Source organism: Achromobacter sp. NPDC008082, assembly GCF_042957345.1.
GTDB classification, from domain to species: Bacteria; Pseudomonadota; Gammaproteobacteria; order Burkholderiales; family Burkholderiaceae_B; genus Achromobacter; species Achromobacter kerstersii_A.
Window position 1 is genome coordinate 1 of record NZ_JBIBIB010000005.1, and the last position, 56,705, is coordinate 56,705.

49 protein-coding genes (1 of these 49 running past the window's edge) are annotated in these 56,705 nt (G+C 63.7%); 28 read left to right on the plus strand and 21 right to left on the minus strand.

All coding sequences use genetic code 11. The annotated features are described in order from the left end of the window. Window positions 1-264: 264 nt before the first annotated feature. Both ACFZAI_RS19815 and ACFZAI_RS19820 read right to left on the minus strand, forming a co-directional pair. A complete protein-coding gene (locus ACFZAI_RS19815) occupies window positions 265-1,704 on the minus strand; it encodes a sigma-54-dependent transcriptional regulator (protein ID WP_391568544.1) in 1,440 nt (479 codons plus the stop codon). Then, window positions 1,701-3,596 carry an ATP-binding protein gene (locus ACFZAI_RS19820; RefSeq protein ID WP_391568545.1) on the minus strand — a complete coding sequence of 632 codons (1,896 nt, stop codon included), beginning with the start codon at window positions 3,594-3,596 and terminating at the stop codon, window positions 1,701-1,703. Before ACFZAI_RS19820 ends, ACFZAI_RS19815 begins: the two co-directional genes overlap by 4 nt. Window positions 3,597-3,976: 380 nt before the next feature. Here ACFZAI_RS19820 and ACFZAI_RS19825 point away from each other — a divergent pair, with 380 nt between their 5' ends. Further along, complete coding sequence (locus tag ACFZAI_RS19825) at window positions 3,977-5,314, plus strand: dicarboxylate/amino acid:cation symporter (RefSeq protein WP_391568546.1); 1,338 nt, start codon at window positions 3,977-3,979, stop codon at window positions 5,312-5,314. A gap of 82 nt (window positions 5,315-5,396) precedes the next feature. Here the strand turns inward: ACFZAI_RS19825 and ACFZAI_RS19830 are convergent, their stop codons facing one another. The 7 genes from ACFZAI_RS19830 to ACFZAI_RS19860 all read right to left on the minus strand — a co-directional run bounded on the left by ACFZAI_RS19830 (window position 5,397) and on the right by ACFZAI_RS19860 (window position 10,682). Next, complete coding sequence (locus tag ACFZAI_RS19830; RefSeq protein WP_391568547.1) at window positions 5,397-6,020, minus strand: Maf family protein; 624 nt, start codon at window positions 6,018-6,020, stop codon at window positions 5,397-5,399. Window positions 6,021-6,055: 35 nt separating this feature from the next. Further along, complete coding sequence (gene rlmH / locus ACFZAI_RS19835) at window positions 6,056-6,526, minus strand: 23S rRNA (pseudouridine(1915)-N(3))-methyltransferase RlmH (protein ID WP_391568548.1); 471 nt, start codon at window positions 6,524-6,526, stop codon at window positions 6,056-6,058. 9 nt (window positions 6,527-6,535) lie between these two features. After that, complete coding sequence (gene rsfS / locus ACFZAI_RS19840) at window positions 6,536-6,940, minus strand: ribosome silencing factor (protein ID WP_391568549.1); 405 nt, start codon at window positions 6,938-6,940, stop codon at window positions 6,536-6,538. Window positions 6,941-7,013: 73 nt separating this feature from the next. Next, window positions 7,014-7,601 carry a nicotinate (nicotinamide) nucleotide adenylyltransferase gene (nadD, locus tag ACFZAI_RS19845; protein WP_391568550.1) on the minus strand — a complete coding sequence of 196 codons (588 nt, stop codon included), beginning with the start codon at window positions 7,599-7,601 and terminating at the stop codon, window positions 7,014-7,016. After that, window positions 7,598-8,509 (minus strand): oxygen-dependent coproporphyrinogen oxidase, encoded by a 912-nt coding sequence (gene hemF / locus ACFZAI_RS19850; RefSeq protein WP_391568551.1) that lies wholly within the window; start codon window positions 8,507-8,509, stop codon window positions 7,598-7,600. The genes nadD and hemF overlap by 4 nt, the downstream gene beginning before the upstream one ends. 13 nt (window positions 8,510-8,522) lie before the next feature. Next, on the minus strand, window positions 8,523-9,830 hold the full coding sequence (gene purD / locus ACFZAI_RS19855; RefSeq protein ID WP_391568552.1) for a phosphoribosylamine--glycine ligase: 1,308 nt from the start codon (window positions 9,828-9,830) through the stop codon (window positions 8,523-8,525). A gap of 120 nt (window positions 9,831-9,950) precedes the next feature. After that, window positions 9,951-10,682 carry a YebC/PmpR family DNA-binding transcriptional regulator gene (locus ACFZAI_RS19860; RefSeq protein WP_054427393.1) on the minus strand — a complete coding sequence of 244 codons (732 nt, stop codon included), beginning with the start codon at window positions 10,680-10,682 and terminating at the stop codon, window positions 9,951-9,953. Window positions 10,683-10,842: 160 nt separating this feature from the next. Between ACFZAI_RS19860 and ACFZAI_RS19865 the strand changes: the two genes are divergently transcribed. The 3 genes from ACFZAI_RS19865 (at window position 10,843) to ACFZAI_RS19875 (ending at window position 14,584) form a co-directional block, all read left to right on the plus strand. Next, window positions 10,843-12,375 (plus strand): helicase HerA-like C-terminal domain-containing protein, encoded by a 1,533-nt coding sequence (locus ACFZAI_RS19865; protein WP_391568553.1) that lies wholly within the window; start codon window positions 10,843-10,845, stop codon window positions 12,373-12,375. Window positions 12,376-12,494: 119 nt separating this feature from the next. Beyond that, window positions 12,495-13,562: a tartrate dehydrogenase gene (locus ACFZAI_RS19870; RefSeq protein WP_391568554.1), complete on the plus strand. Its 1,068-nt coding sequence runs from the start codon at window positions 12,495-12,497 to the stop codon at window positions 13,560-13,562. A gap of 35 nt (window positions 13,563-13,597) precedes the next feature. Continuing rightward, a complete protein-coding gene (locus ACFZAI_RS19875) occupies window positions 13,598-14,584 on the plus strand; it encodes a hypothetical protein (RefSeq protein WP_391568555.1) in 987 nt (328 codons plus the stop codon). 38 nt (window positions 14,585-14,622) lie between these two features. Here the strand turns inward: ACFZAI_RS19875 and ACFZAI_RS19880 are convergent, their stop codons facing one another. The 5 genes from ACFZAI_RS19880 to ACFZAI_RS19900 all read right to left on the minus strand — a co-directional run bounded on the left by ACFZAI_RS19880 (window position 14,623) and on the right by ACFZAI_RS19900 (window position 20,400). Next, the gene (locus tag ACFZAI_RS19880; RefSeq protein ID WP_391568556.1) at window positions 14,623-16,242 is read right to left on the minus strand and encodes a DHA2 family efflux MFS transporter permease subunit; all 1,620 of its coding nucleotides are present in this window, start codon (window positions 16,240-16,242) and stop codon (window positions 14,623-14,625) included. Then, entirely contained in the window at window positions 16,239-17,432 is a 1,194-nt protein-coding gene (locus ACFZAI_RS19885) for an efflux RND transporter periplasmic adaptor subunit (protein WP_391568557.1), read from the minus strand. The genes ACFZAI_RS19880 and ACFZAI_RS19885 overlap by 4 nt, the downstream gene beginning before the upstream one ends. Window positions 17,433-17,454: 22 nt before the next feature. Then, window positions 17,455-18,858 (minus strand): efflux transporter outer membrane subunit, encoded by a 1,404-nt coding sequence (locus ACFZAI_RS19890; RefSeq protein WP_391568558.1) that lies wholly within the window; start codon window positions 18,856-18,858, stop codon window positions 17,455-17,457. 107 nt (window positions 18,859-18,965) lie between these two features. Then, window positions 18,966-19,472: a MarR family winged helix-turn-helix transcriptional regulator gene (locus ACFZAI_RS19895; RefSeq protein ID WP_391568559.1), complete on the minus strand. Its 507-nt coding sequence runs from the start codon at window positions 19,470-19,472 to the stop codon at window positions 18,966-18,968. 31 nt (window positions 19,473-19,503) lie between these two features. Continuing rightward, a complete protein-coding gene (locus ACFZAI_RS19900; RefSeq protein ID WP_391568560.1) occupies window positions 19,504-20,400 on the minus strand; it encodes a DMT family transporter in 897 nt (298 codons plus the stop codon). Window positions 20,401-20,475: 75 nt separating this feature from the next. Between ACFZAI_RS19900 and ACFZAI_RS19905 the strand changes: the two genes are divergently transcribed. The 10 genes from ACFZAI_RS19905 to ACFZAI_RS19950 all read left to right on the plus strand — a co-directional run bounded on the left by ACFZAI_RS19905 (window position 20,476) and on the right by ACFZAI_RS19950 (window position 29,865). Then, entirely contained in the window at window positions 20,476-21,456 is a 981-nt protein-coding gene (locus tag ACFZAI_RS19905; protein ID WP_391568561.1) for a DMT family transporter, read from the plus strand. 50 nt (window positions 21,457-21,506) lie between these two features. Continuing rightward, on the plus strand, window positions 21,507-22,496 hold the full coding sequence (locus ACFZAI_RS19910) for a quinone oxidoreductase (protein WP_054427402.1): 990 nt from the start codon (window positions 21,507-21,509) through the stop codon (window positions 22,494-22,496). Window positions 22,497-22,705: 209 nt separating this feature from the next. Continuing rightward, window positions 22,706-24,217 carry a phenylacetaldehyde dehydrogenase StyD gene (styD, locus tag ACFZAI_RS19915; RefSeq protein WP_391568562.1) on the plus strand — a complete coding sequence of 504 codons (1,512 nt, stop codon included), beginning with the start codon at window positions 22,706-22,708 and terminating at the stop codon, window positions 24,215-24,217. Between the two features lie 70 nt (window positions 24,218-24,287). After that, window positions 24,288-25,175, plus strand: coding sequence for a transporter (locus ACFZAI_RS19920; protein WP_391568563.1), 888 nt, complete (start codon window positions 24,288-24,290; stop codon window positions 25,173-25,175). Window positions 25,176-25,206: 31 nt separating this feature from the next. Further along, the gene (locus ACFZAI_RS19925) at window positions 25,207-26,400 is read left to right on the plus strand and encodes an amine dehydrogenase large subunit (protein WP_391568564.1); all 1,194 of its coding nucleotides are present in this window, start codon (window positions 25,207-25,209) and stop codon (window positions 26,398-26,400) included. After that, on the plus strand, window positions 26,397-26,948 hold the full coding sequence (locus ACFZAI_RS19930; RefSeq protein WP_391568565.1) for a MauE/DoxX family redox-associated membrane protein: 552 nt from the start codon (window positions 26,397-26,399) through the stop codon (window positions 26,946-26,948). Before ACFZAI_RS19925 ends, ACFZAI_RS19930 begins: the two co-directional genes overlap by 4 nt. Window positions 26,949-26,959: 11 nt before the next feature. Continuing rightward, entirely contained in the window at window positions 26,960-27,595 is a 636-nt protein-coding gene (mauD, locus tag ACFZAI_RS19935; protein ID WP_391568566.1) for a methylamine dehydrogenase accessory protein MauD, read from the plus strand. Then, a complete protein-coding gene (locus ACFZAI_RS19940) occupies window positions 27,579-28,118 on the plus strand; it encodes a methylamine dehydrogenase light chain (protein ID WP_391568567.1) in 540 nt (179 codons plus the stop codon). The genes mauD and ACFZAI_RS19940 overlap by 17 nt, the downstream gene beginning before the upstream one ends. Before the next feature lie 218 nt (window positions 28,119-28,336). Further along, window positions 28,337-28,738 carry a c-type cytochrome gene (locus tag ACFZAI_RS19945; RefSeq protein ID WP_391568568.1) on the plus strand — a complete coding sequence of 134 codons (402 nt, stop codon included), beginning with the start codon at window positions 28,337-28,339 and terminating at the stop codon, window positions 28,736-28,738. Window positions 28,739-28,911: 173 nt separating this feature from the next. Continuing rightward, the gene (locus ACFZAI_RS19950) at window positions 28,912-29,865 is read left to right on the plus strand and encodes a helix-turn-helix domain-containing protein (RefSeq protein WP_391568569.1); all 954 of its coding nucleotides are present in this window, start codon (window positions 28,912-28,914) and stop codon (window positions 29,863-29,865) included. A gap of 96 nt (window positions 29,866-29,961) precedes the next feature. Here ACFZAI_RS19950 and ACFZAI_RS19955 read toward each other — a convergent pair whose 3' ends face one another. Both ACFZAI_RS19955 and glnE read right to left on the minus strand, forming a co-directional pair. Then, on the minus strand, window positions 29,962-30,636 hold the full coding sequence (locus ACFZAI_RS19955; RefSeq protein WP_391568570.1) for an epoxyqueuosine reductase QueH: 675 nt from the start codon (window positions 30,634-30,636) through the stop codon (window positions 29,962-29,964). Window positions 30,637-30,686: 50 nt separating this feature from the next. Next, window positions 30,687-33,470: a bifunctional [glutamate--ammonia ligase]-adenylyl-L-tyrosine phosphorylase/[glutamate--ammonia-ligase] adenylyltransferase gene (glnE, locus tag ACFZAI_RS19960; RefSeq protein ID WP_391568571.1), complete on the minus strand. Its 2,784-nt coding sequence runs from the start codon at window positions 33,468-33,470 to the stop codon at window positions 30,687-30,689. 126 nt (window positions 33,471-33,596) lie between these two features. Between glnE and ACFZAI_RS19965 the strand changes: the two genes are divergently transcribed. Then, window positions 33,597-37,238, plus strand: a complete 3,642-nt coding sequence (locus ACFZAI_RS19965; RefSeq protein ID WP_391568572.1) for a YhdP family protein — start codon at window positions 33,597-33,599, stop codon at window positions 37,236-37,238. Between the two features lie 94 nt (window positions 37,239-37,332). Here the strand turns inward: ACFZAI_RS19965 and rho are convergent, their stop codons facing one another. Together rho and trxA are read right to left on the minus strand one after the other, a co-directional pair. Continuing rightward, window positions 37,333-38,592 (minus strand): transcription termination factor Rho, encoded by a 1,260-nt coding sequence (gene rho, locus ACFZAI_RS19970; protein WP_006218533.1) that lies wholly within the window; start codon window positions 38,590-38,592, stop codon window positions 37,333-37,335. Window positions 38,593-38,708: 116 nt separating this feature from the next. Next, window positions 38,709-39,035 (minus strand): thioredoxin TrxA, encoded by a 327-nt coding sequence (gene trxA, locus ACFZAI_RS19975; RefSeq protein WP_006218534.1) that lies wholly within the window; start codon window positions 39,033-39,035, stop codon window positions 38,709-38,711. Between the two features lie 328 nt (window positions 39,036-39,363). Between trxA and parE the strand changes: the two genes are divergently transcribed. The 4 genes from parE to ACFZAI_RS19995 all read left to right on the plus strand — a co-directional run bounded on the left by parE (window position 39,364) and on the right by ACFZAI_RS19995 (window position 45,603). Continuing rightward, the gene (parE, locus tag ACFZAI_RS19980; RefSeq protein ID WP_391568573.1) at window positions 39,364-41,325 is read left to right on the plus strand and encodes a DNA topoisomerase IV subunit B; all 1,962 of its coding nucleotides are present in this window, start codon (window positions 39,364-39,366) and stop codon (window positions 41,323-41,325) included. Beyond that, window positions 41,325-41,915, plus strand: a complete 591-nt coding sequence (locus ACFZAI_RS19985; RefSeq protein WP_391568574.1) for a YcxB family protein — start codon at window positions 41,325-41,327, stop codon at window positions 41,913-41,915. Before parE ends, ACFZAI_RS19985 begins: the two co-directional genes overlap by 1 nt. Before the next feature lie 44 nt (window positions 41,916-41,959). Next, a complete protein-coding gene (parC, locus tag ACFZAI_RS19990; RefSeq protein ID WP_391568575.1) occupies window positions 41,960-44,290 on the plus strand; it encodes a DNA topoisomerase IV subunit A in 2,331 nt (776 codons plus the stop codon). A gap of 113 nt (window positions 44,291-44,403) precedes the next feature. Continuing rightward, window positions 44,404-45,603 (plus strand): DUF418 domain-containing protein, encoded by a 1,200-nt coding sequence (locus ACFZAI_RS19995; protein ID WP_391568576.1) that lies wholly within the window; start codon window positions 44,404-44,406, stop codon window positions 45,601-45,603. Between the two features lie 8 nt (window positions 45,604-45,611). On the opposite strand, the gene ACFZAI_RS20000 is transcribed toward ACFZAI_RS19995, so the two are convergent. Both ACFZAI_RS20000 and ACFZAI_RS20005 read right to left on the minus strand, forming a co-directional pair. Further along, window positions 45,612-46,952 (minus strand): aspartate aminotransferase family protein, encoded by a 1,341-nt coding sequence (locus tag ACFZAI_RS20000; protein WP_391568577.1) that lies wholly within the window; start codon window positions 46,950-46,952, stop codon window positions 45,612-45,614. Window positions 46,953-47,013: 61 nt separating this feature from the next. After that, window positions 47,014-47,946 carry a MurR/RpiR family transcriptional regulator gene (locus ACFZAI_RS20005; protein ID WP_391568578.1) on the minus strand — a complete coding sequence of 311 codons (933 nt, stop codon included), beginning with the start codon at window positions 47,944-47,946 and terminating at the stop codon, window positions 47,014-47,016. Between the two features lie 260 nt (window positions 47,947-48,206). Between ACFZAI_RS20005 and ACFZAI_RS20010 the strand changes: the two genes are divergently transcribed. The 6 genes from ACFZAI_RS20010 (at window position 48,207) to ACFZAI_RS20035 (ending at window position 53,184) form a co-directional block, all read left to right on the plus strand. Next, the gene (locus tag ACFZAI_RS20010; RefSeq protein ID WP_391569169.1) at window positions 48,207-48,758 is read left to right on the plus strand and encodes a MarR family winged helix-turn-helix transcriptional regulator; all 552 of its coding nucleotides are present in this window, start codon (window positions 48,207-48,209) and stop codon (window positions 48,756-48,758) included. Then, entirely contained in the window at window positions 48,755-49,315 is a 561-nt protein-coding gene (gene ectA, locus ACFZAI_RS20015; RefSeq protein ID WP_054427417.1) for a diaminobutyrate acetyltransferase, read from the plus strand. The genes ACFZAI_RS20010 and ectA overlap by 4 nt, the downstream gene beginning before the upstream one ends. A 125-nt stretch (window positions 49,316-49,440) precedes the next feature. Next, window positions 49,441-50,748 carry a diaminobutyrate--2-oxoglutarate transaminase gene (gene ectB, locus ACFZAI_RS20020; protein WP_391568579.1) on the plus strand — a complete coding sequence of 436 codons (1,308 nt, stop codon included), beginning with the start codon at window positions 49,441-49,443 and terminating at the stop codon, window positions 50,746-50,748. Continuing rightward, entirely contained in the window at window positions 50,745-51,149 is a 405-nt protein-coding gene (locus ACFZAI_RS20025; protein WP_054427419.1) for an ectoine synthase, read from the plus strand. Before ectB ends, ACFZAI_RS20025 begins: the two co-directional genes overlap by 4 nt. Window positions 51,150-51,164: 15 nt before the next feature. Beyond that, complete coding sequence (gene thpD, locus ACFZAI_RS20030; protein ID WP_054427420.1) at window positions 51,165-52,091, plus strand: ectoine hydroxylase; 927 nt, start codon at window positions 51,165-51,167, stop codon at window positions 52,089-52,091. Between the two features lie 220 nt (window positions 52,092-52,311). Then, the gene (locus ACFZAI_RS20035; RefSeq protein WP_391568580.1) at window positions 52,312-53,184 is read left to right on the plus strand and encodes an MOSC domain-containing protein; all 873 of its coding nucleotides are present in this window, start codon (window positions 52,312-52,314) and stop codon (window positions 53,182-53,184) included. A 77-nt stretch (window positions 53,185-53,261) separates the two neighbouring features. On the opposite strand, the gene sugE is transcribed toward ACFZAI_RS20035, so the two are convergent. Beyond that, entirely contained in the window at window positions 53,262-53,579 is a 318-nt protein-coding gene (gene sugE, locus ACFZAI_RS20040) for a quaternary ammonium compound efflux SMR transporter SugE (protein WP_391568581.1), read from the minus strand. Between the two features lie 213 nt (window positions 53,580-53,792). On the opposite strand from sugE, the gene panD reads away from it, so the two are divergent. From panD to ACFZAI_RS20055, 3 genes are all read left to right on the plus strand, one after another. Then, window positions 53,793-54,161 (plus strand): aspartate 1-decarboxylase, encoded by a 369-nt coding sequence (panD, locus tag ACFZAI_RS20045; protein ID WP_039883066.1) that lies wholly within the window; start codon window positions 53,793-53,795, stop codon window positions 54,159-54,161. 70 nt (window positions 54,162-54,231) lie between these two features. After that, the gene (locus ACFZAI_RS20050) at window positions 54,232-55,278 is read left to right on the plus strand and encodes a CDP-6-deoxy-delta-3,4-glucoseen reductase (protein ID WP_391569170.1); all 1,047 of its coding nucleotides are present in this window, start codon (window positions 54,232-54,234) and stop codon (window positions 55,276-55,278) included. A gap of 178 nt (window positions 55,279-55,456) precedes the next feature. Beyond that, a protein-coding gene (locus ACFZAI_RS20055; protein WP_391568582.1) for a D-amino acid dehydrogenase crosses the window boundary here: on the plus strand, window positions 55,457-56,705 show its 5' portion. It continues 8 nt past the right edge of the window; 1,249 of the gene's 1,257 nt are visible here — the first part of the coding sequence; its start codon is at window positions 55,457-55,459; the stop codon falls past the right edge of the window.

Sequence of the window (56,705 nt, forward strand, 5' to 3'; positions counted from 1 at the left end):
CCGATGATAGTGGACGGACGTCTGTGAAAGTAGGTCATCGTCAGGCTTTTATTCCGCAAAACCCCACAGGTAACCCTGTGGGGTTTTGTCTTTGGCGATTCGGTTTTACGAGTCGGCCATTGATATCAAGCATTGATTAAAAGAAACCCCCTCGCAGCTGGCGCTGCGAGGGGGTTTTGCATGGGTGCGGTATTAATCCTGCCTTTATGCGCCGGCGACGGATGGTGTGGTAATTGATACGGGTCGTACAGTTCGCCGTAGCGTCTATGGATTGGGCTGCGATTGATAAGGGCTGGGCAGGTATTGCTGCCGGTCGATGCCATGCCTTTGCAACTTGTCGTAGAAGGTCTTGCGGGGAATGCCCAACGTTTCCAGCGTGGCTTTGATATCGCCTTGATGTGCTTGCAGCGCATCGCGGATAAGTTGGGCTTCGAAGTGTTCCATTCTTTCCGGCAGGCTTTGTGTTGCCTGGGCTCCGGAAGCGACTCCTGCGTCGGGCGCGTTCAGTACGCCGAGCACCACGCGCTCGGCGAAGTGGGCGAGTTCGCGCACATTGCCCGGCCAGTCATGCGTCATCACATACTGTTTGATCGAGGCAGGCATCTCAGGAATATCGCGATGAAAGCGGCGGGATGCATGGCCGAGGTAATGGGCAAACAGCAAAGGAATGTCGTCCCGGCGTTCGCGCAGCGGCGGGATGCGGATCGTGACCACATTGAGCCGGTAAAAAAGGTCTTCGCGGAATTTGGTGCGGATAGCCGGACTGCCCAAATCTTCCTTGGTGGCAGCGACCACGCGCAGATCCAGATTACGCACCTCATTGCTACCCAGCGGTGTGATCTGTCGTGATTCAAGTACCCGCAGCAGCTTCACTTGCACGGCCAGCGGCATGCTTTCGATTTCGTCCAGGAACAGGGTTCCGCCGCTAGCATGTTCGATACGGCCAATACGCTTTTTTTGAGCGCCCGTGAAGGCGCCGGCTTCATGCCCAAACAATTCGCTTTCGATAACGCTTTCGGGCAACGCGCCGCAGTTGATGGCGACGAGCGCGCGGTGCCGGCGGCGGCTCAAGCGATGTAACGCTGTCGCGACGACTTCCTTGCCGGTACCCGTTTCCCCTTCAACCAGCACGTCGACATCCGCATCCGCAATATGGCGCAGCGTTTGTTTGATGCGTTGCATGGCGGGCGTGGTGCCGATGAAAGGGACTTCGTCCGCCTCCACGGCAAACGCGGCTTCGCGCAGGCGGCGGTTTTCCAGCACCAGATGACGCTTTTCCGCGGCATGTGTAATGGCCGTCGTCAGACGTTCGGGCGCATAAGGCTTGGCCAGAAAGTCGTAGGCGCCGTCACGCATGCATTGGACGGCGGTGGCGATATCGCCGTGGCCGGTGATGAGGATGACCGGAAGCTCGGGGTCAATGTCACGCAGACGACGGAACAGTTGCAGGCCATCGATATCGGGCATGCGGATATCGGTCACGACCACCCCGTCGAAATCGCGATGCAAGACGGGAAGCGCGGAACGCGCTGTGGCATGGGCGTCGACCGTCATGCCGTGCAGCTTCAGTGTCTGAACATTGGCGCGGCGCAGTTCCTCGTCATCGTCAATGAACACGACGTGAGGCGAAGCAGGCGCGCGTAGACCTTCATCAATTGAAGTTGAAGCGACGATTGGGGCAGGTGATACAGGTGAGCGAGTCATGACGGGGTGGCCGAAACGGCGTGTCCGGTAGCTGCCTTACGCAGCGTCAGGGTGAACATGGCGCCCGCTTGCGGGCCGTGAGGTGCAGGAAAGCCGGGGTCGCTGGGGTGGGCGGCGCGAAGTTCGCCGCCAAATTCGGTGACGATGTCGCGGCAGATGACGAGGCCCAAGCCCAGGCCTTCCGGCTTAGTCGTATGGAAAGGGGTGAACAGTCGTGCACGATCGTCTTCGGACAGCCCCGGGCCGTTGTCAGCGACATGGATCTGAACCGTCGCGCCCCAGTCTTGCAGCGCGACCACGACGCGGCCGTCCGCCTGACCTTCCAACGCTTCCAGGGCGTTTTGCAGCAGGTTCACCAACACTTGTTCCAGCCGGATGCGATTCGCCCGGACCAGAACGTCCTGATCTTCCGGTGGCCGTTGCAGCGTGACGCCTTGGCGGCGCGCACGGGGGCCGACCAGCAGCAACGCGCCGTCCAAGGCTTCATTCAGGCTGGTTGGCCCGACGGATGCGCCTGCCTTGCGAGAGAATGCGCGCAATTCGCCCGTGATGTGCCCGATGCGTTCAGTCAGCGACGCAATGGTGCCCAAATTCTCCTGTGCGGAGCCGGAATCCTGCCGCCGTAAAAACTCAAATGCGTTGTCTGCGTACGCACGGATGGCGGCAACGGGCTGATTGATTTCATGTGCGACGCCCGCTGCAACCTGGCCCAGCAGCGCAAGCTTGCTGGCTTGCACCAGCTCGTCTTGCATCGTGTGCAAGCGCGCTTCGGCGCGTTGGCGTTCGTCCATTTCATCCATCAGATGGTCGTTGACCTCGCGCAGCTGCGCGGTGCGTTCATTGACCAGCGCGGCGAGTTGGGCCTGGATGGCGGCCTGCTGTTCTGCGCGTTCGCGATTGCGATGGCGCCGATACAGCACGATGCCAATCGCAGCGGCCAGCAGACTCAGCGCCAGCAACGCGCCTAGCTGCGCGTTGGCAGTGGCTTGGTTCATCGCCGCCTGAACGGGCGACAGCAGGTGCAAGGTCCAACCCGGTGACTCGGCAATGGGCAGTGTGGTGTGCAAGAGCGGCGCGCCTTTGGGCAGCGTCGGCAACGCGTCGTCGATACGCACTAGTTGGCCGGTGCTTGCAGGCGCCAGCGGCGGCGTGACAGGCAAGGACTGGAAGCGCGCGTCGCCGAATTGCAGGCTGGTGCGCAAGCGCTCGGCCAAGCCAGGCGCAAGCGGCGCCAACACATCGAAGCGCCAGTCCGGGATGCTGCCCAACAGCACCACGCCGTGCTCATCCGTGACAAAAATGGGCGCACTGGACTGGCGCCAGTCGGATTCAAGGTCACGGAAGTCGACCTTCAATACGATGACGCCCAGCAGCGCGCCATTGGTGTCGTCGATGCGCCGCGACAAATACAGCCCCGCTTCGTGGCTGACCGTACCTAGCGCAAAGTGTTCCGCGGAACCGTTGGCGACGGCGCGCTGGAAGTACGGCCGGAACTGGTAGTCCACGCCCACGAATGTGGCGGGTTCGCGCCAATTGCTGGCGGCGATGGCCAAGCCCTTGGGGTCCAGCAGATAGATAGCGGAGGCGCCAACCCCGTGGCTCAAGGTATCGAGCTTGTCATCCAATGATTCGATCTGCGCTGTGCTTGCTCCTTGCAAGGCTGCGCGCACATCGACATCGCGCGTCAACACGAAGGGCAGGGCTCTGAATTTGTCCAGGTTATTGCGCAGCAGCGCGGCATTGATCTGGCCCGCCGCGCGCGCCTGGACGGTGGCCGTTTTGATCGCGCCATCGCGCGCCCATTGCGTGGCGATATGCAGCACTGCGAACACGATGGCGATGGCCAGCAGAATCATCACCGCCCGCCACGGCCAGGGCCAAGTGCTGCCCATTGCCCCCCGCGCAGTCAGCCCTGTGGGCGGATGCGTTGTCGAGCCTGGGCGGCTGCGTTGAGGAGTAGGCAAGGGAGTTGTCATGGCGTGTGCGGTTTTCCGCACATTCTATCCCGTTTTCGTGCGGGTTTCCGCTCTGATAATTGTCAGAGATCCCATTCAGAAATAGGAATACTCCGTCTTATCAAGGGCTTGTGCGGACGGTGCCAGGCCTTTGAATGCTGGCACGCGTCTTGCATATAGGTATGCAAGCCGAGCGGCATCCGCACGCCCGGTGAAATGGGCTTGCGGCGATAACGCAATGCCATAAAACAGATAACGCTCCGTCGCCCGCTGCGCTAGCCGCCCGGGGCAAGGAGCATTGGTGGGGACAAAACCCAATGATCGACGTGGATCAAGGCGCGCCTGCGCGCAAGCTCAAGTTCTATCAAATCCTGTATGTCCAGGTGATTTTCGCCATCGTGGTGGGCGTGCTGTTGGGCGCATTCAAGCCTGAGCTTGGCCAGCAGATGCAGCCGCTGGGCGACGCCTTCATCAAGCTGGTGAAGATGATCATCGCGCCGGTGATCTTCCTGACCGTGGCGTCGGGTATTGCCGCCATGAGCGACCTGAAAAAGGTGGGCCGCGTGGCAGGCAAGGCCATGCTGTATTTCCTGATCTTCTCGACGCTGGCTCTGATCGTCGGCATGCTGGTCAGCCATCTGGTCCAGCCGGGCGCGGGGATGCACATCGATCCCAAGACGCTCGACGAGAAAGCCGTGGCGAACTTCGTGGCCAAGGCGCACGACTCGACCATCACCGGCTTCCTGATGAACATCATCCCGACGACCATCTTCAGCCCGTTCGTGGGCGGGGACATTCTTCAGGTGCTGTTTGTGGCCGTGCTGTTTGGTATTTCGCTGGCGATGGTGGGCGAGCGCGGCAAGCCGATTCTGAACTTCATGACGGCGCTGGCACAGCCCATCTTCAAGCTGGTCGCCATTTTGATGAAGGCGGCGCCGATTGGCGCGTTCGGCGCGATGGCGTTCACCATTGGCAAGTACGGCATCAAGTCGGTTGTGAACCTGGCGATGCTGGTGGGCACGTTCTACGCGACGTCGGTGCTGTTCGTCGTGGTGATTCTGGGCCTGGTCGCGCGCTACAACGGCTTTTCGATTTTGAAGCTGGTGCGCTATATCCGCGAAGAATTGCTGCTGGTGCTGGGTACAAGCTCGTCCGAAGCGGCGTTGCCCACCCTGATGCAGAAGATGGAACGCGCCGGGTGTTCGAAGTCGGTAGTTGGCCTGGTGGTGCCCACCGGGTACTCGTTCAACCTGGACGGCACCAACATCTACATGACGATGGCCGCGTTGTTCATCGCCCAGGCGTGTGACATTCCCTTGTCGCTGGGCGACCAGATCCTGCTGCTGGCGGTGGCGATGCTTAGCTCCAAGGGCGCCGCCGGCGTCACGGGCGCGGGCTTCATCACCCTGGCTGCGACCTTGTCGGTTGTGCCGTCCGTGCCGATCGCAGGGATGACGCTGATTCTGGGCGTGGACCGGTTCATGTCGGAATGCCGCGCGCTGACGAACCTGGTTGGCAATGCCACCGCCGCCGTCGTGGTCGCGCGCTGGGAAGGCGAATTGGACAAAGAGCAGTTGCACGCCGCGCTGGAAGGGCAAGTGCCGCCCGTTGCGGCAGTCAACGAAGCGCAGCCAACGTTGAGCCATACCGCCTAACGCGCCGTATCCGTTCTTGCAATGAAAAATCCCCCGAAGTCCGCAAGACCTCGGGGGATTTTTCATTTGAAGCGCAACGCGGTCAGGGCGTTTGGATACCCGCTGCGCGAAGCAGGTTAGCCGTTTCGAACAGTGGCAAACCCATCACGCCGGTGTAGCTGCCGGAGATATGCGAGATGAAGGTGCCGGCCAAGCCTTGAATGCCATAGGCGCCGGCCTTGCCGAAGGGTTCGCCGCTGTCGCAGTAGCGGGCAATCTCGTCGTCGTGCAGGTCGCGCATACGGACTTCGGTAATGGAGACGGCTTCCAGCAACTGCTCGCCCGTCCACACGGCGACGGCGGTATGGACTTCGTGTGCCGCGCCGGACAAGGCGCGCAGGATGCGGATGGCGTCATCGCGGTCGGCCGGTTTGCCCAGCACCTGGCCGTTAAGCATGACGGTGGTGTCAGCGGCCAGCAAAGGCAGTGGCGCCAAGCCTTGTTCTTGCATCCAATCGCGCCCGCGCAGGGCTTTGTCGCGCGCGGTGCGCTGCACATAATCGGCGGCGCTTTCGCCTGGATGTTGGGGTTCGTCTTCGCCGGGCGGGGCGGGAACGAGCAAGACCTCGTGCGCCAAGCCGATCTGGGTCAGCAATTCACGCCGCCGCGGACTGGCCGAGGCAAGGTAAAGACGGACTGGGGTGGGGGTGTCGGCGGAGTGGGGCATGCGTCAGCGAAGTGGGCGCCGGCCCGGGCTTGCGGTCAGGCGCGGTGATAGGGGTGATTGGTCATGATGGCCCAGGCGCGATAGAGCTGTTCGGCCAGCACGACGCGCACCATGGGATGCGGCAGCGTCAGCGACGACAGCCGCAACTGCCCGCTGCACGAGGCCTTCAGGTCGGCATCCAGGCCGTCTGGCCCGCCGACGAGAAAAGCGACGTCTTGCCCGCCAGCCCGCCACTGTTCCAGCTTTTGCGACAGGGCCATGGTGGTGAGGTCGCGGCCGCGCTCGTCCAGCGCCAGACGCAGCGCGCCGGTCGGCAAGGCGGCTTCGATGCGCTTGGCTTCCGCCGCCATCATCTGCGCAGGCGTCTTGCCGGTGGTGCGGGGTTCAGGCTTGATTTCGCGCAGTTCCAGCGCGCAATCGGCGGGCAGGCGCTTGGCGTAATCGGCCCAGGCAGTCTCTACCCAGTCCGGCATCCGAGTGCCTACGGCCGCAACGATCAATTTCACGGCTAAGACTCAGTGGTCGACGTCGTCGTAGTTGCTGTCGGTGGGGATCGGCGCAACGCGGGTCGATTCCGGCAGCAGCTTCACGCGCACCGGCTTGCCGCCCCAGATTTCTTCCAGGTTGTAGTACTGGCGGATGGCCGGTTGCATGATGTGCACGACCATATCGCCCAAGTCGACGACGACCCATTCACCGGTGTCTTCGCCTTCGATCGTGATGCCCGAGAGGTCGAGCGCGCGGCCGCGATCTGCCACGCTGGAAGCGAGGGCGCGGGTTTGGCGGTTGGAGGTGGCGCTGGCAATCACGACGCGATCAAACAGGCTCGTCAGATGCGTGGTGTTGTAGACCTTGATGTCTTGCGCCTTGACGTCTTCGAGGGCATCGATGACGGCGCGTTGGAGTTTCGTTATATCCATAGCTGCAAATATAACCCGCGGACGGACGGCGGATGCCGGCTCCGTGACGCTTTCAGCGCCCGGCGGGTGAGGTTTATCGGTAAAGTTGGTGCGCCGCAATATAGGCGGCGACCGACGGGGCCAGCAGGCCTTCAGTGGATTCGCCCGCGGCCAGACGCCGGCGGATGTCGGAAGCGGAAACCGCCATGGGTGAAAACGGCAGCTCTTCCAGCTGGCGGCCCTGTTCTTGCAGGCAGGCGGCCAACTCGGCCGGCGGCGTCAACGGGGTGCCGGGGCGGGTGGCCACTGCCAGATCCACCAGGCTGGCGATGTCGCGCCAGTTGCGCCACGTGCAGAAATTGGCCAGTTGATCAGCGCCCAGCAGCCAGACATAACGCGCATCCTGGGGCAGGGCGCGCAGCGTGTCGATGGTGTAGGTTGCGCCGCCGCGTTCGATTTCGATGGGGTTGACGCGTAAACCGTCGTGGCCGGCGATGGCCAGTTCCAGCATGGCGCAGCGTTCATCGCCTGTAGCGTGCAAAGCCGCGCGCTGCCATGGGTTGGCGGCGGGGATCAGTTCCACGCCGGTGAGCCCCAGCGTGTCCAAAGCGTTCTGCGCCAAGGCGATATGAGCGATGTGGACGGGGTCGAAACTGCCGCCCAAGAGACCGATGCGCTTCAAACCCAATCCCGTGGCGTCAGATAGGCGGCAAGCTCGGCCTCGGGCGTGCCCGCCTCCGGCTGCCAGTCGTATCGCCATTGCGCAAGCGGCGGCATCGACAGCAGGATCGATTCCGTCCGGCCGCCGGATTGCAGGCCGAACAGCGTGCCGCGGTCGAACACCAGATTGAACTCAACGTAGCGGCCCCGGCGGTAAGCCTGGAAATCGCGTTCGCGTTCCGAATACGGCAAGGCGCGGCGGCGTTCGACGATGGGCAGGTAGCTGTCCAGGAACGCGTCGCCAACGGAACGGGTCAAGGCGAACGAGGCATCGAAGCCCGGGGCGTTCAAGTCGTCAAAGAAAATGCCGCCGATGCCCCGCGTTTCATTGCGGTGCTTCAGGAAGAAATATTCGTCGCACCAGCGTTTGTAGCGCGGGTAGTAGTCGGGGCCGTGGCTGGCCAACGCGTCGCGGCACACCGTATGGAAGTGCCGCGCGTCTTCTTCGAAAGGATAGTAGGGCGTGAGGTCGATGCCGCCGCCGAACCAGAAGACGTCGGATTCGTCGTGGCCCGGGCGGGCCGCGGCGACGAACATGCGCACGTTCATGTGCGTGGTCGGCACATAGGGGTTGCGCGGATGCAGCACCATGGATACGCCCATGGCTTCCCAGCTGCGGCCTGCAAGCTCGGGCCGGTGGGCGCTGGCGGACGGGGGCAGCTTCGTGCCCTTGACGTGGCTGAACAGCACACCCGCCCGTTCGAACAGCTTGCCGCCTTCCAAGAGGCGCGACAAACCGCCGCCGCCTTCGGGCCGCACCCATTCATCGGCACGGAAGGCGCCGCCTTCCGCGTCTTCCAAGGCCGCGACGATGCGGGCTTGCAAGCCGGTGAGATAGTCGCGGACAGTGGTGACGGGCAAGGCGTTCATCAGCGCTTTCCGGTTACGCGTTGGACTTGGGTTTTTGCTGCGACGGCTTCAGCGCGCGCCAACCGATGTCGCTGCGGTACTGGCGGCCATCGAAGTGGATGCCGTCAATGGCTTCGTACACGCGGTCGCGGGCCATCTTGACCGAGTCGCCCAATGCCGTCACGCACAGCACGCGGCCGCCAGTGGTCTTCGTGTCTTCGCCGACCAGTTCCGTGGCGGCGTGAAAGACCATGCAGTCTTCGGCGTCGGCGGGCAGGCCGCGGATGACGTCGCCGGTGCGCGGCGTGTTCGGGTAGTTGTGCGAGGCCAGCACGACGCCCAGCGCGGTGCGGCGGTCCCAGACGATGTCGGCCTGGTTCAGCGTGCCGTCCACGGCGTGTTCCAGCGCGTCCAGCAGGTCGCTCTTGACGCGCATCATGATCGGCTGCGTTTCCGGATCGCCCATGCGGCAATTGAATTCCAGCGTCTTGATTTCGCGATCGGGATCATCGCCCGGGGCGATCATCAGGCCGGCGTACAGGAAGCCGGTGTAGGGGATGCCGTCACGCGTCATGCCCTGCACCGTCGGCAGGATGATTTCGCGCATGATGCGGTGGTGCAGTTCAGGCGTGACGATCGGCGCGGGCGAATACGCGCCCATGCCGCCCGTGTTGGGACCCTGGTCGCCGTCTTGCAGGCGCTTGTGGTCCTGGCTGGTGGCCAGGGCCAGCACGTTGCGGCCGTCGCACATGACGATGAAGCTGGCTTCTTCGCCCACCAGGCATTCTTCGATGACGACACGCGCACCGGCGGCGCCCATCGAGCCGTCGCCCAGCATCGCGTCGACGGCGGCGTGCGCCTCTTCGAGCGTAGCGGCCACGACGACGCCCTTGCCGGCAGCCAGGCCGTCGGCCTTGATGACGATGGGGGCGCCTTCCTGATCAATATAGGCGTGCGCCTGGACCGGGTCGGTGAAGGTGGCGTAGCGCGCCGTCGGGATGTTGTGCCGGACCATGAAGGCCTTGGCGTAATCCTTCGAGCTTTCCAGCTGTGCGGCCGCCTTGGTGGGGCCGAAGATCTTCAGGCCACGGGCGCGGAACACGTCCACGACACCCGAGGCCAGCGGGGCTTCCGGGCCAACGACCGTCAGGGCGATGCCTTCGCGCTGGACAAAGTCGGCCAATTCCTCGGCATTGGTGAGCGGGACGTTTTCCATCTGCTCGGCCCGTTGCGTGCCGCCATTACCCGGGGCGACGTACACCTTGTGTACGCGCGGGGAGCGGGCGAGCCGCCAGGCGAGGGCATGTTCGCGGCCGCCCGAGCCAATTACCAGGAGTTTCATGTTGCGTGATTCTGAAGGTTGCCACTCTAGCCCGTGGAGAAGGCAACGGACCCAAGACAATCCGGGTCCGAATATCACCCTGGCAAGACGGCGGATGCCGCCCGGCCAGGACGGTGGGATTTACTGCGCTTCGTCGAAAATGACAGTGGTATAGACTTCCTGCACGTCGTCCAGGCCTTCCAGGGCGTCGAGCAGTTTCTGCATCTTGATGGCGTCTTCGCCGGCCAGCTCGGTTTCGTTCAGGGCCTTCATGACGATGCCGTCGACTTCGGCCTTCAGGCCAGCGTCGTCGAACGCCTTGCGAACAGCGGCGTAATCGGCCGGCGCGCAAACGACTTCGATCACGCCTTCGTCGTCAGTCGTGACGTCTTCGGCGCCTGCGTCGAGTGCCGCTTCCATGACCTTGTCTTCGGGCGTGCCGGGGGCGAACACGAATTGGCCGCAGTGCTTGAACATGAAGGCCACCGAGCCTTCCTGGCCCAGGTTGCCGCCGTTCTTGGCAAAGGCGTGGCGCACTTCCGCCACGGTGCGGGTGCGATTGTCGGTCATGCAGTCGACGATGACTGCCGCGCCGCCGATGCCGTAGCCTTCGTAGCGGACTTCCTCGTAGGCGTCGCCGTCTGCGCCGCCCGCGCCACGCTGGATGGCGCGCTGGATGTTGTCCTTGGGCATGTTGGCGTCAGTGGCCTTGTCCCAGGCCATGCGCAAGCGCGGATTGCTGTCCGGGTCGGGGCCGCCGGCGCGCGCCGCCACGGTAATTTCACGAATGATCTTGGTCCAGAGCTTTCCGCGCTTGGCGTCTTGACGCCCTTTGCGGTGCTGAATATTGGCCCATTTGCTGTGTCCGGCCATGGCTTCCCAGGATAAATTGTCTGCAAAAAAGGCATTTTACCGTGACGGCGGCCTGCGCGCCCGGCGCTGTCTTGCCTGTGTCCTTATTGCCACGCGCACAAGGCGCGCGCCAAGCTCTACACTTGGGCATCTTTTTGATCCCTGGTCCGGAGTGCTGCACATGCCCAACCCTATCGTCATCGCCAAGAACGCGCAGACCGAGTTGGCGCTGCTGCCTGCGCTGGCCAACCGCCACGGCTGCATCACCGGCGCCACGGGCACCGGCAAAACCGTCACGCTGCAAGTGCTGGCGGAGTCTTTTTCCCGGATCGGCACGCCGGTTTTCATGGCCGACGTCAAAGGCGACCTGACCGGTATTTCCCAGGCGGGGGCGGCGAGCCCCAAGCTGAGCGAGCGGTTAAAGAACCTGGGCCTGGCGGAACCGGTCTGGGGCGCCAGCCCTGTCACCCTGTGGGACGTGTTCGGCGAGCAGGGCTTGCCCGTGCGCGCCACCATTACGGATATGGGGCCGCTGTTGCTGTCCCGCATCCTGGAATTGAATGACACGCAGGAAGGGGTGCTGACCCTGGTATTCAAGGTGGCCGACGACGAAGGCCAACTGCTGCTGGATTTGAAAGACCTGCGCGCCATGCTTCAGAACGTGGCGGACCGCTCGGCCGAACTCAAAACCCGCTATGGCAACGTGTCGTCCGCCAGCGTCGGCGCCATCCAGCGCGGCTTGTTGGCGCTGGAGTCCCAAGGCGCGGAAAAATTCTTCGGTGAACCGATGTTGGACGTGGCCGACCTGATGCGGACAGACGCCCAGGGCCGGGGCATGGTCAACGTACTGGCCGCCGACAAGCTGATGCAGGCCCCGCGCCTGTACGCCATCTTCCTGCTCTGGCTGCTGGCTGATCTGTATGAAAAGCTGCCGGAAGTGGGCGACATGGATCAGCCCAAGCTGGTCTTTTTCTTCGATGAAGCCCATTTGCTGTTCAACGACGCCCCGGCCGCGCTGCTGACAAAGATCGAGCAGGTGGTGCGCCTGGTGCGTTCCAAGGGCGTGGGCGTTTACTTCGTCACGCAGAATCCGCTGGATATTCCCGATACCGTGCTGGGCCAATTGGGCAACCGCGTCCAGCACGCCTTGCGGGCTTTTACCCCGCGCGATCAGAAAGCCGTGAAGACGGCCGCCCAGACGATGCGCCCGAATCCGGGCCTGGATATTGAAGCCGCCATCACCGAGCTGGGCGTGGGCGAGGCGCTGGTATCGCTCTTGGACGCCAAAGGCCGCCCGATGCCGACCGAACGTGCGTACATCGTGCCGCCCGCCAGCCGGATCGGCCCGGCTACTGATGCCGAACGCCAGGCCCTGCGCCAGGGCAGCCCGATGGCCGCGAAGTACGAAAAAGCCATAGACCGCGAATCTGCCTATGAAGTCCTGGCCGGACGCGCTGCGGTGCCGGCGGGGCAGCCCGGACAATCAGGAAACAAGGCGCCAGCGCAGCCCGGTGGCGCCCCGGCGCCCGCCGAGGAATCCGGCGGCGGCCTGATGGGCAGCCTGAACGACGTGCTGTTCGGCTCTACCGGCCCTCGCGGCGGCAAGCGCGATGGCGTGGTGCAAACCATGGCCAAGAGCACCGTGCGCTCGATTGCACGCGAGCTCACGCGCGGCTTGCTAGGGTCGTTGCTGGGGTCGAAGGGCCGCCGCTGAAGGCCATGCTTAATCTTTCGGAAGATTAGTCTCGCCGATTTGTAACGGGGGGTATTGCGCCGTGGCCGTTTATGCCTATGATTCTGGGCGTTCTATCAAAGGAAAACTAAGGAAACGTGGTGGCTAAGAAACACAAGATAGCGGTGATTCCAGGAGACGGTATTGGCAAAGAGGTCGTGCCGGAAGGGTTGAAGGTGCTGGATGCCGTGGCGGCGCGCTTCGGCATCGAATTCCAGTGGGATCATTTCGATTGGAGCTGCGACTATTACGCCCAGCACGGCAAGATGATGCCGGACGATTGGAAGGCGCAAATCGGTCAGCATGAGGCGATTTTCTTCGGTTCGATCGGCTGGCCCGCCACGGTGCCGGATCACGAAGCGCTGTGGGGGTCGCTGTTCAAATTCCGTCGCGAATTTGACCAATACATCAATTTGCGGCCCGTGCGCCTGATGCCGGGCGTGCCGTCGCCGTTGGCGGACCGCAAGCCGGGCGACATTGATTTCTTCATCGTCCGTGAAAACACGGAAGGCGAATACTCCAATAGCGGCGGCCGTCTGTTCGAAGGGACGGAGCGCGAAGTCGTCATTCAGGAAAGCGTATTTACGCGCATTGGCGCTGATCGCGTGCTGAAGTTCGCATTTGAACTGGCCCAGAAGCGTGGCAAGCACCTGACTGCCGCTACCAAATCCAATGGCATTTCCATTTCGATGCCGTGGTGGGACGAGCGCGTGGCCGAGATGGCCGGGAACTATCCGGACGTACGCTGGGACAAATACCACATCGATATCTTGTGCGCGCATTTCGTGCAACATCCTGACTGGTTCGACGTGGTCGTGGCTTCCAACTTGTTCGGCGATATTCTTTCCGATCTGGGCCCGGCCTGCACGGGCACGATTGGCATCGCGCCGTCGGCAAACCTGAACCCCGAGCGCAAGTTCCCGTCGCTGTTCGAACCGGTGCACGGTTCGGCGCCGGACATTTATGGCAAGGGCATCGCCAACCCGATCGGGCAGATCTGGAGCGGCGCATTGATGCTTGATTTCCTGGGGTACCCGGAAGCGTCGGCCGCTGTGGTCAAGGCGATCGAAACCGTGCTGGCCGATGGGCCGCGCACTCGGGACATGAAGGGCAACGCGTCGACCGTCGACGTTGGCAACGCAATTGCGTCGCTGATTTCGGCCGGTTAAGCGCATTTAGCGAGTACGGCCAACCCGGCTAGTAGATGGAAAACTCAATCCCTCCCTCTTCCGCCGCCACGCATGTGGGCGGCGGCCGGGCCGACCGATTCGTGCGCAAGCTGTTCCGCTTGCTGCGATCGCGCACGCAACGTCACAACCAGCATTTGTGGCCTTTCGTGCGCATCTGGCGAGACCGGTCGGGGGCGATTTGCGGTTTCCGGGCCTTTGGCCGCTCGCTGCCCATCACCCCTCTGGCGCAAGGGTACGACCCGGCCGATCAAACCGTGCACCTGATCCTGAGCGGCCCTTCGGTCGCTCAGATTCCCTACGATCAGCTGGAGATCGGCGCGGCGATGGGCGTCAACGGCGCCATTGCGCTGGCGCGCAAGTTTGACCTGAAGTTCAAGTATTACTGCATCATCGACCAGAATTTCGTGCGGGATCGCATCGAACTCGTGCGCGAAATCGTCAGCCGCGACCTGACGCTGTACGTGTTCCCGGAAGTGCTGCGCTACATCATGCAAGGCATCCCGCAGGATCAGATCCGCTGCCGCATCTGCGTCATCGAACTGATTTCCGAGCGCGCCTATCAGCGTACCGCCGCGCCCGCCGTGCTCAAGCGAATTGCCGCCGCCACGCCTGATGTGCAGTTGCTGGATGCCAAGCAAGGCCTGGGTTACAGCTTTGACGCCTCGCTGGGCGTGTTCGACGCCGACACGGTGGCCTACGCCGCGTTGCAGGTGCTGATGTCCAGCGGCGCGCGACAGGTGTACGTGCATGGGCTGGACCTGACCGTGCAGCATGGTTTGCGCTTCTACGACGAAGGCGCGAACCCGCAGACGAGCCGTCTGGCGCGCAAGTTCGCCCACCTGATTGAACCGTCGTTCCGGTTCGCGTCAGCGCAATGGCGTGCGCGCGGCTTGTCGGTATTCAATTTGTCGCCCGTCAGCGCCTTGTCGGCTGACATCATCGAACGCATGGATTGGCATGCGCTGCTTAAAGACAGCGTGGCCAACGAAAAGAGCGCCTGACAGGGCGCTCTTTTTTTAAAACAACACGTTGTTGCGCCTTAGTGCGCGCCCGCCGCCGCTTCGGCCGCACCGCCCCCCGCACCGGCCTTCGCGGACCTCGGGCGAGCAAACCACACCAAGCCCGTCAGCATCAGGAAGATGATGGCCGAGGCGTAGAACACGTCCACGGCCGACATCGTGAACGCCTGCGCGTTGACCAGCCCGTCCACCATCGTCAGCGCTTGCTGGTGCGACAGGCCCATGCCGTTTTGCAGCGTGTTCATGGTCTGGTCGAACGCCTGCTGGCCGGGCTTGGCGATCTCGGTCAGCTGGGCGTGGTGCATAGTGGCGCGGTTTTCCCACAGCGTGGTCGCAATCGACGTGCCGAATGCGCCCGCGGTCAGCCGCAGGAAGTTCGACAGGCCCGAGGCCGCCGGGATGCGCCAGGGCTCAATGCTGGACAGCGTGATTGATGTCAGCGGCACGAAGAACGCCGCCATGGCCGCACCCTGGATGATGGTCGGCAGCATCAGTGTGCGCACATCCGTCTGGGTGTTGAAACCCGATCGCATGAAGCAGACTAGCGCGAAGATCAGGAACGCCACCGTGACAATCTGGCGCGGGTCGCGCGTGGCCAGCATCTTGCCCACCAGCGGCGTCAGCAAAATCGCCAACAAGCCCACGGGCGCCGTCACGAGGCCGGCGTAGGTGGCGGTGTACCCCATATTGCTTTGCAGCCACAGGGGCAGCAGCACCACGTTTCCGAAGAACACGCCGTAGGCCACCGCCAGGGTCAGCGCGCCCACCGTGAAGTTACGTATCTTGAACAGGCGCAAGTCCACCACGGGGTGGGCGTCGGTCAGTTCCCAGATCAGGAAGAAGACGAAGGCCACAAAAGCGGTGGCGGCCAGCACGATGATGGTCGGGCTGGCGAACCAGTCCAGCTCTTTACCCTTGTCCAGCATGATCTGCAACGCGCCCACCCACACCACCAGCAACACCAGGCCCAGCTTGTCGATGGGCAGCTTGCGGGTGACCGATTCGCGGTTGCCGTAGATGCGCCAGCTGATCCAGGCCGCCAGCAGGCCGACCGGCACGTTGATGTAGAAGATCCACGGCCAGGTGTAGTTGTCGGAAATCCAGCCGCCCAGCAAGGGCCCGGCCACGGGCGCGACCAGGGTGGTCATGGACCAGACCGCCAGCGCCATGCCCGCCTTGGACTTCGGGAAGCTTGCCAGCATCAGCGTCTGCGACAGCGGGATCATCGGGCCGGCCACGGCGCCTTGCAGCACGCGGAAGGCGATCAGCGCTTCCAGTGACGGCGAAAAACCGCACAGCCACGAGGCCAGCACGAACAGCAGGGTCGAGATCAGGAACAGCCGGACCTGCCCGAAGCGCTGCGTCAGCCAGCCCGTCAACGGCACCGTGATGGCGTTGGCGACGGCGAACGACGTGATCACCCAGGTGCCTTGGCTGGAACTGACGCCCAGATCGCCCGAGATGGTGGGAATGGACACGTTCGCGATCGAGGTGTCCAGCACATTCATGAACACCGCCGTGGACAGGGCGATGGACCCGATGATGCGGGTCGCGCCTTCCAGCGGCGGATACGTGCCCGGCGGGCGGGCGGGTTCGGCGGGGGGCGCGCCTGCGCCCGCGGGCTGGGCGGTCGTGCTCATGATGCCAGGTTGTCTTCGATGATCTTGTTGATCATGGTGTCGACCTCGCCGTGCGCCGGGTCGAAGGCGCGCGTCGACCATGCTGGCTCATTGCGCACGGCTTGCGTCAGCGGCTCGCCTTCCTGTTTGCCCACGTCGACTTCCACGTCCATCGACAGGCCCACGCGCAGCGGGTGCGACTTCAGGTCTTCGGGGTCCAGCGTAATGCGCACGGGCACGCGCTGCACCACCTTGATCCAGTTGCCGGTGGCGTTCTGCGCAGGCAGCAGGGCGAAAGCGCTGCCGGTGCCGGCGTCCAGGCCGGAGATCTTGCCGTGATAGGTCACCGAGCTGCCGTACAGGTCTGCCACCATCTTCACCGGCTGGCCGATGCGCATCTTGCGCAGCTGGCCTTCCTTGAAGTTGGCTTCCACCCACACCTGATCCAGCGGCACCACCGTCATCAGCGCATTGCCGGGGGCGACGCGCTGGCCCACCTGCGCGCTGCGGCGGGCGATGACACCGCTAACCGGCGCGGGCAGCACCGTGCGCGACTGCGCCAGCCACGCATTGCGCAAGCCGGCAGCGGCTTGCAGCACATCCGGGTGATTGGCCACCGTCGTGCCTTGCGTCAGCGCCTGGTTGGTCGCCAGCTTGGCGCGCGAGGCGGCCAGGGCGGCCTTGGCTTGCGCCAGACCCGACTGCGCGGACTTCAACGCGGCTTCGGCGTGGAGAATTTCTTCACCGCTGACGCCGCCCGATTTCGCCAATTGCTGGCGGCGGCTGACGTCGCTTTGCGCGCGGGTCAGTTCGGCCTGGGCGCGCAGGATATCGGCGTTGCGCAGGTCGACATCGGCGGCCAGCGCGTCGTTCTGGACGTAATACGTACGAACCTGGCGCACCATCTGCGCCAGTTTGGCCTGGGCCTGTTGCAGCGCGATGTCGGTGTCGGCGGAGTCCAGGCGCACCAGCGGCTGGCCGGCGGTGACGGTTTCGGTGTCGTCGGCTTCGATGGCGACAACGGTGCCAGGCACTTGCGGCGTGATCTGCACCAGGTTGCCGTGCACGTAGGCGTCGTCGGTGCTTTCAAAGTGGGCGCCAAACAGGAGCCACCAGATGCCGTAGGCGATGGCGACCAGAATGAAGACGCCGGTCGCCAGCAGCAGCAGGCGTTTGCGGGCGGGGTTGGTGGTAGGGGTGGCAGCGTTCATGACGTCTGAATCCGGGGAGCGTTCAATGAATGGGGTTCGTGGCGGGGGCGTAGCCGCCGCCCAGCGCGTTGGCCAGGTTGGCGTCGAGCTGATAGGCGCGGATGCGCAGGTCGGTATCCAGGCGGGCTTGGGTCAGCACGCCGGTTTGCGCGATGAGCACGGTGATGTAGTTGCCCAAGCCGGCCTTGTAGCGGTTCACCGCCAGGTCGTACGCGGCTTCGATGGCTTCGCGGGCCTGGCGCTGTTGGGCGCGTTCCTGATCCAGCAAACGCAGGCCGTCCAGCGCGTCGGCCACTTGATGCACGGCGTCCAGCACCGCCTGGTTGTAGTCAGACACGGCCAGGTCGGCGTCGGCGCGGCGGCCTGCCAGATTGGCGTTGAGCTCACCGCCATGGAAGATGGGCAACGTGATGGCCGGGCCGAAACCTGCGGTGCGCGCGGCGGCGCCCAGCAGATTGCCCGTGCCCAAGGCCTGGAAGCCGGCGAACGCGGTCAGGTTCACGTTGGGATAGAACTCGGCCTTGGCGGTGTCGATGGCGCTGCGGGCCGCTTCGGCGCGCCAGCGCGAGGCGACGACGTCGGGGCGGTGGCCCAGCAGGTCCAGCGGAATGTCGGTGGGCACCACGCCAGCGGGGGCGGTCAGGTCCACGGCAACCAGCGATTGGCCCCGTTGCGGGCCTGCGCCTGTCAGCGCGGCGACCTGGTTGCGCAATTGCGCCAGCGTCGTCTCGGTCTGGGTCAGTTCCACCCGGCCGGCGGCCAGCGACGATTCCGCCTGCTTCACTTCCACCTGCGTATCCAGGCCGGCGCCGTAACGCCCTTGCGTCAGCGACAGCACGTCGGCGCGCTGCGCGATCACGCGCTTGAGCACGTCGCGCTGGGCGAAGGCATTTTGCAGATTCAGGTAGGCGCGCACGGTAGCGCTGGCCAGCATGTTGCGGGCGGCTTGCGCATCGGCGGTAGCGGCTTCGCGTTCGGACACCGCCGATTGCAGGCGCGACCGGTTCTTGCCCCAGAAATCCAGCTCGTAGCTGAAGTCCAGCGCCAGCCGGTTGTCGCTGACGACGGAGCCGCCCAGCGGCGCGGGGTAGATGTAGTCCGAGGAAAGGTGTTCGCGGGTCAACGTGTAATCGGCGTCGACGCGGGGCATCAGCGGGGCGCGTGCGGTGCTGACGGCGGCATTGGCCTTGGCCAGGCGGGCCTGCGCGGCGCTCATCGACGGGCTATTGGCCAGCGCTTCGTCCATCAGCGCATTGAGCTGGCTATCGCCGTAGCGCTGCCACCATTGCGTCTCGGGCCAGGCCGTGTCGTGGCCCGTCAGCCCCAGCTTGGCCGCATCCAGCGCGGCAACGGGCTCGGACCCGGGCTCCATCAGTGCGCAACCGCTCAGGGCCAGCACCAATACGGTAGAAAGAAGGCGTTTCATCCTGACTGTTTGCTGAAAGTAATTGATTAATCTGTATTTGCCTAGGCAAATATTATGCCAAATAAAACCCCCAGGCACGGGGGGAGGGCAGGCGGGAAAGATCGTCGTCAGCGTTCGGGAGCCGAGCCGGAAGCGGAACCGTTGGCGATCATGCGGCGCATGAAATGCATCAGCTGGGTGACTTCGTCCGCGGTGAAACCACGTAGATGGTGATTGAGCGAACGGGCAATGTTGGGGGGAATTTCACGCGCCTTGGCTTCGCCGAGTTCGGTCAGTTCAATCTTGACGACGCGGCGGTCTTGCTGGCTGCGATTGCGGCGCAGCAGGCCTTTGGCCTCAAGGCGATCCAGCGCGCGCGTCATGGCGCCGGTATCCATGTCGTTCAACCGAGCCAGCTCGGCGGGCGTGTCGGCACGGCCCAGATAGACCATGGCCAGCGGGCGCCACTGCATGGCGGTAAGGCCAAGCGGGGCCATTTCCTGGTCCAGCATCCGGTTCAGGGACAGATAGGCCAGCTTGATCAAATAACCGGCGTTGTCTTCCGCCATGCAGCGGTTATCACTGCGGTAGTGGACAAGAGTTTCTGACGACGGCGGGGAAGTTTCGGCATTCATGGGCCGAATTTTACTGCCTAGTCAGTTATTGTCAAGGCTGTGATTTTGCGACGGCTTCCGCGTCGGCGTCGGCCGTCGGGCGCTTGCGCAAGCCCGACATCACGATGGCGGCCACGATCAGCACGGCGCCTGCAATCATGCGCGGCGTGGGCTGTTGGCTGAACAACATCCAGGCAAAAGCGATGGCGTAGACCGGTTCCAGCGCGATCACCAGGCCGGCGCTGCGCGCGTTCAACTGCGTCAGGCTGGAGACAAACAGGTAATGCGACAGGCCCGTGCAGAACACGCCCAGCAAGGCCAGCCAGAACCAATCTACCGCGGGCAGGGCGGGCAATTGGCCGACCGCGAATGGCACCATGACCAGCGCCACCACCACGTTCTGCCAGCAGGCGACCTGCATCGGGTCCATGCCCGAGGCCGATCGGCGGTTGCTCAATGCCAATAAGGCGAAGGTCAGCCCGGACAGCAGGCCCCAGGCCAGGCCGATAGTGCCCTGATCCGCGAAGTCGAACGATGGCGTAACCAGCACCAGACCCGCGGTGACCAGCCCCAACAGCATCCATTCCACCGCGCGGATGCGTTCCCGGAACAGCAGGCCCTCGAATAGCGTGATGAAGGCCGGGAAGCTGGCAAAGCCCAGCGTGGCGATCGCGATGCCGCCGACTTTGACCGAAATGAAGAAAGTGACCCAGTGCGCCGCGAGCAGCGCGCCGGCGATCACCAGCACGAACAGCTGCGCGGGCGTCAGCACGCCCATCAGGGGCTGGCGGCGCAGGCGGGCGAATACCCCCAGCGCCATCACCGCGAAGACGGCCCGGCCCAGCGTGATGACGGCGGCGCTGGCTTGTATCAACTCCCCGAAAACGCCGGTCAGGCCGAATAGCACGGCGGCAATATGGATAGAGGTCAGAGCGCGTTGTCGGGTCATGCGAGGGGGGCGATGGATGCCAAAAAGCGTAGTTTGAGCGTGCAAATCGGATTGCACTGAATTTAAAATCATCGCATGAATCGTATTGCCAAGCTTTTGCCGCTCTCGCTCCCGTCCGGCCGCGCGGCGGGAATCCTCATGGCGACGCTTGGCGCGGTGCTGTTTTCAGCTAAAGCGATCGTCGTCAAATTCACCTATCGCTACGGCATCGACGCGGTGACGCTCATCGCCTTTCGCATGCTGTTCGCCATGCCGTTCTTCGCCGCCGTGGCCTGGCACCAGTCGCGCCGGGCCGCGCGCGGCGAAATCGTGGTGATGACCCCCAAGGAACGCGCCCAGGTCATTGTGCTGGGCCTGCTGGGCTATTACCTGTCGAGCTTTCTGGACTTTCTGGGGCTGCGCTACATCACGGCCAGCCTGGAACGGCTGATCCTGTTTCTGTCGCCGTCACTTGTCGTGCTGCTGTCCGCGTTCTGGTTCAAGCGCCCCGTTGAACGCCGCCAATGGATGGCCATGGTGCTGTCTTATGCAGGCGTGGTGCTGGTGTTTGCCCACGACTTGTCCTTTTGCGGGGGCGGCGAGGTGCTGTTAGGGTCTTTGTTCGTTTTTGGTTCGGCGGCAAGCTATTCTGTGTACCTGATTTGTTCTGGCGAACTGATCAAGCGGGTCGGGCCGACGCGGTTGGTGGCTTACGCCATGCTCGTGTCGTGCGTGGCCTGCATCATCCAGTTTTTCGTGATTCACCCTCCGTCGATGCTGATCCAGCCGATGGGGGTTTACGGATACTCCGTGATCCACGCCACGTTCAACACGGTCGTGCCGGTCTTCATGCTGATGTGGGCGGTGTCGTTGATCGGCGCGCCCACGGCGTCGCTGCTGGGCATGATGGGGCCGGTGTCAGTGCTGTTTCTGGCGTCGTGGTTCCTGCATGAGCCCATCACGGTGTGGCAGATGGCGGGAACCGCGCTGGTGTTGACCGGCGTATTCGCATTGATGGGCGGCGGCCCCAAGCCGGCACCCGCGCCCGCGCGCGAGGCCGAAACGCCGCCGCGGTGACGTCCGATTTTCCCGATGGTTCGCATTAATTTCAATGAAAGGAGGCCAGAATGGCCAGCAATCTCGTCAAGGCAATTCGTATCGAGCAGCACGGTGGTCCCGAAGTCCTGAAGCTGGTCGAGGTGGAAGTTCCGCCGCCCGCCGCCAATGAAGTCACGATCGAGCAGCACGCCGCCGGCCTGAATTTCATCGATATCTATTTCCGCACGGGCTTGTATCCCCATCCGCTGCCGCATGGCCTGGGCTTTGAAGCTGCTGGCGTGGTCACGGCCGTGGGCGCTGACGTCAAACACCTGAAAAAGGGCGACCGCGTCGCCTATGGCCAAAGCCCGATCGGCGCCTACGCCAAGGCGCGCAACGTGCCGGCCCAGCAAGTCGTCAAGGTGCCCAAGGGCATTGGTTTCGACGAAGCCGCCGCGCTGATGTTGAAGGGCCTGACGGTGCAATACCTGTTCCGTCAGACCTATCGCCTGCAAGGCGGTGAAACCATTCTGTTCCACGCGGCCGCAGGCGGCGTGGGCCTGATCGCTTGCCAGTGGGCCAAGGCCCTGGGCGTGAAGCTGATCGGCACCGTGTCCAGCCCCGAAAAGGCCGAACTGGCGCGTGCCAACGGCGCGTGGGAAACCATCGATTACTCGCGTGAAAACGTGGCCGAGCGCGTGCTGGAACTGACCGGCGGCAAGAAGGTGCCGGTGGTGTATGACGGCGTGGGCAAGGACACCTGGGAAACCTCGCTGGACTGCATCGAGCCGCGCGGCCTGATGGTCAGCTTCGGCAACGCGTCGGGCCCCGTGGCCGGCGTCAACCTGGCCGTGCTGAACCAGAAGGGCAGCCTGTACGTCACGCGTCCGTCGCTGGGCGTGCACGTGAACACGCTGGAAAAGCTGCAAGCAGCTTCCGAAGAAGTGTTTGACCTGGTCCTGAAGAAGAAGATCAAGGTCCGTATCGACCAGCGCTACACGCTGGAGCAAGCAGGCGAAGCGCAGACCGCGCTGGCCTCGCGCAAGACCACGGGCGCGACGGTGCTGATGCTGGACTGATCCGCATCGGCCCCTTGGCCGCTTGAACCCTCTTTAGGAGTTGCAAGCGGACAAGCCCAAGGCCAGGCAAGACGCGTCACACGCGGCTTGCCTGGCCTTTTTGTTTTTGCGCCGCCGTGCGCAGAATGACAAATCCCCATGCACGGCCCGACAAGCCAGCGCAAAACGCCATTGCTATTCTGGCTCCACACTTTTCGTTGGAGCGTCAGATGTCTTCAGCTAGCGAGTTCGCCCCGGCCGCCGCCACGCCAGACCGTCCCGAACTGGGCGCGATCCGTGAGTTCATGTTGATCGACGGCAAGCCGGTGCATGACGGGCGGGACAAGCCTATTCCCGTTTATGACCCGGCCACGGGCCAGGTTATTGCGCATCAACCCGATGCCGGGCCCGCGCAAGTGGATCTGGCGGTGCAGGCCGCGCGCCGTGCGTTCGCGTCGGGGCCATGGCGCGATATGTTGCCCGCAGGGCGCGAGCGTCTGTTGCTGAAACTGGCGGATTTGCTCGAACAGCACGGTACCGAATTGGCGCGGCTGGAAACGCTGAACAACGGCAAGCTGCTGGGCATAGCGCAGGGCCTGGAAGTGGGGGCGGGCGCGCAATGGCTGCGCTACATGGCCGGCTGGGCCACCAAGATCACCGGCGACACGCTGTCGCTATCGATTCCGTTTCCACCCGGGGTGCAATACAGCGCCTACACGCTGGCGCAGCCCGTGGGCGTGGTCGCTGCCATCATCCCCTGGAATTTCCCGCTGTTGATGGCGGTATGGAAGATTGCCCCCGCGCTGGCTGCCGGCTGCACCGTTGTGCTCAAGCCCGCTGAAGAAACTCCGCTGACCGCCTTGCGGCTGGCGGAACTCGTGCTGGAAGCGGGCTTTCCGCCCGGCGTTGTCAACGTGATTACCGGACGGGGCGAAACCGCTGGCGCGGCGCTGGTGGCGCATCCGGGCATCGACAAAATCGCCTTCACGGGGTCTACCGAAGTCGGCAAGCTGATCGGCCGGGCCGCCATGGATGACATGAAACGCGTGTCGTTGGAACTGGGCGGCAAGTCTTCGGTGATTGTGCTGGACGATTGCGATGTGGATCGCGCCGTGCAGGGTGCCGCCGCCGCCATCTTCTTCAACCAGGGCCAAGTGTGTACGGCGGGTTCACGCCTGTATGTGCAGCAGGGCTTGTACGCCAAGGTCGTGCAGGGGCTGGCCGATATGGCGGCCAGCATGACGCTCGGTTCCGGCTTTGACCCGGCTACGCAGATTGGCCCGCTGATCTCGGCGCGGCATCAACAGCGCGTCATGGACTACATCGGCGTGGGCCGCGCGGACGGCGGGCAGGTGCTGGCAGGCGGCACGGCGGGCGACGGCAACGGGTATTTCGTTAAGCCCACCGTGTTCGCCGGCGTGCCCCAAGGCGCCCGCATCATGCAGGAAGAAATCTTCGGCCCGGTCGTCGTGGCGCAACCGTTCGACACCCTTGACGACGCCGTGCGGCTGGCCAACGACAGCGCATTCGGCCTGGGCGCCAGCCTCTGGAGCAATGACCTGACCCGCGTGCAACGCCTGATTCCGCGCATCGACGCCGGCACCGTATGGGTCAACACCCACAACATGCTCGACCCCAACATGCCGTTCGGCGGGTTCAAGCAATCTGGCATCGGCCGTGAACATGGCCGCGCCGTGCTGGAGATGTACCTCGAGAAGAAGTCCGTTTGCATCGCGTACTAGAACGGCGATAAGCGCTGACCAAGCCGGGGCATACCGGCGGCGGCGCCTTCGCAAGACCAAGGGGAAGTGGATGGCAGGCAAAACTCGTGGCCCCGTGCGTATACGCGCGGGCGCAGCGCTGGTGCTGGCTTGGGCGGGCGCGTCGCAGCCGGCGTGCGCGGGCGACCCCAGCGCGCGCGACTGGATTCCCGCACCGGTGGGCACCAACATCGTGGCCGGCTATCTGGCCGGGCTGCGCTCGTCGGGGCTGTATTCGGAAGGCAAGCGCGTTGACGGCGCGTCCGTCGACGTGAACGCGCTGGTGTATCGCCAGATGCACTATCGCGACTTCTACGGCAAGACGGTGCAGCTGGAATTCATTGTGCCGATGTACCGCACCGCGTTGGACTTGCCCGGCGTGCCTGGCGACCACCAAACCGGTATTGGCGACGTGACGCTGGGTTCGGCCATCTGGCTCTACAACAACGAACAAACCAAAACCTGGTTCGCCTGGGAACCTTTCATCGTGGCGCCTGTTGGGCGCTATGACGGCTCGCGCCCTGATGTGTCGCCGGGCAAGAACCGCTGGTCCACCATCCAGGACTTTTCCTTCGTTCAGGGCGTGGGCGAATCCACGTTCCTGGAAGCGATTGCCGAAGTTGAAATCTACGGGCGCAACACCGACTGGTACGGCCAGACCTTGAAGAAAGACCCATCCTTCCGCTTCTTCGCGTTGGCCTCCACCAACCTGACGCCGGACACCTACACCGGCATCCGCTATCGGTACGAAACGGGCGGGCGTGAAACGTCATCGGGGGAAACGGTGACGACGCGGGCGCGCAATCACCAGCTGGCGCTTGAGCTGACGCATCAGATCAACGACGCCAACCAGATTCAGATGCAGTACATCCACGACCTGAAGGTCGAAAACGGGCCTCGGATGCGTGGCGTGCAATTGCGCTACGTCTACGCGTTCTAGGGAGTCGGATCATGAGATCAGGAGAACATCGATGATTGCGCTTCGAGCCACATCACGCGCATCGCGGGCGGCCCGCTGGGCGTTGTGCGCCGCCTTGGCAAGCGCCACGGGCCTTGCCTGGGCGGACTTGCCCATAGAAGAACTCAAGGGCGGCACCCGTTTGCCGCCCGCAACACCGCACCGGCTGTACGTGATGGACGCGTCGTTCAACCACCTGGTCGACAGCCGCGTCAACCTCTATGACGGCGACTCCGGCAAATACCTGGGGATGATCCCGACCTCGTTCAACGGCCACATGACGGTATCCGCCGATGGCCGTGACATCTACGTCATGACGACCTATTACGAACGCTTAAACCGCGGCAAGCGCACGGACCTGATCGAAGCCTGGGACGCCGAGACGCTCACGCCCAAATACGAAGTGCCCATCCCGCAAAAGCGCGCGCAAGCCTTGAACTACCGCAACTACCTGCGCCAAAGCACGGATGGCGGCTTGCTCTTTGTGCAAAACGCCACGCCTGCCACGTCGGTAACCGTGGTGGACTTGAAGACGCGCCAGTTCGCCGACGAAGTGACGGCGGCTGCGGGCTGCTGGAGCATCATTCCGCTGCCCTCGCGTCCGCGCAGCTTCGCCACGATCTGCGGCGATGGCGCGCTGCTTACCATTGACCTGGATGCAGCCGGCAAGCCCGCAGGCCAACAACGCAGCAAGCCGATGTTCGAGCTGGAAAAAGACCCCGTCTTCACGCATACCGAGAACCTGGGCGACACCTTCTACTTTGTGTCCTACAACGGCAACGTCTATAGCGCGGATTTCAGCGGCAAGGAAGTCAGCTTCGGCGCGTCATGGTCGCTGCTGGACGCCTCGGGCAAAGACCGCGGCTGGCGGCCCGGCGGCTACAACTTGCTGGCGATTAATCAGGCGACCAAGCGGATGTATGTGGCCATGCACCCGAATGGGGCCGAAGGGTCGCACAAGACGCCCGCCGCCGAAATCTGGGTCTATGACCTGGCCACGCACAAGCGGATAGCGCGCGTGCCGGGCAAGGGGGCGTTGTCGATGTCGGTCTCGCAGGACGACAAGCCGCGCCTCTTCACGATTGACGGCGGCAACGTCAGCATCTTTGACGCCGCGCCGGCCGCGCCGGTGTTTCAGCGCACGATCCAGGCGGCGGGCGAAACCGCGTTGCAGGTTGAGCCGCAACCCCTGGGAGGCCCGCGATGAACGATCCCGTGCTGTTGTATGGCGCCAGCGCCGCGCTGTCCTGCGTGCTGCTGCTGGGCGCGCTGGAAAAAGTGAAGGACATGGCGGCGTTTTCTGCTGCCGTGTCGGCCTATCAAATTCTGCCTACGGGCGTGAGCGGTGCGTTCGCGCACGTTTACGTGCTGGCCGAAATGGCGGCAGGCGTTTTGCTGTTACTGCCCGGCTGGCAGGCCTCGGGCGCGGCGCTGGCATTGTTGGTGCTGGCCGTGGCCACGGCAGGCCTGGTCTACAACCTGGCGCGCGGGCATCGCGATATTGACTGCGGCTGCGGTGGCCCCGCTAGCCGAGGGGCGGGCGCGTCGCGCACCGGCCTGTCGTGGTGGCTGGTGCTGCGTAACGGCGCGCTGGCGTTGTGGACATTGCCGGCGTTAAGCGCGTTGGCAGGCCAGGCGCGCGCCCTGCAATGGGCGGACGCCGCCGCCGTCTTCGGTCTGACGACGACAGCGGTGGCCTTGTACTTCACCGCCAATCACCTGTTGGCCTCGCATCTCAAGCTGCGGAACCTTTGAAGGAGTTTCATATGGATGCCTTGATCATTTCCAATTTTCTGCTGTGGGGCGTGGTGCTGTGCCTGGTGCTGGTCATCCTTGCGCTGTCCCGCCAGATTGGCGTGCTGTACGAACGCGTGGCGCCGATGGGGGCGCTGACGATGGACAAGGGCCCGGCCGTGGGGGACGCCGCGCCGCGCTTCGAACTGCCTGATCTTCTGGGCCGCCGCATCACGATTGGCGAACGCGGCCAGCACAGCCAGCTGCTGTTCTTTCTGTCGCCCACGTGTCCCGTTTGCAAGAAGCTGCTGCCCATCCTGAAGTCGGTGGCCAGCACGGAAGGCGCGTGGCTGCGCATTGTGCTGGCCAGCGACGGCGAAATGCCTGAACACCTGGCGTTCTACAAGCAGGCGGGGCTGGAGCGCTTTCCGTATCTGCTGTCGACGGAACTGGGCATGAAGTTCCAGATCAGCAAGCTGCCCTACGCGGTGCTGATGGACGAAAACGGCACCTTGCGCGCCAAGGGGCTGATCAATTCCCGCGAGCAGCTGGAAAGCCTGTTCACGGCCAAGGAGCTGGGCGTGGCGTCGGTGCAGGATTTCCTGGCCGGCGGCATGGACGAGACCCGAGTGTCCCGCAAGGAGAGCGGCAATGCATTGGCTGGATAAACTTGGCGAGCGCGCCACGCGCTCCGTCGCGCAGGTAACGTCCCGGCGCAGCGTGCTCAACCGCATCGGCAAGTTGCTGGTCGGCACGGCTTTTCTGATGCCGGTGCTGCCGGTTGCGCGTTCGGCGCCCGCTGCGGGCAAAAAACCGCAGATGGACGACACGGCGTGCGATTACTGGCGCTATTGCGCGGTGGATGGCTTTCTGTGTTCGTGCTGCGGCGGCAGCATGACGTCATGCCCGCCCGGCACATCGCCGTCCGCCGTGTCGTGGGTAGGAACTTGCCACAACCCGCTGGACGGCAAGGACTATCTCATCAGCTACAACGATTGCTGCGGCAAGGCGGCGTGCGGCAAATGCATGTGCGCATCGGCCGAGCGCGAACGTCCGGGCTATCAGATGTTCCTGCATAACGACATCAACTGGTGCATGTCGAACGAGTCGTCGATCTTCCACTGCACGACGTCTGTCATCGTGGGGCTGGCCAAGCCGCAATCACCACCGAAGGCAGCGCCGAAACCATGAGGTCTGGGGCAAGACGGCAAGCAAGGGGATGGCGGTGGCTGTGCGCCGCCGCTATCCTGCTTTGCGTGACGCAGGCGATAGCGGCGGAGGGGGCGTCGGCCATTGCGCCCGACGTTGCGCCTAGCGTTGCGCCTGAAGTTGCTCCCGATATTGCGCCCGATATTGCGCCTAGCGTTGTGGCTGACGTTGCGGCTGACGTTCCCCCCGCAGCCGCTCGCTTGAAGCAGGCCGCACGCGCTGACTATGTATTGCAATGCGCCGGCTGTCATCGCGTGGATGGCCGGGGCAGCAACCCGCATGGCATTCCAGATTTCCGCCAGTCTGTCGGTGCGTTCGTTCATCTGCCGGAAGGGCGCGAGTACCTGATCCGCGTGCCGGGCGCGGCGCATTCCCAACTGAGCCATGCGGAATTGGCCGCGGTACTGAACTGGGTGCTGACGGAATTCAGCGCCGCGCAGTTGCCCGCTGATTTCGCGGCGTATTCAGAAGCCGAGGTGGCGGCGGCGCGGCCCAATCGCTACGACGATGTCGTGCCCGTGCGTCATGCTTTAGCCAAGCGGCTCACCTCGATGGGGTTCACTTTGTCTGATTATTCTTACGGTAGCGACAGAAAGCCGTAGCGCTGACAGAGGGCGGCGGGCGCTTACGGTCACTACTTAGGGGTTGTCACCGATACTCGCTCCTGATGTGCGGTGCTAGAAAGAGGCAGCATCCCATTCAACGCTGTAGCTGTGCCGCAGGACTGCCTGTCCATGGCACAAAAGGCACGCCGTTTCGAGACGCCGGAGTCGCCATGTCATCATCCGTTTTGCGCAGCGCGCCCAGGCACTTCCTGGACTGCGCCAGTTGGCAGGAAAGCATCAGCAACACCTTTGTGCCCCTGGAAGTGTCCGCCGTATTTCCCACCCGCTTTCGCAATAGCGTGGCGGTGGATTCGCTGGGTTGGCTGCACGTCAGTGAATTGCGCAGCAGCGCGCAACGCGTACGCCGCAGCAAGCTGCTGGCTGACCGCGCCGAAGAAGCCGGCTACAAAGTCACGCTGCAATTGGCGGGCCGTAGCGAGATTCGCCAGTCCAATCGCTCGGCGCTGCTGATGCCAGGTGAATGGGGCATCTACGACACCACGCGCCCCTACGAAGTGGATGTGGACGAAGGCGCGCATTTTCTGGTGATGCAGGTGCCGGGCAAGCATACCGAGACCTGGCAGCCGCACATGCAGAATGCGGTGGCGCGGCGCTTCAGCGCCCAACAGGGCTGTGGCCGCATGGCGATGGATCTGCTGCGTGTGGCGCTAAGCGAACATGCCCATTTGTCCGAAAGCGCGGCGCGCGATGCGGCCAATGCGGTATTGCAGATGATGGGGCTGGATATCCGCGAACGGGCGGGCGAGCAGGCCGAACAGGATCAGGCTGGCGTCAAGCAAGCGCAACTGCGCCGTGTTCAGCAGCATATTCTCGAAAACCTGCATGACCCGGCGTTGTCGCCCGCGTCTGCGGCGGCGGCGTTCAGGATGTCGCGGCGCTATCTGTACAACCTGTTTGCACTGGCATCCACAACACCCGCCGATTTCATTCTTAGCGCACGGCTGGAACGCAGCAAGGATGTTTTGTGTGATGCGGCGCAAGGGGCGCGGCAGATTGGCGATATCGCCTACCGCTTTGGCTTTTCAGACGCCGCGCGATTCAGCCATGCGTTCCGCAAGCGCTTCGGGGCGTCGCCGTCGGAGTACCGGCGCCAGGGGCGGTAAGGGTGGCCCCGGGTGTGGCCCCAGGTGTCGCCCCGGTTGTAGCTCCAGTTTTCGCCCCGGCCGGGGGTAGGCTCGGGGCGTTGAACCGCGCTGGAATCAGAGCAGTTCTTCGTTGATCAGGTCTTCCTTGCCGTAGAACTTCACACCGATGTGGATGCGGTCGCGGCCTTGCGAGCGGCGGTGGCGGTTGGTGTCGCGCAGGGAATAGACGCAGCCGCAATATTCCTGCTGGTAGAAGTTCTCGCGCTTGCTGATTTCGATCATGCGGGCGGAGCCGCCGCCTTTGCGCCAGTTGTACGTCCAATAGATCAGGTCGTCATAGCGGGCCGCAGCGCGTTCGCCGCAGCCGTTGATCTGGTTCATGTCTTTCCAGCGCGAAATGCCGAGCGAACTGGTGATGGTGTCAAAGCCGTGCTCGTGTGCGTACAGCGCGGTGCGCTCAAAGCGCATGTCGAAGCAGGCGGTGCAGCGTTCGCCACGTTCGGGGGCGTCTTCCATGCCCTTGACGCGGTCGAACCAGTTGTCCATGTCGTAGTCGGCATCGATGAATTCAATGCCGTGCTGTTCGGCGAAGCGGATGTTTTCCTGCTTGCGGATTTCGTACTCTTTAACCGGATGAATGTTCGGGTTGTAGAAGTAGATGGCGTAGTCGATGCCGGAGGCCGTCATGGCTTCCATGACTTCGCCGGAACAGGGCGCGCAGCACGAATGCATGAGCACCTTGCTGCGGCCAGCGGGAAGGTCAAGCTTGGGGCGGACGAGTTCAGACATGGCTTGCAAGCAAAAAGGCGGAAAACTCCTTATTTTACCGCGAGTTGCCGTCAGCCGGGCGCGCGGCCCATCACGGTGTCCCAGAGTTCGCTGACGGCCTGGCGTTCCGCCACCAATTCATCCGGCCCGACCCGCGCCTTCTCAACACCCTGCATGCGCAGCTGATGCTGGACGCGGCGCAGGACGCGGTACGCGTCGGCGGCGCGTGTCGCCAGGTCGGGGGCGATCAGCCCGGCCTCGCTGGCCAGCCGCAGCAGCGTGATGTTGCCCAGGTTGCGCACCAGCACGGCATGCGTGCCGGCATAGCAAAGCACCAGATACTGCGTCACGAATTCCACATCGACCATGCCGCCCCGGTCGTGCTTCAGGTCGAATTGCTTGCTGGTATTGGGATGGCCGGCGTTGATCTTTTCGCGCATGGCCAGCACTTCTTCGCGCAGCGCGGCGGGGTCGCGCGGCTGCACAAGAATGGCCTCACGGATCTGTTCAAAGCGGGCGCCTACGTCGGCGTCGCCAGCGGCATAGCGCGCGCGCGTCAACGCTTGATGCTCCCAGGCCCAGGCATGCTTGTGCTGGTATTGCTCGAAGGCTTCAACCGAGACGGCCAGCAGGCCGGCATCGCCGTCAGGCCGCAGGCGCAGGTCTACTTCATAGAGGCGGCCCGAGGATGTCATGGTCGACAGCCACGACGTCATGCGGCGGCCAAGCTTGGCGTAGACTTCGGCGGCGTCTTCGCGCGGGTCGTCGAACAGGAAGACCAAATCCAGGTCAGACGCATAGCCCAGTTCCTTGCCGCCCAGCTTGCCGTAGGCGATGACGGCAAAGCGGGGCGGGGCGCCCTCTACCTTATTCACCAGCGGCCAGGCGCGGCGGATGGTTTCCGTCAATAGCAAATCGGCAAGCGCCGACAGTTGGTCCGCGAGCTTTTCAACCGTGAGCTCGCCTTCCAGATCCTGCGCCAGCAATTGGAAGCTGGCTTGACGCTGCACGTCGCGCATCAGATTCATCTGACGTTCGATGTCAGGATCGCCATCGGGCAAGCGGCACGCGTCCAGGTCCGCCGTGAGTTGGCGGGCGATCTGCGTAAAGTCCAACGGCTGAAATAGCGTGCGCCAGTCGATCAGGCTGTCCAGCAGCAGCGGATGTTGCGTCAGGTATTGCGCGGCCCAGGGGCTGGCGGCCACCATGCGGGCCACGCGCGCGAGCGTGTCGGGGTATTCGGCCAGCAGCGCCAGATAGGCGCTGCGCTGGGCGATTTTTTCGATCAGGTCAAACAACCGAACCGCCGCGTTCATGGGCGCGGACGTCTGGCGGGCGGCGCGCAAGGCTGCGGGCAGCAAGGCCTCCATGCGCCGGCGGCTGCTTTCGGGCAGGCTGCGCACCCGATGGCTGCCCAGCAGCGTCTCGGTGCGCCGCAACAGGTCTTGGGCTTCGTCGCCGAACGCCTGCCGGATCTGTTCGGCCAGTTCGCATTCCTGGTCGGGCTCGTCGGCGCTGTCGTCGCGGTCGGCGGGCGTGGAGGTGTCTTCGGCGTCGCCCATGCCAACCATGCGGAACACGTTGCGAAACGTTTGCGACACAAACTTGCGGTGCGCGGCCAGCGTGCTTTCGAAGTCTTCAGGGCTCATGCCCAACGCGGCCGCCAATGCGGCGCGCTGAGCCGGGTCGCCGGGCAGCAGGTGCGTCTGTTCGTCTTCGCGGTATTGCAAAGCGTGTTCGGTGCGGCGCAGATAGCGGTACGCCTCTTCCAGCCGGCGCGCGTCTTCCTCGGGCACCAGGCCGGCCAGGCGCTCGGCGTGCAGTGCTTCCAGCAAGCCGCGCTTTTGCAGGGCGGGCATGCGGCCGCCGCGAATCAGCTGCGCCAACTGCACCACGAATTCGATTTCGCGGATGCCGCCATCGCCCAGCTTGATATTGTTGGCGCTGTCGATACCGTTGCGCGCGCTGGCGCGCCGCTGCCAGTCCTGGCGGATGCGCTCGCGCAAGGCGCGCAGCGCGGCCAGCGCGTCGAAGTCAAAATACTTGCGGTACACGAACGGCACGCGCAGGCTTTCCAGCTGCCGGGCCTGCGTGCTGCTGTCGCTGTCTTCAAAGGCCTGGGCCGGCATCAGGCGAGCCTTGAGCCAGGCATAGCGTTCCCATTCGCGTCCCTGGCCGATCAAGTAGTGCTCCAGCGCGTCCAGGCTCCACGCCAGCGGGCCGGAATCGCCATCGGGGCGCAGACGCAGGTCGGTGCGAAACACTTGCCCGTTGGCGTCGACTTCGGAAATCACGGGCATCATCCGCCGGGTCAGGCGGCCATAGAATTCGTGATGGCTGATGCGGCGCGGGCCATCGGTTTCGCCTTCTTCGCCGTACAGCATGATCAAGTCGATGTCGGACGACACATTCAACTCGCCGCCGCCCAGCTTGCCCATGCCGACGATCAGCATTTCCTGCGGCTTGCCCGTGGCGGGGTCGCGCGGCACGCCGTGCACGGCCGCCAGGTCCGCCGCCACGCTGCGATACGCCTGCGCCACGGCGATGTCCGCCAGCGTGGTCATGGCGCCCACCACTTCTTCCAGATCCGCCTGGCCGCCCAGGTCACGCACGATCAGCACGCTGAAGACGCGCTCGCGCAGCTTGCGCAGCACCATCCGGCACGTCTCCACCGGCAGGGTCGCAGGCGCATCGGGGCCGGCCAGCTCGGCCTGCCACTGCGCCAGTCGAGCGGCGGTGACCGGTTGCTGCACCGCCGTTTCGAGCCAGGCGGCCAAGTCGGGATGGGCATCCAGGCGGCGGCGCAAGTGACCGGACCAGGCGAGGGCGGGGGCAAGCATAGGAGACGATGACATGGCGTAAGGGCGGCAGACGGATGGACGCGTTTCAGGTATAAGTGGGGACGATACCGCAAGACATATTCTCCTGCCCACCGATCCGTGTCTGTTTCAAAAAAAGCCCCCACTGCGCGCACGCGAAGCGTGCTTCGCTGCCTGTATTGGGTCGCGCTGATTGTTTATGGCGTCGTGGCCGTCGGGTTTCTGGGCGTGCGGTATTGGGTGCTTCCTCGCGTGGACCAATGGCGTCCACAGATTGAAGCCTACGCCAGTAAGGAATTGGGCGCACGCGTCACCATCGGCGGTATCAAGGCGAACTGGCAGGGCTTGAATCCCAAACTGGATCTTGCGTCGGTCCAGGTATTCGATGATGACGCCTCACCCGTGCTTACGCTGCCTTCCGTATCCGCCGTGCTGGCGTGGCGCAGCGTGCTGACCCTGTCGCCCCGGCTGGTGCGCTTGCGCGTCGAAAAGCCTGAACTGACCCTACGCCGCGATGCCGCCAATCATTTGTGGGTGGCGGGCCAGGACATCGACCTGAACGCCAGCGACCATCAATCTGATCTGAATCACCCCGCGCTGCGGTGGCTGGTCGCGCAACGCGAATTGCTGATCCGCGACGCCTCCATCGTCTGGCAAGACGATTTACGCCAGGCGCCCGCGCTGCCGCTGACAGGCGTAGATTTCCTGATGCGCAACGGAAGCCTGTCGCATCGCTTTGTGCTGCGGGCCTCCGCTGGCGCGGCGCTGGCCCGCAACGTGGAGCTGCGCGGCGAATTCAATCGCAGCCTGTTCGCCGCCAATGCCTCGAATCCCGCAAACTGGAATGGCCAGATTTATGCGGCCTTGGACGATGTGGAGCCGCAGGCCTGGTCGCCATGGTTCAAGGTGCCTGAGATTTCGGGACGCATCGCAGGCCGCGCCTGGCTGCAACTGGATCGCGGAAAATTTACCGAACTGACGTCGGACGTTGCCGTGCGTGGCGTGAATTGGGCGCCGGAAAAGGATGGCCCGGCGGTACGGAGCGCGTCGGCGCAATTGCGCGTTCAAGGGCTGCCGGGTGATTTCGTGCAGCTTGACGAGATTCCTCTGGCCCGTAGCGCTGGCGCGCCCGATGTGTCGGTCAAAGGGGCGGTGCAGCAGTTGCGCGTCACGCTGCCGGGCGTGTTCGAGGAACCCACGCTGAACGCCCGCGAGCTGGCGGTGGATGCGGAAATCAAAGGGCCCGACGCCAAGAACTGGTTTGTGGACGTCGCCCAAGTCCATGTGGTGAATGACGACCTGGACGTGCGCCTGCAAGGCCAGTGGCGCCGCGAAGGCAAGACGGCGGCGGGCAGCGCCGACCTGCGTGGCACGATGGTGCGCGGCGCCATGTCCGCGATTCACCGCTACTTGCCACTGGACGTGAATGCCGACGCGCGCGAATGGCTGGCCACCGGCCTGCCAGCGGGCGAAATGCAGTCTGCCGCCATCACGCTCAAGGGCGATCTGGACGACTTCCCCTTTGGCGCCCCGGGCGCGGCGGGCGAATTTGTCATTGCCGGCGCGTACTCGGGCGCCAAGGTTGACTATGCCCCCGCCCGCCAGCACCGCAAGGGCTGGCCGATGCTGGAAAACCTGTCGGGTAATTTCCGCATCGATAAGGTCGGGCTGACGCTGGATAGTTCGGGCGGCGCGGTGGCGCACACGGGGCCGGGGCAGACCGTTAACCTGGGGGCGGTGACGGCCACGATTCCCGACATGGAACACGGCGCGGAGCTGTCCGTCGATGGGGAGACCTTCGGCCCGGTGCCCGCGTATCTGGCGATGGCGGCGAATTCTCCGCTGGGTGGTTTGCTTGATGGCGCGCTGGACGAGGCTCGCGGCACGGGCGACTGGCGCATGCCGCTGAAGCTGAAAGTGCCCTTGATGAACGCCGATGACACGCAGGTCAGCGGCCGCATCCTGTTCGCCGACAATACCTTCAACTTCATGCCCGAGATGCCGCTTCTCACCCAGATGCATGGCGACCTGGAATTCTCGGAAAAGGGCGTGCAGACCAAAGAGCTGCGTGCGCAATTCCTGGGCGGGCCGGTCAAGATCTACGGCACGCTGGCGCAAAGCAGCGACGTCCTGCGCTTTGATGGCACGCTGGCCGGCTCTGGCCTGACGCAGCTGAGCAATACGCCGTCCATGTCGCGGTTTACGGGCAAGGCGGCCTACAAGGGCCGTTTGGGTTATCAGAAGGGCGGTTCGGTCGAGATCTCGATGGAGTCCGACCTGGTGGGCATGGCGATTGACATGCCGGCGCCCGTGGGCAAGGCGGCGTCCGCGTCACAACTGCTGAAGCTGCAATGGGGCGCGGCGCAAGATCGCGGCATCAAAGACCGTCGATGGCTGACCGCCAGCCTGGGCGAAAACGTGAATGCGCTGTTTGAGCGCGACCCGGGTGATGGCCCCTCGTATTTCGCCCGGGGCGCGCTGGGAATCGGCCGGCCCGCCAGCCTGCCCGAGCATGGCATGAGCCTGAACGCCAGCCTGCCCGAGCTGGACATGGACAGCTGGGAAACGGTGATGACGGGCTTTGATACGCCGGCGGGCAAGGGCGGCGCCAAGAAGCCTGCGTCGAAACCGATCTTCCCGCAGCCCGAACGCATCAGCCTGGCCGCAAGCACTTTACGCACCAGTGGCTACACGCTGAATGATCTGACGCTGTACGCGACGCGGCCCGAACCCGCGCAGTGGCGCGTGGATATTCAGTCGCGTCAGGCGGCGGGTTCGCTGGAATGGCGCGAGGCCTCTGGCGCCATTGCGGGCCAGATCACGGCGCGCTTGAAGCATTTGTCTTTGGGCGGCGAAGGCGACACGAACGAGGCCGATAAGGCCTTGGCGTCGGGCAATGACCTGTCGGATATTCCCGCCATCGACCTGCAAGCCAAAGAGTTCTTCCTGTACGGCAAGAACGTGGGCGAATTGCAGGTGAATGGCACGAACCTGGAGCGCGGCCGGCAATGGCGTCTGGACAAGCTGTCGATTATCAACAGCGACGCGAGCCTGAACGCCACCGGCAATTGGCGGCTGGAGGGGCCTGATCGAGGCCTGACCGTGGATGCAAGCGCCAAGTTCGTGGACCTGGGCAAATTCATGAACCGGATCGGTTTCGAGAAAATCATATCCGCCGGCGAAGGTACGGCCCAGGGCAAAGCCACCTGGCGCAACCTGCCGTGGACGCACAACGTGGCCGATATTTCGGGCGAGGTCGACATCAGCCTGGACAAGGGCCGCTTCATGCACGTGAATTCGCGCACGGCGCGTTTGCTGGAGCTGCTGTCTTTGCAATCGTTGCAGCGGCTGGCGCGCCTGGATGTGAACCCGACCAATCTGTTGCGGGACGGATTCCCGTTTGACACCATCCGCGGACGCGTGAAGATGGCGGATGGCCAGATGACCACCGAAGGCTACAAGATCAACGGCCCGGTGGCCGCCATTGTGCTGGCGGGCGGCGTCAATATCATCCGCGAACGCTGGGACCTGAAGGCGGTGGTGATTCCCAATCTGGACGCCAGCGGGGCGGCCATGGTGACGGCGCTGGCCGTGAATCCGCTGATTGGCCTGGGCGCATTTGTCACGCAGTGGCTGCTTAAGCAGCCCCTGGCGCGCGCGATGACCATGGAATATTCCGTGACGGGCAACTGGGACGATCCGCAGGTTGAACCCATCGACGCCTCGGGCAAGGCGCCGGACAAGCAGACGCCAAGGCCAGCGAATTCCTCGTTGCGCAGGATGCCCGACCACATCGAACATTGATGGCGGCGCGCACATCGCACGCCGAACGCCGAACCTTGTTCAGCCAATAAAAAACCGCCTTGAAGGCGGTTTTTTATTGCACGAGACGCGCCGCTTACTTCTTCTTCATCATGTCGAAGAATTCGGCGTTGGTCTTCGTGGCGCGCATCTTGTCCAGGATGAATTCCATGGATTGCACTTCGTCCATGTCGTGGATGAACTTGCGCAGCACCCAGACCTTTTGCAGCAGGTCCGGCGCGATCAGCAGTTCTTCGCGGCGCGTGCCAGACTTGTTCAGGTTGATGGACGGGTAGACGCGCTTTTCAGCCAGACGACGCTCAAGGTGGACTTCGGAGTTACCCGTGCCCTTGAACTCTTCGTAGATGACTTCGTCCATGCGGCTGCCGGTTTCGATCAGCGCCGTACCCAGAATGGTCAGCGAACCGCCTTCTTCCAGGTTACGGGCCGCGCCGAAGAAGCGCTTGGGGCGTTGCAGGGCGTTGGCGTCCACACCGCCCGTCAGCACCTTGCCGGAGGCCGGCACCACGGTGTTGTAGGCGCGGGCCAGACGGGTGATCGAGTCCAGCAGGATCACGACGTCTTTCTTCATTTCGACCAGGCGCTTGGCCTTTTCGATGACCATTTCGGCCACTTGCACGTGACGGGTAGCGGGTTCGTCAAACGTCGACGCCACCACTTCGCCGCGCACCGTGCGCTGCATTTCGGTCACTTCTTCCGGGCGTTCGTCGACCAGCAGGACGATCATGACCGCGTCGGGGTAGTTGGTGGTGATGGCGTGCGCAATGTGCTGCATCATCACCGTCTTGCCGGACTTGGGGCTGGCGACGATCAGACCGCGCTGACCCATGCCGATCGGTGCGAAAACGTCGAGGATACGGCCCGTCAGGTTTTCTTCGCTCTTGATGTCGCGTTCCAGACGCATCGTCCGGTTCGGATGCAGCGGCGTCAGGTTTTCGAACATGATGCGATGCTTGATCGCTTCAGGCGCCACGCCGTTGACCTTGTCCACCTTGACCAGCGCGAAGTAGCGCTCGCCGTCTTTCGGCGTACGAACTTCACCTTCGATCGAGTCGCCGGTGTGCAGGTTGAAGCGGCGGATCTGCGACGGCGAGATATAGATATCGTCCGTGCTGGCCAGATACGAGGTCTCGGGCGAGCGCAGGAAACCGAAACCGTCGGGCAGGACTTCAAGTACGCCGTCGCCAAAAATCTGCTCGCCCTGCTTGGCGCGCCGTTTCATGATGGCGAACATCAGCTCCTGCTTGCGCAGGCGGTTGGCGTTCTCGATTTCCAGGCCAGCGGCCATTTCCAGCAGCTGCGAGACATGCAGCGCCTTCAGTTCGTTGAGGTGCATCGCGGTGATTGGTGGGGAAAAGTAAAGGAGGGTTCTGGCGGCGCGCCACGGACGGGCTCGCGCGGTATTGAATGAGCGCCGCCCTCGGGGCGGCGCCTTCGTTCACAGCACGCAGTTTACAACGCGCCGTCCAGGAATGCGGTGAGTTGCGACTTCGACAGCGCGCCAACTTTGGTGGCGGCGGCTTGGCCGTCTTTAAAGAGCATAAGGGTGGGAATGCCGCGGATGCCGTACTTGGTGGCGGTGCCCTGGTTTTCGTCCACGTTCAGCTTCGCGATCGTCAGGCGACCCGCGTACTCGGTGGCAACTTCTTCCAGGATCGGGGCAATCATCTTGCAGGGGCCACACCAGGCAGCCCAGTAGTCCACCAGCACCGGCTGGCCGGATTTCAACACATCGGCATCGAAGCTCGCGTCACTGACGTTCTTGATTTGGTCGCTCATGATGGTGATTCTCGGTTCGGCAGCAAAAGGCGCGTAAAAAGGGACGCGCCTTGCCGTTGTTCTTGTTTGTGGAATGGGCTAAAGCATACCACTGTCAATAACAACAGGCATACCACTGTTAATAACAACAGGGTTTGCTGGTTTTGTGTAGGATGTTGCGGCGCAGTTGATGTGATTCGGGCGGTTAATCCCGGGCACGCTGACTGTGACTTGTCATCATCCTACCGAATTCGGTGTTGGTCAGGTCGTGCGCATCCCACTGGGAGCCGCGCAGAATCTAGGCTTATCCGTAAAATGTCGGTTTTTTTCCACAGATGTTGGGGATAACTTGGCCACTCCACGTTACACCGAGGCGTCCATTCGCGTCCTGAAGGGGCTGGAGCCCGTGCGCCAGCGCCCGGGCATGTACACCCGTACCGAAAACCCGCTGCACGTTGTGCAGGAGGTTATAGATAACGCCGCAGACGAGGCCTTGGCCGGCTACGGCAAACAGATTCAAGTCACGCTGCATCTTGATGGCAGCGTGTCCGTCGAGGATGACGGACGGGGCATTCCCGTCGGTCTGCATCCTGAAGAAGGCGCGCCCGTGGTGGAGCTGGTCTTCACCCGGCTGCATGCGGGCGGCAAGTTCGACAAGGCGGGCGGGGGCGCGTACGCGTTCTCCGGCGGCCTGCACGGCGTGGGCGTTTCCGTCACCAACGCGTTGGCGACCCGGCTGGAAGTCGTGGTCTGGCGCGATGGCGCCGTGAACCGCCTGGTGTTCAAGGGCGGCGACGTAGCCGAACCCCTGGCGCCTTACGACCAGGGCGGCCGCAAGAAATCGGGCACCCGCGTGCGCGTCTGGCCGGATGCCAAATATTTCGACAGCCCCAACATTCCGCTGGGCGAACTGACGCACCTGTTGCGCAGCAAGGCGGTGCTGCTGCCCGGCGTCAAAGTGACGCTGGTCAATGAGAAAACCGGCGACACCAAGACCTGGCAGTACCAGGACGGCTTGCGCGGCTATCTGGCCGAAGCGCTGTCTGGCGCCGAGCTCATGGTGCCGTTCTTCGAAGGCCAGCAATACGCCGGTTCCGACCACGAGAACTTCGCCGAAGGCGAGGGCGCGCAGTGGGTGGTGGCCTGGACCGAAGACGGCAACGCCGTGCGCGAGTCCTACGTCAACCTGATCCCCACGCCGGCTGGCGGCACGCACGAATCAGGCTTGCGTGAAGGCCTGTTCGGCGCGGTGAAGGGCTTTGCCGAACTGCACAGCCTGTTGCCCAAGGGCGTGAAGCTGCTGCCGGAAGACGTGTTCGCCCGCGCCAGCTTCGTGCTGTCGGCCAAGGTGCTCGACCCGCAATTCCAGGGCCAGATCAAGGAACGGCTGAACAGCCGCGACGCCGTGCGTCTGGTAGGCGGCTTCTCCAAGAGCGCGCTGGATCTCTGGCTGCACAGCAATGTGGAGTTCGGCAAGAAACTGGCCGAGCTGGCCATCCGTCAGGCGCAGGCGCGCCAGCGTTCCGCGCAGAAGGTCGAAAAGCGCAAGAGCTCTGGCGTGGCGGTGTTGCCCGGCAAGCTGACCGACTGTGAATCCAGCGATGCGACCCGCACCGAGGTCTTCCTGGTCGAGGGCGACTCGGCAGGCGGTTCCGCCAAGATGGGACGCGACAAGGAATTCCAGGCCATCCTGCCGCTGCGCGGCAAGGTGCTGAATTCCTGGGAAGTCGACCGCGACCGACTCTTTGCCAACAACGAAATCCATGACATTTCCGTCGCGATCGGCGTGGACCCGCACGGCCCGGGCGATTCCCCGGACCTGTCGGGCTTGCGCTACGGCCGCATCTGCATCCTGTCCGATGCAGACGTCGACGGTTCGCATATTCAGGTGCTGCTGCTGACGCTGTTCTACAAGCACTTCCCGAAGCTGGTTGAAGCCGGGAACGTGTATGTGGCCAAGCCGCCGCTCTTCCGCCTTGACGTGCCGGCCCAAGGCAAGCGCCCGGCCCGCAAGATCTATTGCCTGGACGAGGGCGAGCTCGAGGCCGCGCAGGACAAACTGCGCAAGGAAGGCGTGCGCGAGGGCGCCTGGTCGGTCAGCCGATTCAAGGGCCTGGGTGAAATGAACCCCGAGCAACTGTGGGAAACCACGATGAATCCGGACACGCGGCGGCTGTTGCCCGTGGGCTATGGGGATCAGACGCCTGAAGACACCACCCGCATGTTCGACATGCTGATGGGCAAGGGCGAATCGTCACAGCGCCGCGCCTGGATCGAAGAAAAGGGCAACCTGGCGGAGCTTGATATCTGATGACGTCCGCCACGCCCCCCGCCCGCATGACCGTCGACATGACCGCCGACGATTATGCGGAGTTCGCTGCTTATGTGTATCGGCGCCCCGAGCTGCGCCGCCGCCGCTACCGGTCGCACTTGCGATTCGGGGTCTTGATGATCGTGGCCTTGCTGGCCTATCTGATCTGGCAGACCTGGGATGGCAAGGGGCCGAACTGGGGGCAGTTGCTGCCCGTGTATTTCCAGGGGCTGGCGGTGGGGCTGGGCATTCTGGCCCTGCTGGCGCTGGCATACGAGTTCGTGTTGCCGCCGCTGGTGCGCATGAACACGCGGCGCATGCTGAAAAAGCAGCCCGACGACCTGTTCCTGGGCCGGCATCAGCTGGACTTCGGCCCCGAGGGCATTTCGGACTCCACCGCCACGGCATCCGGGCGCATGGAATGGTCTGATATTCGCCGGGTCGAAGAGACGCCGCAGCACCTGTACGTCATTCTGGGCACCTTGCAGGGCGTGATCATTCCCAAGCGCGGCCAGGACGCCGCGACGTTGGCGGCGGTGCGCGCCCAGTTGCGCGCGCATGTCGCCGATACGCAGCTGGCGCCCGCTTGAGGCGCTTTGACGCCGTTTCAATGAATTTGTCTATCTGAATAAACATGACCGACAGCAATCAACCCGGCTTGTTCGACCCCACCCCGCCCGATGGCGATGGCGATGCCAATGCCGCCATCACGCTGGCGCGCTACGCCGAACAGGCCTATCTGGACTACGCGGTTTCCGTTGTGCGCGGCCGCGCCTTGCCCGATGTGGGCGACGGGCAAAAGCCCGTGCAGCGCCGCATCCTGTTCGCCATGCAGGCGATGGGGCTGGCCGCTGGCGCCAAGCCGGTGAAGTCCGCGCGGGTCGTGGGCGACGTGCTGGGTAAGTACCACCCGCACGGCGACCAGGCCGCCTATGACGCCATGGTCCGCATGGCGCAGGACTTTTCGCTGCGCTATCCGCTGATCGACGGCCAGGGTAACTTCGGTTCGCGCGACGGCGACAACGCCGCCGCCATGCGATACACCGAAGCGCGTCTGACGCCGATCGCCAAGCTGCTGCTGGACGAGCTGGACGAGGGCACGGTGGATTTCGTGCCCAACTACGACGGCAGCCAGGAAGAACCGCAGATGCTGCCCGCCCGCCTGCCCGTGATGCTGCTGAACGGCGCATCGGGCATCGCGGTCGGCATGGCCACCGAGATTCCGCCGCACAACCTGCGCGAAGTGGCGCAGGCCTGCGTGGCGCTGATCAAGCAGCCGCAACTGCCGGACGCCGAACTGCACGCCATGATTCCCGGCCCTGACTTCGCCGGCGGTGGCCAGATCATCACGCCCGCGGCCGATATCGCGCAGATCTACGGCGTGGGCCGTGGCTCGCTGAAGGTGCGTGCGCGCTGGACGTTCGAAGAAATGGCGCGCGGCCAGTGGCAACTGGTAATTACCGAACTGCCGCCCGGCACGTCGGGCCAGAAGGTGCTGGAAGAGATCGAGGAAATCACCAACCCGAAGGTCAAGTCCGGCAAGAAGAGCCTGACGCCCGAGCAGACGCAGGCCAAGGCCGTGATGCTGAACCTGCTGGACGCCGTGCGCGACGAATCGGGCAAGGACGCGGCGGTGCGCCTGGTGTTCGAGCCGAAGACTTCGCGCGTGGACCGTGACGAATTCGTCAACACGCTGCTGGCGCAAACCAGCATGGAAAGCAGCTCGTCCATCAACCTGGTGTGCATCGGCACCGATGGCCGGCCGCGCCAGAAGGGCCTGCGTGACATCCTGGTCGAGTGGGTGGCGTTCCGCACCAACACGGTGGTGCGCCGCACGCGCTTCCGCCTGGATAAGGTCACTGACCGCATCCACGTGCTGGAAGGCCGCATGCTGGTCTATCTGAATGTGGACGAAGTCATTCAGACGATCCGCGAATCTGATGAGCCGCGCGCAGCGCTGATGGAACGCTTCAAGCTGTCTGAGCGCCAGGCCGAAGACATTCTGGAAATGCGTTTGCGCCAGTTGGCCCGTCTTGAAGGCTTCAAGATCGAGCAGGAACTGGCCGACAAGCGCAAGGATCAGGTTTCGCTGCAAGAGCTGCTGGACAACCCGGCCACGCTCAAGCGCCTGCTGATCAAGGAAATCGAGGCGGACGCCAAGCAGTACGGCGACGAGCGCCGCACGCTGATTGAAACCGCCGAACGCGCCGTGCTGGAAACCAAGGTGCTGGACGAGCCGGTGACGGTGGTGGTGTCGCAAAAGGGCTGGCTGCGCGCCCGCCAGGGCCATGGCCACGACGCCGCGCAATTCGGCTTCAAGCAGGGCGACGACCTGTACGGCGCCTTTGAATGCCGCACGACGGACACCCTGATCGCTATGGGCGACAACGGCCGCGTGTATTCCGTGCCGGTCGCCGGGCTGCCTTCGGCGCGCGGTGACGGCCAGCCGGTCACCACAATGATCGACCTGGAATCCGGAACGCGCATCGTGCACACCATTGCTGCCGCACCGGAATCCCGCTGGCTGCTGGCCACGCGCAGCGGCTATGGCTTTGCGGCCAAGCTGTCCGACATGGTCAGCCGCCAGCGCGCGGGCAAGCAGTTCATCACGCTGGAAACGGGCGATGAAATGCTGCGCCCGGTGCCGTTGTTCGACGGCGCCACGCAACTGGCGCTGCTGTCGGCCAAGGGCAAGTTCCTGGTCTTCGGCCTGGACGAGTGCAAGTCTTTGTCCGGCGGTGGCCGCGGCACCATCCTGATGGGCCTGGACGCGTCCGACCATCTGGAACAAACCGTGCCGATTGGCGCCCGGGGCCTGCGCGCCACGGGCATCTACCGCAACAAGCTGACCGAAGATATTCTGGCGGGCGATGCGCTGGCGCCGTATGTGGGCAAGCGCGCACGCAAGGGCCGCCAGCTGGATGTGCGTCCGAAGCAGCCGGTGCTGTCGCCCGTGCTGGGGTAATGCAACAAGCCACGGGCGTGGGATGACCCGCGCTCGTGGCGGTCTGCGCTGATGAATCTGCTGTTATCAATCGCCTGTTTTGCTATGGATACGTCAATGCGAAAGGGGCGCGCATGATCGCCAACGAGCCGTCCGGCCGCCTGGCCCACGTGGATGCCCTGCGAGGCTTTGCGCTCTTCGGCATCCTGATCGTGAATATTGGCGTCTTCTCGTCGCCGTTCTATGGCGCGGGCATCGCCGACCCGAACTACTCGCGGCCCGTGGACCTGGTGGTGCGCTGGCTGATCGCCTTGCTGTTCGAAACCAAGTTCTATCTGCTGTTCTCGTTTCTCTTCGGGTACAGCTTCACCTTGCAAATGTCGGCCGCCGAGCGCAGCCACGCCGCGTTCAGCCCCCGCTTTTTGCGGCGGCTGGCGGGGCTGGCAGTACTGGGCGCGGCGCATGCCGTGCTGTTCTATCAGGGCGACATCCTGCTGACCTACGCCTTGCTGGGCCTGGGGCTGCTGGCGTGCCGGGGCATGCCGCCCCGGCGTGCGTTGCGCGCGGCGCTGTGGCTGATCGTGCTGGCCGCAACGGTCTGGGGCATTCTTGGCCTCTTGAGCTTTCTGGACCCTGTGCAAGCGGATTACACGGCGCAATACAAGGCGGATGCGTTGGCGTCCATTCTGGCGTACCGCGGCACCATCGGCTCGACGATCGCGCAGCACCTTCATGAGCTGACCACGTCCGTGTGGTTCATGGTCTTGTTGGTGCAGGGGCCATTTGTCTTCGCGATGTTCCTGGCCGGTTTGGCGCTGGGCCGGCGCAACGCGCTGGCTGATCCCTGGCGGCAGCCGCGCGTGTTGTGGCTGTTGTGCGCGCTGGGGCTGGCGCCCGGTCTGGCGGGATCGGCGCTGTATGCCACCACGTCGCTGCCATCTGCGGGCGCGCAGTGGGAACTGCCTGGGCTAGCGGCCGATCTTCTGACCGCGCCGCTGTTAAGCATGTCTTACGCGGCCTTGTTCCTGCTGGCGATCCGCACACGGGCCTTAGGGGGCTTGGGGCGCTGGCTGGCGCCGGCCGGGCGGATGGCGCTGAGCAACTATCTGATGCAGTCGGTCATTTGCGCCTTCTTGTTCACGGGATGGGGCTTGCGCCTGTTCGCCTCCCTATCGCCCTTGGCGACCTTCGGCATTGCGGTGGCGATCTTCGCCGCGCAGTTGCCGTGGTCCGCCTGGTGGTTGCGGCACCACGCCTATGGCCCGGTGGAATGGTTTCTGCGCGCGCTCACCATCGGGGCGTTGCCACCCTGGCGGCGAGCGCGCGCAGTCTGATCACGCGGTCAGGCGCGCGTCTGCGCAATGGCGGCGTCGATTGCGCCCGCCAAGCGTTCGGTCAGTTGGTCCAGTTCGTCGTCGGAAATGATGAAGGGCGGGGCCAGCAGCACGTGGTCGCCGTGGCGGCCGTCGATGGTGCCGCCCATCGGGTACACCATCAGGCCGCGCGCCATGGCTTCGCGCTTGATGCGCGCGTGCAGCGTCAATGCCGGATCAAACGTTTGCTGGGTGGCGCGTTCTTGCACCAGCTCTACGCCCATGAAGAGACCGCGGCCGCGGATGTCGCCCACATGCGGATGCGCGCCCAGCGCGTGCTCCAGTCGGTGACGTAATCCCGCGCCTTGTGCGCGCACGCGCGCCAGCAGGTTGTCGCGGCGGATGACGTCCTGCACGGCCAGCGAGGCGGCGCAGGCAATGGCATGGCCCAGATACGTGTGGCCGTGCTGGAAAAAGCCGCTGCCTTGCTGCATGGCGTCCACGATGCGCTGCTGCGCCATCACGGCGCCGATGGGCTGATAGCCGCCACCCAGGCCTTTGGCGATGGTGATGAGATCGGGCACGATGCCTTCCTGCTCCACCGCGTAAAGCGTGCCGGTGCGGCCCATGCCGCACATCACTTCGTCGGCGATCAACAGCACGCCATGGCGGTCGCAGACCTCGCGGATGCGGCGGAAGTAGCCCGGCACTGCCGTGACGGCGCCGGATGTTGCGCCCACCACAGGTTCGGCCACAAACGCCATCACCGTGCCAGACCCCAGCTTTTCAAAGGTCTGATCCAGCTCTTGCGCCAGGCGCTCGCCGTACTGTTCGGGGGTTTCACCGTCGCGCTGATCGCGATACGCATAGCAGGGCGAGACGTGTTCGACTTCGATCAGCAAGGGCGCGAACTGCGCGCGGCGCCACGCGTTGCCGCCCACGGCCAGCGCGCCCAGCGTATTGCCGTGGTAGCTCTGACGGCGCGCCACGATATGGCGGCGTTCCGGCTGGCCGATTTCCACGAAGTACTGGCGCGCCATTTTCAGCGCGGCTTCCACGGCTTCCGACCCGCCCGATACGAAGTACGCGTGCGAGATGCCTTCAGGCGCATCGGCCACCAGCCGGTCGGCCAGCTGTTCCGCGACTTCGGTCGTGAAGAAGCTGGTGTGGGCATAGGCCAGCGCGTCGATCTGCGCGTGCATGGCCGCCTGGATATCGGGGTGATTGTGCCCCAGGCACGACACCGCCGCGCCGCCCGATCCATCCAGATAGGCGCGGCCAGCGCTGTCGTGAATCCATACGCCCTGGCCGCGTACGGCGACAGGGGGCGTCTGGCGTAGGGAACGATGCAGGACGTGGGTCTGGCTCATAGGGATTCCGTAATGCAAGGGTTGGAGGTAAGAAAGCGGATGCGGTCGGCGCTAACGCGGATCAACTGCGCCGCCCGGAAGCCGGGCCGGTCCAATACACGTGGTCGGTACGCAGGCGCTGTTCGACTTCGGTCAGGCGGTTCAGCACGTCCGCGCCGCCGCGGGCGGTCAGGCGTGCAATCAAATGCTCGGCCAGCCCCAGCAGGCCGGCGGTGGTGTGAAAGAACGAGCCGGGGCCTTGGCGCGCGGGACGGGCTTGAACGCCGTCGCGGTCGGGCGGCGCGAACCGCAGCGTGTGACGGGCGTCCACGGCCAGCGGCGACAAGGGGTCGTCGGTCAATGCGATCAATGCAACGCCGCGCTGCGCCGCCTGGCGGGCCAGTTGCACGGTGGCGGTGGGGTAGGGCGCCTGCGAAATCACGATGAGCGCGTCGCCCGCCGCCAAATTGTCGGCCTGCTCGGCGGGCGCGCCGCCCAGGCCGTCGATCAGCACGCTGTTGCGGCGCACCAGCTGATACGCGTAACGCATCTGGAAGGCGATGCCGAACGCCGAGCGCGTACCCAGAAAGCCCACTTGGCGGGCGTCCAGCAAAGTCTGCACAGCGGCGTCGAACGCGGCGCCCGGGTTCAACGTGCACACCGAGCCCATGGCCTGGACCTGGTAGTCAGTCAACACATCGTGACCCGGCGTGGCAGGGTCACCCGCAGCGGCTTGCAGAGAGGCCGCGCGGTCGCGCAAGCCGGGGGCGCTTTGACCCGCCAGCGCTTGTTGGAACGGCTGACGAAAGGCTTCGTAACTGGAATAACCAATTGCGCGCGCCAGCCGAAGCATGGTGGCCGGCGCCACCCCCAACGCCTGCGCCTGCCGGCGCATGGACCACAGGCCGACTTCGGCAGGATGCGCCACCACCCAATGCGCCGCGCGTTGCAGCTCAGGCGGCAGGTGTTCCAGCTTTTCCTGCAAGGTGGAGATCAGGTCGGAAGGCAGGGGCATGGCTTGCGCCGTTAAGTAAAAAACAAATGATAGATCTGATTTCCTAAATAAAACATATGTTTTTTATTTGGGCTTTCCTCTCATGTCCAACCGCGGTTCCCGGGGACAAAGATGACAGCCGCAAGTCCAGTAATCCGGTAGTTATCTTCTGCAATTTCGTGTTTATTTATTTACATCGTGCGGGGGATTTTTGTTTGACTCGAATAAATCGGGCGCATATCATTCGTGTAGAAATGAATTTGACCGAACCCTTTTCTTCCATGACCAACGCCGCGAAATCTGATCCTTCACAGCAGTACGACCTGCGCATCTTGCGAGCCCTGCGCCGCATCACGCGTTCGATCGCCCTGCATTCGCGTCAGTTGTCCGCGGTCAGCCACATCACTGCGCCGCAGTTGATGTGTCTGCGCACGGTGATGGCCAACGGCCCGATGACGGCCACGGCCATCAGCCGCGAAATGCACGTCAGCCCGAGCACGGTTGTCGGCATCCTGGACCGCCTGGAAGACAAGGGCTTGATCCGTCGTGAACGCGGCCGCGAAGACCGCCGCATCGTTTTCGTCACGGCTACGGACGCCGGCCGCGAACTGGCGCAAGGCGCGCCGTCGCCGCTGCAGAAACACTTGGCCGAAGCCTTGAACGCGCTGCCCGAACTCGAGCAAGCCACCATCACGCTATCGCTGGAACGCATCGTGGCGCTGATGGAGCAAGAGGGGCAGGCAGTCGCCGCGGAAGCGCATAGCGACGTTTCGTCGCCCATCCTTGAAGTGCCCACGGGCGGGGCACCCCCAGAATCGGGAATCGTTGCATGAAGAAAAACGAACTGGATACAACTACTCTCTCAAGTGCCGTGGCGCCGGCGGTTCGCGCGCAGACCCATACGATGCGTCTGCCCAACCGAAAAGACGGCGCCGCCATTCACCGCCTCATTTCCGAGTGCCCGCCACTCGACCTGAATTCCCTCTACGCCTACTTGCTCCTGTGTGAGCATTTCAGCGACACCTGCGTCATCGCCGAAAGCTCCGGCGGACGTATCGACGGTTTTATCTCCGCTTATGTGATCCCGACCCGGCCCGACGTGTTGTTCGTCTGGCAGGTTGCGGTGCACGCCCGCGCACGCGGCCATCGGTTGGGCCGCGCCATGCTTCGTGAACTCTTGCAGCGCAAGGGGCTCGAGCATGTTCGTCATCTTGAAACCACGGTGGGGCCTGACAACCAGGCATCGCGCCGCAGCTTTACCGGCCTGGCCGGCGAGCTGGGCGCCCACGTTTCCGAGCAGCCGTTCTTCGACCGGCAATTGTTCGGGGGCGCGGACCATGACGACGAGATGCTGTTGAGGATAGGCCCGTTCGCATTGCCCGCCCCGTAAGGCGGCGCAACCCCAGCGGACTTATCGAAATACCGAGACGGCTTTACCTATCCGAATGCGTTTACGCATCCGGAGGGAGCTGGCCGTCTGTCAACTTATGAGATGAAAAAGGGAGGATTGATCATATGGACTTGAAAATCTTTGACCGGATGGAATCTGAGGTGCGGGGCTACATTCGGTCGTTTCCCGTGATATTCAGCCAGGCCCGGGGCTCGACGCTGATTGATGAAGACGGCGCCGAGTACATCGATTTCTTCAGCGGCGCAGGCACGCTGAACTACGGCCACAACAATCCTGTTCTCAAGGAAAAGCTGCTGGAGTATGTCCAATCGGACGGCGTCGTCCATGGTCTGGACATGGCCACCAGTGCGAAGAAGCGTTTCCTGGAGACGGTGGATCGCGTGCTGCTCAAGCCGCGCAACTGGCAATACACGCTGCAATTCACCGGCCCCACCGGCACCAATGCCGTGGAAGCCGCGCTGAAGATCGCGCGCCAGGTGAAGGGCCGCCCCAATGTGATTTCGTTCACGCATGGCTTTCACGGCGTCAGCGGCGGTTCGCTGGCGGTGACGGCCAACATGAAGTTCCGCGATGCCTCGGGCTACGCGCTGGGTAACACCACGTTCATGCCCTATGACGGGTACTTCGGGCCCGACGTGGACACAATGGCGTACCTGGAGCGCATGCTGGAAGATCCCAGCAGCGGCATGGACAAGCCCGCCGCCGTCATCGTGGAAACGGTGCAAGGCGAAGGTGGCGTCAACGTGGCGACGCTGCGCTGGCTGAAGGAACTGGAAAAGCTGTGCAAGCGCCACGACATGCTGCTGATCGTGGACGACATCCAGGTCGGCTGCGGCCGCACGGGCACGTTCTTCAGCTTCGAGGCCGCCGGCATCCGCCCCGACATCATCACCCTATCGAAGTCGCTGTCGGGCTTTGGTCTGCCGATGTCGCTGGTGCTGATGAAGCCCGAGCTGGACGTGTGGAAACCGGGCGCGCACAGCGGCACGTTCCGCGGCAACAACCTGGCTTTCGTCACGGCTACGCAGGCGCTGGAAACGTATTGGGCAAACACGGCATTCACCGCCGACATCCAGCGCAAGGAACGCACGGTGCGCGACTGGCTGGAAAACCTGGTCCACAGCTATCCCAATGCCGGCCTGTCGGTACGCGGCCGCGGCCTGATCCAGGGCCTGGTGTGCAACAGCACGCCTGCGTTGGCCAACCGCATCGCGCAACAGGCCTTCAAGAAGGGCGTCGTCATCGAAACGTCGGGCGCGCACGATGAAGTGCTGAAGCTCTTGCCCGCGCTGACGATCGAGGAAGACCTGCTCAGTAAGGGCCTGGACCTGATCGAGGCCAGCGTGGCGGAAGCGCTGGCTGAAGAAGGGCAGTCTGCCCGCATTCTGAAATTTGGAGGAAAACGTCAATGATCGTACGCAATGTCAAAGATGTGATCGGCACCGCCGACGAAGTTCGCACCGACACCTGGGTCAGCCGCCGCGTGCTGCTGAAGAAGGACGGCATGGGCTTCTCCTTCCACGAGACCACCATCTTCCCGGGCGGCCGCACGCACATCCACTACAAGAACCATCTTGAAGCGGTGTGGTGCATTGAAGGCGACGGCTCCATCGAGACCATCGCCGACGGCAAGAAGTACGACCTGGGTCCCGGCGTGGTCTACGCCTTGAACGAGAACGACGAGCACTGGCTGTGCGGCGGCAAAGAGCCGCTGCGCGTCATCTGCGTCTTCAACCCGCCGCTGACCGGCCAGGAAGTGCACGACAAAGAAGGCGTCTACGCCTTGCCTGAAGCCGAAGCCAAAGCGGCTTGATACAAGGAGGTTCGCATGATCTCACCTGCTCAGGACCCGTACGCCTCACGTACGGACCGAAGCTCCGCCATCATCTCCCGCCAGGACCCGGTGGTTTACGAAGACGGCAAATACGCCAGCGCCTTGTCCGGCGAGCAAGTCGGACAGTACGAGCGCGACGGTTTCCTCTTGCTGGAAAACCTGTTCTCGGAAGAGGAAATCCGCGCCCTGTCGTCCGAGGTCGAGCGCATGACGCGCGACCCGTCGATCATCCGGCGTGAGGAATCCATCACCGAACCCGGCAGCAATGCCGTGCGCTCGATCTTCATGGTCCACGTGCTGAATCCCGTGCTGTCGCGCCTGGTGCGCGACCCGCGGCTGGTCAATGTGGCGCGCCAGATCCTGGGGTCTGAGGTGTACATCCACCAATCGCGCGCCAACATGAAGCCCGGCTTCAAGGGCAAGGAGTTCTACTGGCACTCCGACTTTGAAACGTGGCACGTCGAAGACGGCATGCCGTCGATGCGCGCGCTCAGCTGCTCGGTGCTGCTGACCGACAACAACGAGTGCAACGGCCCCTTGATGCTGGTGCCGGGCTCGCACCGTCAGTTCATTTCGTGCGTGGGCGAGACCCCGAACGAGCACTACAAGCAGTCGCTGAAGAAGCAGGAATACGGCGTGCCGGACCCGGTCAGCCTGCAACTGCTGGTCGAGCAAGGCGGTATCCGCTCGATGACGGCCAAGGCCGGTTCGGTGGTGTTCTTCGACTGCAACACGATGCACGGTTCGAACAGCAACATCTCGCCGTGGCCGCGCGCCAATGTGTTCATGGTCTACAACAGCATGGAAAACACGCTGAACCCGCCCAAGTACGGGCTGAACCCGCGTCCCGAGCATATCGCCACGCGCAAGGGGTTCAAGGCGGTGACGCCGCTGGACACGCTAAAGCTGGTAGGCAGTTAAGGCGGGCGGGCAGTTTAGGCTGTCGGGCAGTTAAGGTCTGCTGCCTGATGGCGCCGAACGCAGCGCGGCCCGTGGGCCGCGCCGCAAACAAAACCCGGGTCCAGCCCGGGTTTTTTCATGCGCTCGGCCATCGAAAAAGGGGTGAGGGCGCACCGGGCTCTCTGCTATCCTCTCGCGGACAATTCCCGCCAAACCTTCTTCCTGCTGATCTTCCGCCGCCATGTCCGCTCGTATTCTCAGCTTGCACATTTACCCGATCAAATCCTGCGCCGGCATCGATCTTGCCGAGTCCCCGATCGACCGGGCGGGCCTGTCCTACGATCGGCGTTGGATGCTGATCAGCGAAGACGGCCAGTTCATGACCCAGCGCCAGTGGCCTGCGATGGCGCTGATCCGCACGGCGATCACCGCCCGCACGCTGCGGCTGTCCGCGCCGGGCATGGCGGACCTGGATATCGCGTTGGATGGGTCGGGCGTTGAGCCGGGGGCTGCGCCCGTGGCCGTCTGGAGCGACACGATCTCGGCTCAGCGCGAAAGCGCCGCAGCGGGGCAGTGGTTTTCCGAATTCCTCAAGACGCCGTGCCGCCTGTACAAGGTGGACCCGGCCGCGCAACGCAACGCCAAGCCGGACTGGGTGACGCGCTGGCTGGATGCGCATCCCGATCTGGCGGACGCATTCGGGGGCGAGCATTACTTTGGCTTTGCCGACGGCTTTCCGCTGTTGATCGCCAACCAGGCATCGCTTGACGACCTGAACGCCCGGCTGCAAGCCAAGGGCGTGGCGCCGGTTCCCATGGACCGCTTTCGCGCCAATATCGTGGTGCAGGGCGAATGGGAGCCTTTCGAAGAAGACCACACCGCGATGATCACGGCGGCTGGGGTACGCATGGCTTTCGTCAAACCCTGCACACGCTGCTCGATTCCCGACATCGATCAGCGTACCGCGCAGCAGAATGACGAGCCCGGCCGCACGCTGGCGGGCTATCGCAATTTGGAAATAGGGGTGGTGTTCGGCCAGAACGCCATTCTGGACGCGCCGGCCGGGGCGCGTCTGAAGGTCGGCGACGACGTCGAGATTGAACTGGATTTCTGATCGCGTAGCTTGGGGGGGAGCCGTAGCCAGTGCGCCCCGTCCAGACGGGGCGCTGACCTCGGCGCTTACTTCAGCGCTTACACCGAAGACAGTTTCAGGCCAACCAGGCCCAGCACGATCAGCGCCACGCTGGCGATGCGCATCCAGCTTGTGGATTCCCCAAACAGCACAATGCCGGCCACGAAGGCGCCGACGGTGCCAATGCCCACCCACACCGCATAAGCGGTGCCCAACGGCAGGGATTTCATGGCGACGGCCAACAGCCAGACGCTGATGGCCATGCCGCCCGCGGTAATCAGGGACGGCCACAAGCGCGTAAAGCCATGGGTGTACTTCAGGCCGACGGCCCAAACGATTTCAAACAGGCCTGCAAGTACCAGGATGATCCAGGTCATAGACGACTCCTACTGTTGCGCAGCCGGCGGGGAGCCGGCATTAAGGGGTCGTCCCCGGATAAAAAAACAGGCGGGTCGTTGACCGCGCGCAGCAACGGGCCGTCCCGCTGCGGCAAAAATTATAGAATACCGGCTTCCAACGGCAAAACCGGATGCCGGGCATCACCTTAGCAACACGTCGCGGACCGGACCGCGAACCAGGATATTTCTATCATGCAACGCATCATGCTGCGGGCAAAGCTGCACCGCGTCACGGTCACCGAAGCCGACCTTCACTACGAAGGATCTTGTGGCATCGACGAAGACCTGCTGGACGCTGCCGGCATGCGCGAGTTCGAACGCATCGAACTCTACAACGTCACCAATGGTGAACGTTTCGACACCTACATCATCAAGGCGGCCCGCGGCAGCGGCGCCATTTCCTTGAACGGCGCCGCCGCGCGCCGGGCTCAAGTGGGCGATCTGCTGATCATCTGCACCTACGGCCCGATGTCCGAAGAAGATTCCGCCAAGCACAAGCCGCAAGTGGTGCTGGTGGACGACGCGAACCGCGTCAAGGAAATCCGCAAGTTCCCGGCCTGAGGCCGGGCCGGGCACAGCGCCATCCAGGCCGAGCCGGATGGCGCTCTCCTTAACCCTGAACCGTTTCATCATGAGCTTCCAGGTCATCATTCAACCCAGCAAGCATCAATTCCCGGTCGAGCCCGGCCAGACTGTGCTCGACGGCGCCTTGGCCGCCGGCATCGTGCTGCCCTATAGCTGTCGCAACGGCGCGTGCTCCACCTGCAAGGGCAAAGTGGTGTCCGGGGAGTTCGACGCCGGGCAATATCCCGCCCAGATCCTGTCGCCCGAAGAACTGGCCGACGGCTACACGCTGTTCTGCCAGGCGCGGCCCGAGTCGGACATGGTGGTGGAATCCACCGAAGTCCGCCTGGCCAGCGACATCCAGATCCGCAAGCTGCCCTCGCGCGTGCAAACGCTGGAACGCGTGGCGCCCGACGTCACCGTGATCAAGCTGCAACTGCCGGCGTCCGAACAATTCCGCTATTACGCGGGCCAGTACATCGAAGTCATCCTCAAGGATGGCCGCCGCCGCAGCTACTCGATGGCGGGCGCGCCGCACACGGGCAGCCCGTTGGAACTGCACATCCGCCACATGCCGGGCGGCCTGTTTACCGACCACGTCTTCGGCGCGGGCGATACGCAGATGAAAGAGCGCGAAATCCTGCGTCTGGAAGGGCCGTTCGGTTCGTTCTTCCTGCGCGAAGATAGCGACAAGCCCATCGTGCTGCTGGCCAGCGGCACGGGCTTTGCGCCGGTGAAGGCCATCGTGGAACACATGATCCACAAGGGCATCACGCGTCCGGTCACGCTGTACTGGGGCGGCCGCCGCCCGCAGGACTTGTACATGGATGCGCTGGCGCAATCGTGGTCGGGCCAGTTGACCAACTTCACGTATGTGCCGGTCGTGTCGAACGCGTTGCAGGAAGATGGCTGGACGGGCCGCACGGGCTTTGTCCACGAGGCCGTCATGCAAGACATCGCCGATCTGTCGGGCCACCAGGTCTACGCCTGCGGCACGCCGTTGATGGTGGATGCCGCCCGCCGCGAATTCAGCGCGCAGAACGGCCTGCCAGCTGAAGAGTTCTACGCGGACGCGTTCACGTCCGAAGCCGACCTGGCGAAAGCCGCGTCGTAACTGGATAGCGCACGGATACGGGGGCGAATTCACAAGCTGAAAAGCTTGGTGACTTCCGCCCCTTTTTTATACGTAGGCGTAGGCAAATCGGCAAGGTAAACTGCCCTGGCAGCGGCTTGCCAAGGGCGGCGGACATCGGGTCCGCGAACCGATTTGGCACGCAAGGAGCAATGCGGGCATGAAAGTAGCGGTATTGGGTAGCGGCATTATCGGAATCTCCAGCGCCTGGTGGCTAAGCCAGGCCGGCCACGACGTCGTGGTCATTGATCGCTGCACCGGTCCCGCCCAGGAAACGAGTCTGGCCAATGGCGCGCAGATTTCCGTGTCCTATGCCGAGCCCTGGGCCAATCCCCAGGCGCCGCTGAAGCTGCTGAAATGGATGTTCCAGGATAACGCGCCGCTGCTGTTCCGTCCGCAGCTGGACTGGCGTCAATGGATGTGGGGCCTGGCCTTCCTGCGCGAATGCCTGCCCAGCCGCCTGGCGCCGAACATCCGCGCGATGGTCCGCATGGCCGAATACAGCCGCGCAACGCTGCGCAGCATGCGCGCCGAACTGGGCATCGAATACGACCACCTTGAACGCGGCATCCTGAATTTCTATCGCGATCCCCACGAATTCGAAAACTCGCAGCGCGCCGCCGGCCTGATGCGCGATTTCGGTGTCGAACGCCGTGTGGTCACGGCCGATGAAGTCATTGCGATTGAGCCCGCGCTGGCCCCGCACCGCCAGACCATCGTCGGGGGCGACTACACCCCCGAAGACGAAAGCGGCGACGTGCATCTGTTTACCGTGGCGCTTGCCGAACGCTGCGCCCGAGCGGGCGTCGAGTTCCGCTACAGCACGCGCGCGACGCGCCTGTTGACGCAGGGCGGCACCGTGCAAGGTATTGAAATCATTGAACCGGACGGCCGCTACGGCACCGTTTCGGCGGATGCCTATGTCGTGGCAATGGGCAGTTTCAGTCCGAACCTGCTGCGCCCGCTGGGCATCCCCTGCAATGTCTATCCGGCCAAGGGCTATTCGGCGACGTTTCCGGTTATCAAACCGGAAGCCACGCCCACGGTCAGCCTGACGGACAGCAGCCACAAAATCGTGTTTTCGCGCCTGGGCGACCGGCTGCGCATGGCGGGCACCGCAGAGCTGTCGGGTTATTCCCGCGGCCTGAACACCGGCCGTTGCGAAGCGTTGACGCACTTGGCGCAAGAACTTTTTCCCGACGCGCTCGATTTCGAGCGCGTCAGCTATTGGTCGGGCTTGCGCCCGTCCACTCCCTCGAACGTGCCCATCATCGGCCGCAGCCGTATCCCCAATTTGTATATCAATACGGGACACGGTACGCTCGGTTGGACGATGGGTGTTGGCTCGGGCCGGGCTTTGGCCGATCTGCTCAGTGGACGGCGGCCAGAACCGGAATTCCCTTTTCTTG

Excerpts from the sequence above, each read along its gene's own strand:
- ACFZAI_RS19985 (WP_391568574.1), top strand. The coding sequence starts at position 41,325 with ATGACGTCCGCCACGCCCCCCGCCCGCATGACCGTCGACATGACCGCC.
- ectB (WP_391568579.1), top strand. The coding sequence starts at position 49,441 with ATGGACTTGAAAATCTTTGACCGGATGGAATCTGAGGTGCGGGGCTAC.
- ACFZAI_RS19815 (WP_391568544.1), bottom strand. The coding sequence starts at position 1,704 with ATGACTCGCTCACCTGTATCACCTGCCCCAATCGTCGCTTCAACTTCA.
- ACFZAI_RS19910 (WP_054427402.1), top strand. The coding sequence starts at position 21,507 with ATGGCCAGCAATCTCGTCAAGGCAATTCGTATCGAGCAGCACGGTGGT.
- ACFZAI_RS19995 (WP_391568576.1), top strand. The coding sequence starts at position 44,404 with ATGATCGCCAACGAGCCGTCCGGCCGCCTGGCCCACGTGGATGCCCTG.
- hemF (WP_391568551.1), bottom strand. The coding sequence starts at position 8,509 with ATGAACGCCTTGCCCGTCACCACTGTCCGCGACTATCTCACCGGCTTG.
- ACFZAI_RS19830 (WP_391568547.1), bottom strand. The coding sequence starts at position 6,020 with ATGCCCCACTCCGCCGACACCCCCACCCCAGTCCGTCTTTACCTTGCC.
- rsfS (WP_391568549.1), bottom strand. The coding sequence starts at position 6,940 with ATGGATATAACGAAACTCCAACGCGCCGTCATCGATGCCCTCGAAGAC.
- ACFZAI_RS19900 (WP_391568560.1), bottom strand. The coding sequence starts at position 20,400 with ATGACCCGACAACGCGCTCTGACCTCTATCCATATTGCCGCCGTGCTA.
- parC (WP_391568575.1), top strand. The coding sequence starts at position 41,960 with ATGACCGACAGCAATCAACCCGGCTTGTTCGACCCCACCCCGCCCGAT.
- rho (WP_006218533.1), bottom strand. The coding sequence starts at position 38,592 with ATGCACCTCAACGAACTGAAGGCGCTGCATGTCTCGCAGCTGCTGGAA.
- ACFZAI_RS19820 (WP_391568545.1), bottom strand. The coding sequence starts at position 3,596 with ATGGGCAGCACTTGGCCCTGGCCGTGGCGGGCGGTGATGATTCTGCTG.
- ACFZAI_RS19860 (WP_054427393.1), bottom strand. The coding sequence starts at position 10,682 with ATGGCCGGACACAGCAAATGGGCCAATATTCAGCACCGCAAAGGGCGT.
- ACFZAI_RS19885 (WP_391568557.1), bottom strand. The coding sequence starts at position 17,432 with ATGAACGCTGCCACCCCTACCACCAACCCCGCCCGCAAACGCCTGCTG.
- ACFZAI_RS19825 (WP_391568546.1), top strand. The coding sequence starts at position 3,977 with ATGATCGACGTGGATCAAGGCGCGCCTGCGCGCAAGCTCAAGTTCTAT.
- ACFZAI_RS19880 (WP_391568556.1), bottom strand. The coding sequence starts at position 16,242 with ATGAGCACGACCGCCCAGCCCGCGGGCGCAGGCGCGCCCCCCGCCGAA.
- purD (WP_391568552.1), bottom strand. The coding sequence starts at position 9,830 with ATGAAACTCCTGGTAATTGGCTCGGGCGGCCGCGAACATGCCCTCGCC.
- ACFZAI_RS20000 (WP_391568577.1), bottom strand. The coding sequence starts at position 46,952 with ATGAGCCAGACCCACGTCCTGCATCGTTCCCTACGCCAGACGCCCCCT.
- ACFZAI_RS19865 (WP_391568553.1), top strand. The coding sequence starts at position 10,843 with ATGCCCAACCCTATCGTCATCGCCAAGAACGCGCAGACCGAGTTGGCG.
- thpD (WP_054427420.1), top strand. The coding sequence starts at position 51,165 with ATGATCTCACCTGCTCAGGACCCGTACGCCTCACGTACGGACCGAAGC.
- ACFZAI_RS19920 (WP_391568563.1), top strand. The coding sequence starts at position 24,288 with ATGGCAGGCAAAACTCGTGGCCCCGTGCGTATACGCGCGGGCGCAGCG.
- ACFZAI_RS20035 (WP_391568580.1), top strand. The coding sequence starts at position 52,312 with ATGTCCGCTCGTATTCTCAGCTTGCACATTTACCCGATCAAATCCTGC.
- ACFZAI_RS19955 (WP_391568570.1), bottom strand. The coding sequence starts at position 30,636 with ATGTCTGAACTCGTCCGCCCCAAGCTTGACCTTCCCGCTGGCCGCAGC.
- ACFZAI_RS20010 (WP_391569169.1), top strand. The coding sequence starts at position 48,207 with ATGACCAACGCCGCGAAATCTGATCCTTCACAGCAGTACGACCTGCGC.
- ACFZAI_RS19890 (WP_391568558.1), bottom strand. The coding sequence starts at position 18,858 with ATGAAACGCCTTCTTTCTACCGTATTGGTGCTGGCCCTGAGCGGTTGC.
- ACFZAI_RS19875 (WP_391568555.1), top strand. The coding sequence starts at position 13,598 with ATGGAAAACTCAATCCCTCCCTCTTCCGCCGCCACGCATGTGGGCGGC.
- ectA (WP_054427417.1), top strand. The coding sequence starts at position 48,755 with ATGAAGAAAAACGAACTGGATACAACTACTCTCTCAAGTGCCGTGGCG.
- ACFZAI_RS19925 (WP_391568564.1), top strand. The coding sequence starts at position 25,207 with ATGATTGCGCTTCGAGCCACATCACGCGCATCGCGGGCGGCCCGCTGG.
- ACFZAI_RS20050 (WP_391569170.1), top strand. The coding sequence starts at position 54,232 with ATGAGCTTCCAGGTCATCATTCAACCCAGCAAGCATCAATTCCCGGTC.
- styD (WP_391568562.1), top strand. The coding sequence starts at position 22,706 with ATGTCTTCAGCTAGCGAGTTCGCCCCGGCCGCCGCCACGCCAGACCGT.
- ACFZAI_RS19950 (WP_391568569.1), top strand. The coding sequence starts at position 28,912 with ATGTCATCATCCGTTTTGCGCAGCGCGCCCAGGCACTTCCTGGACTGC.
- panD (WP_039883066.1), top strand. The coding sequence starts at position 53,793 with ATGCAACGCATCATGCTGCGGGCAAAGCTGCACCGCGTCACGGTCACC.
- ACFZAI_RS20025 (WP_054427419.1), top strand. The coding sequence starts at position 50,745 with ATGATCGTACGCAATGTCAAAGATGTGATCGGCACCGCCGACGAAGTT.
- ACFZAI_RS19930 (WP_391568565.1), top strand. The coding sequence starts at position 26,397 with ATGAACGATCCCGTGCTGTTGTATGGCGCCAGCGCCGCGCTGTCCTGC.
- ACFZAI_RS19940 (WP_391568567.1), top strand. The coding sequence starts at position 27,579 with ATGCATTGGCTGGATAAACTTGGCGAGCGCGCCACGCGCTCCGTCGCG.
- sugE (WP_391568581.1), bottom strand. The coding sequence starts at position 53,579 with ATGACCTGGATCATCCTGGTACTTGCAGGCCTGTTTGAAATCGTTTGG.
- glnE (WP_391568571.1), bottom strand. The coding sequence starts at position 33,470 with ATGTCATCGTCTCCTATGCTTGCCCCCGCCCTCGCCTGGTCCGGTCAC.
- mauD (WP_391568566.1), top strand. The coding sequence starts at position 26,960 with ATGGATGCCTTGATCATTTCCAATTTTCTGCTGTGGGGCGTGGTGCTG.
- ACFZAI_RS20005 (WP_391568578.1), bottom strand. The coding sequence starts at position 47,946 with ATGCCCCTGCCTTCCGACCTGATCTCCACCTTGCAGGAAAAGCTGGAA.
- ACFZAI_RS19905 (WP_391568561.1), top strand. The coding sequence starts at position 20,476 with ATGAATCGTATTGCCAAGCTTTTGCCGCTCTCGCTCCCGTCCGGCCGC.
- trxA (WP_006218534.1), bottom strand. The coding sequence starts at position 39,035 with ATGAGCGACCAAATCAAGAACGTCAGTGACGCGAGCTTCGATGCCGAT.
- ACFZAI_RS19895 (WP_391568559.1), bottom strand. The coding sequence starts at position 19,472 with ATGAATGCCGAAACTTCCCCGCCGTCGTCAGAAACTCTTGTCCACTAC.